48 protein-coding genes and 1 pseudogene (1 of these 49 running past the window's edge) are annotated in these 53,375 nt (G+C 71.5%); 26 read left to right on the top strand and 23 right to left on the bottom strand.

Going from position 1 to position 53,375, the window contains the following annotated elements:
• Window positions 1–114 precede the first annotated feature (114 nt).
• From ACSC1Q_RS37130 to ACSC1Q_RS37110, 5 genes are all read left to right on the top strand, one after another.
• Complete coding sequence (locus tag ACSC1Q_RS37130) at window positions 115–1,032, top strand: ABC transporter ATP-binding protein (protein WP_436763408.1); 918 nt, start codon at window positions 115–117, stop codon at window positions 1,030–1,032.
• A 67-nt stretch (window positions 1,033–1,099) separates the two neighbouring features.
• A complete protein-coding gene (locus tag ACSC1Q_RS37125) occupies window positions 1,100–1,885 on the top strand; it encodes an ABC transporter permease (protein ID WP_436763404.1) in 786 nt (261 codons plus the stop codon).
• A 49-nt stretch (window positions 1,886–1,934) separates the two neighbouring features.
• Complete coding sequence (locus tag ACSC1Q_RS37120) at window positions 1,935–3,224, top strand: sensor histidine kinase (RefSeq protein ID WP_436763403.1); 1,290 nt, start codon at window positions 1,935–1,937, stop codon at window positions 3,222–3,224.
• Window positions 3,221–3,886 carry a response regulator gene (locus tag ACSC1Q_RS37115; RefSeq protein WP_436763402.1) on the top strand — a complete coding sequence of 222 codons (666 nt, stop codon included), beginning with the start codon at window positions 3,221–3,223 and terminating at the stop codon, window positions 3,884–3,886. The genes ACSC1Q_RS37120 and ACSC1Q_RS37115 overlap by 4 nt, the downstream gene beginning before the upstream one ends.
• A 579-nt stretch (window positions 3,887–4,465) precedes the next feature.
• Entirely contained in the window at window positions 4,466–5,998 is a 1,533-nt protein-coding gene (locus ACSC1Q_RS37110) for an MDR family MFS transporter (protein WP_436763401.1), read from the top strand.
• A 171-nt stretch (window positions 5,999–6,169) separates the two neighbouring features.
• On the opposite strand, the pseudogene ACSC1Q_RS37105 reads toward ACSC1Q_RS37110, so the two are convergent.
• Window positions 6,170–6,540: pseudogene (locus ACSC1Q_RS37105) on the bottom strand (helix-turn-helix domain-containing protein); the annotation flags it as partial.
• 27 nt (window positions 6,541–6,567) lie between these two features.
• Here ACSC1Q_RS37105 and ACSC1Q_RS37100 point away from each other — a divergent pair.
• From ACSC1Q_RS37100 to ACSC1Q_RS37090, 3 genes are all read left to right on the top strand, one after another.
• A complete protein-coding gene (locus ACSC1Q_RS37100) occupies window positions 6,568–7,401 on the top strand; it encodes a saccharopine dehydrogenase NADP-binding domain-containing protein (protein WP_436763400.1) in 834 nt (277 codons plus the stop codon).
• 489 nt (window positions 7,402–7,890) lie between these two features.
• A complete protein-coding gene (locus ACSC1Q_RS37095) occupies window positions 7,891–8,097 on the top strand; it encodes a hypothetical protein (protein WP_436763399.1) in 207 nt (68 codons plus the stop codon).
• Window positions 8,098–8,559: 462 nt separating this feature from the next.
• On the top strand, window positions 8,560–9,024 hold the full coding sequence (locus ACSC1Q_RS37090; protein WP_436763398.1) for a hypothetical protein: 465 nt from the start codon (window positions 8,560–8,562) through the stop codon (window positions 9,022–9,024).
• A 216-nt stretch (window positions 9,025–9,240) separates the two neighbouring features.
• Here the strand turns inward: ACSC1Q_RS37090 and ACSC1Q_RS37085 are convergent, their stop codons facing one another.
• From ACSC1Q_RS37085 to ACSC1Q_RS37035, 11 genes are all read right to left on the bottom strand, one after another.
• A complete protein-coding gene (locus ACSC1Q_RS37085) occupies window positions 9,241–9,831 on the bottom strand; it encodes a hypothetical protein (protein WP_436763397.1) in 591 nt (196 codons plus the stop codon).
• On the bottom strand, window positions 9,828–10,331 hold the full coding sequence (locus ACSC1Q_RS37080; RefSeq protein ID WP_436763396.1) for an ATP-binding cassette domain-containing protein: 504 nt from the start codon (window positions 10,329–10,331) through the stop codon (window positions 9,828–9,830). The genes ACSC1Q_RS37085 and ACSC1Q_RS37080 overlap by 4 nt, the downstream gene beginning before the upstream one ends.
• Window positions 10,332–10,405: 74 nt before the next feature.
• Entirely contained in the window at window positions 10,406–10,876 is a 471-nt protein-coding gene (locus ACSC1Q_RS37075; RefSeq protein WP_436763395.1) for a hypothetical protein, read from the bottom strand.
• A 348-nt stretch (window positions 10,877–11,224) separates the two neighbouring features.
• A complete protein-coding gene (locus tag ACSC1Q_RS37070) occupies window positions 11,225–13,111 on the bottom strand; it encodes a ricin-type beta-trefoil lectin domain protein (RefSeq protein ID WP_436763394.1) in 1,887 nt (628 codons plus the stop codon).
• 266 nt (window positions 13,112–13,377) lie between these two features.
• Window positions 13,378–14,544, bottom strand: a complete 1,167-nt coding sequence (locus ACSC1Q_RS37065) for a LacI family DNA-binding transcriptional regulator (protein WP_436763393.1) — start codon at window positions 14,542–14,544, stop codon at window positions 13,378–13,380.
• A 163-nt stretch (window positions 14,545–14,707) separates the two neighbouring features.
• Window positions 14,708–15,508: an HpcH/HpaI aldolase/citrate lyase family protein gene (locus ACSC1Q_RS37060; RefSeq protein WP_436763392.1), complete on the bottom strand. Its 801-nt coding sequence runs from the start codon at window positions 15,506–15,508 to the stop codon at window positions 14,708–14,710.
• Between the two features lie 49 nt (window positions 15,509–15,557).
• Window positions 15,558–17,261, bottom strand: coding sequence for a CocE/NonD family hydrolase (locus ACSC1Q_RS37055; protein WP_436763391.1), 1,704 nt, complete (start codon window positions 17,259–17,261; stop codon window positions 15,558–15,560).
• Window positions 17,262–17,293: 32 nt separating this feature from the next.
• A complete protein-coding gene (locus tag ACSC1Q_RS37050; protein WP_436763390.1) occupies window positions 17,294–18,094 on the bottom strand; it encodes an ABC transporter permease in 801 nt (266 codons plus the stop codon).
• A complete protein-coding gene (locus ACSC1Q_RS37045; protein WP_436763389.1) occupies window positions 18,091–18,900 on the bottom strand; it encodes an ABC transporter permease in 810 nt (269 codons plus the stop codon). The genes ACSC1Q_RS37050 and ACSC1Q_RS37045 overlap by 4 nt, the downstream gene beginning before the upstream one ends.
• The gene (locus tag ACSC1Q_RS37040; protein WP_436763388.1) at window positions 18,884–19,891 is read right to left on the bottom strand and encodes an ABC transporter substrate-binding protein; all 1,008 of its coding nucleotides are present in this window, start codon (window positions 19,889–19,891) and stop codon (window positions 18,884–18,886) included. The genes ACSC1Q_RS37045 and ACSC1Q_RS37040 overlap by 17 nt, the downstream gene beginning before the upstream one ends.
• A 54-nt stretch (window positions 19,892–19,945) precedes the next feature.
• On the bottom strand, window positions 19,946–20,815 hold the full coding sequence (locus ACSC1Q_RS37035; RefSeq protein ID WP_436763387.1) for an ABC transporter ATP-binding protein: 870 nt from the start codon (window positions 20,813–20,815) through the stop codon (window positions 19,946–19,948).
• A gap of 61 nt (window positions 20,816–20,876) precedes the next feature.
• On the opposite strand from ACSC1Q_RS37035, the gene ACSC1Q_RS37030 reads away from it, so the two are divergent.
• Both ACSC1Q_RS37030 and ACSC1Q_RS37025 read left to right on the top strand, forming a co-directional pair.
• Window positions 20,877–21,749: an alpha/beta fold hydrolase gene (locus tag ACSC1Q_RS37030; protein WP_436763386.1), complete on the top strand. Its 873-nt coding sequence runs from the start codon at window positions 20,877–20,879 to the stop codon at window positions 21,747–21,749.
• Window positions 21,749–22,462, top strand: a complete 714-nt coding sequence (locus ACSC1Q_RS37025) for a GntR family transcriptional regulator (protein ID WP_436763385.1) — start codon at window positions 21,749–21,751, stop codon at window positions 22,460–22,462. Before ACSC1Q_RS37030 ends, ACSC1Q_RS37025 begins: the two co-directional genes overlap by 1 nt.
• Here ACSC1Q_RS37025 and ACSC1Q_RS37020 read toward each other — a convergent pair.
• Both ACSC1Q_RS37020 and ACSC1Q_RS37015 read right to left on the bottom strand, forming a co-directional pair.
• Entirely contained in the window at window positions 22,423–23,640 is a 1,218-nt protein-coding gene (locus tag ACSC1Q_RS37020; protein ID WP_436763384.1) for a CaiB/BaiF CoA transferase family protein, read from the bottom strand. The two genes, ACSC1Q_RS37025 and ACSC1Q_RS37020, sit on opposite strands and share 40 nt — an antisense overlap.
• Window positions 23,637–24,635 (bottom strand): MBL fold metallo-hydrolase, encoded by a 999-nt coding sequence (locus ACSC1Q_RS37015; RefSeq protein WP_436763383.1) that lies wholly within the window; start codon window positions 24,633–24,635, stop codon window positions 23,637–23,639. The genes ACSC1Q_RS37020 and ACSC1Q_RS37015 overlap by 4 nt, the downstream gene beginning before the upstream one ends.
• A gap of 369 nt (window positions 24,636–25,004) precedes the next feature.
• Between ACSC1Q_RS37015 and ACSC1Q_RS37010 the strand changes: the two genes are divergently transcribed.
• The 8 genes from ACSC1Q_RS37010 (at window position 25,005) to ACSC1Q_RS36975 (ending at window position 36,614) form a co-directional block, all read left to right on the top strand.
• Window positions 25,005–27,194, top strand: coding sequence for a WD40 repeat domain-containing serine/threonine protein kinase (locus tag ACSC1Q_RS37010; protein ID WP_436763382.1), 2,190 nt, complete (start codon window positions 25,005–25,007; stop codon window positions 27,192–27,194).
• Window positions 27,195–28,327: 1,133 nt separating this feature from the next.
• Window positions 28,328–30,514, top strand: a complete 2,187-nt coding sequence (gene recD2, locus ACSC1Q_RS37005; protein ID WP_436763381.1) for an SF1B family DNA helicase RecD2 — start codon at window positions 28,328–28,330, stop codon at window positions 30,512–30,514.
• A 152-nt stretch (window positions 30,515–30,666) separates the two neighbouring features.
• A complete protein-coding gene (locus ACSC1Q_RS37000) occupies window positions 30,667–31,968 on the top strand; it encodes a ThuA domain-containing protein (RefSeq protein WP_436763380.1) in 1,302 nt (433 codons plus the stop codon).
• A gap of 261 nt (window positions 31,969–32,229) precedes the next feature.
• Window positions 32,230–33,177, top strand: a complete 948-nt coding sequence (locus ACSC1Q_RS36995; RefSeq protein WP_436763379.1) for an SMP-30/gluconolactonase/LRE family protein — start codon at window positions 32,230–32,232, stop codon at window positions 33,175–33,177.
• 190 nt (window positions 33,178–33,367) lie between these two features.
• Complete coding sequence (locus ACSC1Q_RS36990; RefSeq protein WP_436763378.1) at window positions 33,368–33,775, top strand: TOBE domain-containing protein; 408 nt, start codon at window positions 33,368–33,370, stop codon at window positions 33,773–33,775.
• A 76-nt stretch (window positions 33,776–33,851) separates the two neighbouring features.
• On the top strand, window positions 33,852–34,586 hold the full coding sequence (locus ACSC1Q_RS36985; RefSeq protein ID WP_436763407.1) for an ABC transporter permease: 735 nt from the start codon (window positions 33,852–33,854) through the stop codon (window positions 34,584–34,586).
• Window positions 34,583–35,614 (top strand): ABC transporter ATP-binding protein, encoded by a 1,032-nt coding sequence (locus ACSC1Q_RS36980; protein WP_436763377.1) that lies wholly within the window; start codon window positions 34,583–34,585, stop codon window positions 35,612–35,614. Before ACSC1Q_RS36985 ends, ACSC1Q_RS36980 begins: the two co-directional genes overlap by 4 nt.
• 142 nt (window positions 35,615–35,756) lie before the next feature.
• Entirely contained in the window at window positions 35,757–36,614 is an 858-nt protein-coding gene (locus tag ACSC1Q_RS36975) for an NAD(P)-dependent oxidoreductase (protein WP_436763376.1), read from the top strand.
• A gap of 149 nt (window positions 36,615–36,763) precedes the next feature.
• Here ACSC1Q_RS36975 and ACSC1Q_RS36970 read toward each other — a convergent pair whose 3' ends face one another.
• Complete coding sequence (locus ACSC1Q_RS36970) at window positions 36,764–37,276, bottom strand: anthrone oxygenase family protein (RefSeq protein WP_436763375.1); 513 nt, start codon at window positions 37,274–37,276, stop codon at window positions 36,764–36,766.
• A 94-nt stretch (window positions 37,277–37,370) separates the two neighbouring features.
• Window positions 37,371–38,207, bottom strand: coding sequence for an NmrA family NAD(P)-binding protein (locus tag ACSC1Q_RS36965; protein WP_436763374.1), 837 nt, complete (start codon window positions 38,205–38,207; stop codon window positions 37,371–37,373).
• A gap of 80 nt (window positions 38,208–38,287) precedes the next feature.
• Between ACSC1Q_RS36965 and ACSC1Q_RS36960 the strand changes: the two genes are divergently transcribed.
• Window positions 38,288–39,280, top strand: coding sequence for an AraC family transcriptional regulator (locus ACSC1Q_RS36960; RefSeq protein ID WP_436763373.1), 993 nt, complete (start codon window positions 38,288–38,290; stop codon window positions 39,278–39,280).
• A 105-nt stretch (window positions 39,281–39,385) separates the two neighbouring features.
• Here ACSC1Q_RS36960 and ACSC1Q_RS36955 read toward each other — a convergent pair whose 3' ends face one another.
• Window positions 39,386–40,312, bottom strand: coding sequence for a hypothetical protein (locus ACSC1Q_RS36955; RefSeq protein ID WP_436763372.1), 927 nt, complete (start codon window positions 40,310–40,312; stop codon window positions 39,386–39,388).
• 383 nt (window positions 40,313–40,695) lie between these two features.
• Between ACSC1Q_RS36955 and ACSC1Q_RS36950 the strand changes: the two genes are divergently transcribed.
• A complete protein-coding gene (locus ACSC1Q_RS36950) occupies window positions 40,696–42,597 on the top strand; it encodes a glycoside hydrolase family 15 protein (RefSeq protein WP_436763371.1) in 1,902 nt (633 codons plus the stop codon).
• A 577-nt stretch (window positions 42,598–43,174) separates the two neighbouring features.
• Here ACSC1Q_RS36950 and ACSC1Q_RS36945 read toward each other — a convergent pair.
• The 4 genes from ACSC1Q_RS36945 to ACSC1Q_RS36930 all read right to left on the bottom strand — a co-directional run bounded on the left by ACSC1Q_RS36945 (window position 43,175) and on the right by ACSC1Q_RS36930 (window position 45,733).
• Complete coding sequence (locus ACSC1Q_RS36945) at window positions 43,175–43,432, bottom strand: hypothetical protein (RefSeq protein ID WP_436763370.1); 258 nt, start codon at window positions 43,430–43,432, stop codon at window positions 43,175–43,177.
• A 292-nt stretch (window positions 43,433–43,724) separates the two neighbouring features.
• Complete coding sequence (locus ACSC1Q_RS36940; RefSeq protein WP_436763369.1) at window positions 43,725–44,390, bottom strand: phosphatase PAP2 family protein; 666 nt, start codon at window positions 44,388–44,390, stop codon at window positions 43,725–43,727.
• 40 nt (window positions 44,391–44,430) lie between these two features.
• The gene (locus ACSC1Q_RS36935) at window positions 44,431–45,123 is read right to left on the bottom strand and encodes a phosphatase PAP2 family protein (protein WP_436763368.1); all 693 of its coding nucleotides are present in this window, start codon (window positions 45,121–45,123) and stop codon (window positions 44,431–44,433) included.
• A 226-nt stretch (window positions 45,124–45,349) separates the two neighbouring features.
• Window positions 45,350–45,733, bottom strand: a complete 384-nt coding sequence (locus ACSC1Q_RS36930; RefSeq protein WP_436763367.1) for a hypothetical protein — start codon at window positions 45,731–45,733, stop codon at window positions 45,350–45,352.
• Between the two features lie 185 nt (window positions 45,734–45,918).
• Between ACSC1Q_RS36930 and ACSC1Q_RS36925 the strand changes: the two genes are divergently transcribed.
• From ACSC1Q_RS36925 to ACSC1Q_RS36905, 5 genes are all read left to right on the top strand, one after another.
• Window positions 45,919–46,389 (top strand): GAF domain-containing protein, encoded by a 471-nt coding sequence (locus ACSC1Q_RS36925; protein ID WP_436763366.1) that lies wholly within the window; start codon window positions 45,919–45,921, stop codon window positions 46,387–46,389.
• Between the two features lie 45 nt (window positions 46,390–46,434).
• Window positions 46,435–47,142 (top strand): GAF and ANTAR domain-containing protein, encoded by a 708-nt coding sequence (locus ACSC1Q_RS36920; protein ID WP_436763365.1) that lies wholly within the window; start codon window positions 46,435–46,437, stop codon window positions 47,140–47,142.
• The gene (locus ACSC1Q_RS36915; protein WP_436763364.1) at window positions 47,139–47,483 is read left to right on the top strand and encodes an STAS domain-containing protein; all 345 of its coding nucleotides are present in this window, start codon (window positions 47,139–47,141) and stop codon (window positions 47,481–47,483) included. Before ACSC1Q_RS36920 ends, ACSC1Q_RS36915 begins: the two co-directional genes overlap by 4 nt.
• 11 nt (window positions 47,484–47,494) lie before the next feature.
• Window positions 47,495–48,604 carry a quinone-dependent dihydroorotate dehydrogenase gene (locus ACSC1Q_RS36910; protein ID WP_436763363.1) on the top strand — a complete coding sequence of 370 codons (1,110 nt, stop codon included), beginning with the start codon at window positions 47,495–47,497 and terminating at the stop codon, window positions 48,602–48,604.
• 345 nt (window positions 48,605–48,949) lie between these two features.
• Window positions 48,950–49,153, top strand: a complete 204-nt coding sequence (locus ACSC1Q_RS36905; RefSeq protein WP_436763362.1) for a heavy-metal-associated domain-containing protein — start codon at window positions 48,950–48,952, stop codon at window positions 49,151–49,153.
• 245 nt (window positions 49,154–49,398) lie between these two features.
• Here the strand turns inward: ACSC1Q_RS36905 and ACSC1Q_RS36900 are convergent, their stop codons facing one another.
• Window positions 49,399–51,039: a beta-N-acetylhexosaminidase gene (locus tag ACSC1Q_RS36900; RefSeq protein ID WP_436763361.1), complete on the bottom strand. Its 1,641-nt coding sequence runs from the start codon at window positions 51,037–51,039 to the stop codon at window positions 49,399–49,401.
• A 131-nt stretch (window positions 51,040–51,170) separates the two neighbouring features.
• On the opposite strand from ACSC1Q_RS36900, the gene ACSC1Q_RS36895 reads away from it, so the two are divergent.
• Complete coding sequence (locus ACSC1Q_RS36895) at window positions 51,171–52,727, top strand: N,N-dimethylformamidase beta subunit family domain-containing protein (protein WP_436763360.1); 1,557 nt, start codon at window positions 51,171–51,173, stop codon at window positions 52,725–52,727.
• Between the two features lie 38 nt (window positions 52,728–52,765).
• Here the strand turns inward: ACSC1Q_RS36895 and ACSC1Q_RS36890 are convergent, their stop codons facing one another.
• Window positions 52,766–53,375, bottom strand: partial view of an N-acetylmuramoyl-L-alanine amidase gene (locus ACSC1Q_RS36890; protein WP_436763359.1) — the 3' portion only. It continues 305 nt past the right edge of the window; the window shows 610 of its 915 coding nt (coding positions 306–915); the start codon falls outside the window, past its right edge; its stop codon occupies window positions 52,766–52,768.

Raw genomic sequence — 53,375 nt, 5'->3', positions numbered from 1 at the left:
CTCACCCGCCGTACGGCGATCAGGTCCCGTCCACCGGTCAATGCCGGAAAGAGCGCCGTCGTAGAAGGCTGGACACAGCAGGCCGCCGAGGTCCAAGCCCGAGAGGACACGCTCATGCCACCGGTCATCGAGGTACGCAATCTCCGCAAGCGCTACGGGAACAACGTCGCGGTCGACGACGTCTCGCTCACCGTCCAGGAGGGCGAGATCTTCGGCATCCTCGGCCCGAACGGCGCCGGCAAGACGACGACCGTGGAGTGCGTCGAGGGCCTCCGTACGCCGGACCGGGGCGAGATCAAGGTGCTAGGGCTCGATCCCCGCCGGGACCGCGCCGAGCTGACCCGGCGGCTCGGCGTGCAGTTGCAGGCTGGGCAGATCCAGGAGCGGCTGGAGGTCGCCGAGGCCCTGGAGCTCTACAGCTCCTTCTATCCCGACCCGGCCGACTGGCGCGAGCTGATGGAAGGTCTCGGCCTGGCGAGCAAGGAGAGGACCAGGTACGCCAAGTTGTCCGGTGGCCAGAAGCAGCGGCTCTCCATCGCGCTGGCGCTCGTCGGCAGCCCCCGGGTGGCGATCCTCGACGAGCTCACCACCGGCCTCGACCCGCAGGCGCGGCGCGACACCTGGGACCTGATCGAGAGCGTGCGTTCGCGCGGCGTGACGATCGTGCTGGTCACCCACTTCATGGAGGAGGCCGAGCGGCTGTGTGACCGGCTGGCGCTGATCGACGCGGGCCGCGTCGTCACGGTGGACACCCCGGCAGGGCTGACCGAGCGGGCCCGCATCGAGCAGCGGATCCGGTTTCGCCCGTCCAGGCGGCTGGACGACGAGCTGCTGACGAGCCTGCCCGACGTCTCCGGCGTCACCCGCAAGGGCGAGTTCGTCGTCGTCAACGGCAACAGCAACGCGCTCAACGCCGTCACCGCCGTACTGGCCCGCAACCAGATCGTGGCCGAACGGCTGCGCGTCGAGCAGGCGAGCCTGGAGGACGCGTTCGTCGAGCTGACCGGGAAACGCCCCGGCACCACCGCGTGAACCGAACCGAACCGACGCGGCCCGGTCACGAAGCGCAGCCCGGCCACGAAGAGAGGACGTCATACCCATGTCAGCCCTGAGCACGGCCGTCCCCGTCACCGCCAAGCGCGGTTCCGCGACGTGGAGGCTCACCAAAGCCGAGATCAAGCTCTGTGTCCGGGAGAAGACAGGTCCCCTGTGGGGGGTCGGCTTCCCGCTGGTCCTGTTGATCATCCTCGGCAACGTCCCCGTCCTGAGGGAGCCCGTGGAGGCCGGTGGCGGCCTGACGTACTTCGACCTCTACGTGCCGGTCATCATCCTGTTCAACCTGGCGATCCTGGCGCTGACCGCCCTGCCGACGATACTCGCGGGCTATCGGGAGAACGGCGTGCTGCGGCGCATGCGGACCACGCCGGTCGGCCCGGCCCGCGTGCTCGCCGCCCAGCTCGTGGCCAACCTCGCCATCGCGCTCGTCGCGGTGACCCTGTTCCTCGCCGTGGCCAGGCTCGGCTTCGGCGTCCATCTGCCGCGGAATCTCGCCGGCTTCGCCGTCGGCTGGCTGCTCGCGGCCGCCGCGCTGCTCTCGATCGGCCTGATGATCACCGCGCTGGCGCCCGGCCGCGGCCCGGCCACGGCGATCGGCACGGTGCTGTTCTTCCCGATGATGTTCTTCGCCGGGCTCTGGGTGCCGATCTCGCAGATGCCCCCGCTGATGCGGGACATCAGCCACTACACCCCGCTCGGCGCGGGCATGCGGGCGTTCCAGGAGGCCGCCTTCGAGGGCCACTTCCCGTCCGCCCAGCCCTTGTTGACCTTGGCGGGTTACGCGGTCATATGCTCGGTCGTCGCGGTCCGCTGGTTCCGCTGGGAATAGGCGCCGGGAGCAGGCACCGGGCACGGGGTCGAGGCGGAAGGAGAGGGATGTGAGCGGGCAGACGTCGGAGCCTTGGAACGCGAAGCGGGGACAGCACCCCTTTCTGCTGGTGACCGTGGTGCCGTACACGCTGCTGGCCGCCCTCGTGGTTTTCAAGGTGATCGTGGAGCGGTCGGCGGGCGACGACTCCCCGCTCGTCGACCTCGGTCTGTGCGGGCTGGCCGCGGGGTGGATGCTCGTCACGTTCACCCTGCGCCCCGCCTGGTGGGAGCGCCCGCTGATCATGGGGGTGTTCTTCACCGGCCTGGTGGTGATCACCGCGATCCTGGTGGCGCGGGACCCCGCGTTCGGGTTGTTCACCCCCGCCTCCTACATCTACGCCTTCACCGTCCTTCGCTGGCCGTGGCGGCTGCTGGGCGTGGCCGCCGTGGCGGTCGTGGCCGGGGTCGCACAGGCGTCCGACGTACCCAAGACCACCGCTCTCGGCCTGACGATCTCCGCGATCATCGTTGTCGTCAACATCGTCATGATGTGCGTCACCGCCTGGTTCCTCCAGATCGCCGAGCGGGAGAGGGAGCAGCGCCTCCAGGCCCTCGACGAGCTGAGCCGGACGAACCGGTTGCTGGAGGCGACGCTCGCCGAGAACGCCGGCCTGCACGCCCAGCTGCTCGCCCAGGCCAGGGAGGCGGGAATCCTCGACGAGCGCCGGCGGATGGCCCGCGAGATCCATGACACGCTGGCCCAGGGACTCACCGGGATCATCACGCAACTCCAGGCCGCCGAGCAGATGCACGACGTCCCCGCGCAGTGGCACCGCCCCTTCGAAGCCGTGAAGACGCTGGCGAGGGAGAGCCTGGTGGAGGCCCGGCGCTCGGTCGACGCGCTCCGGCCCGAGCCGCTGGAGACCGCGCGCCTGAGCGAGGCGCTCACCGACGTCGCCGGCCGGTGGTCGACGTTGCACGGGCTCGCCGTCCAGGTCACGACGACCGGCACGGTACGGCCGATGGCGCCGGAGACCGAGTTCGCGCTGCTGCGTACGGCGCAGGAGGCGCTGGCCAACGTGGCCAAGCACGCGCACGCCACCAGGGTGGGAGTGACGCTGTCCTATTTGGAACACGAGGTGGCGCTGGACGTGCGTGACGACGGCAGGGGCTTCGACCCCGGGGGTCTCGAAACCGGCGCGTCGCGGCCGTCGTCCCGCGACGGAGGGTTCGGCCTGACCATCATGCGGCAGCGCGTCGAGGGGCTGTCGGGGAGCCTGCGGATCGAGTCCGAGCCCGGCGTCGGCACCGGGATCTCGGCCTGTGTCCCCACCCTGCCGGCCGGGAGCCCCGCATGACCGATCGCACGGCCGAGCCTCCGATCCGGTTGCTGATCGCGGACGATCATCCCATCGTCAGGGACGGGCTGAGCGGCATGTTCGCCTCCGCGCCCGGATTCGAGGTGCTGGGTGAGGCCGCGGACGGCGCCGAGGCCGTGCGGCTCGCCGGGGAGCTTGAGCCCGACGTGATCCTGATGGACCTGCGCATGCCCGTCATGGACGGGCTGACCGCGATCACCGAGCTGACCCGGCTCGGCGTCACCGCGCGGGTGCTGGTGCTGACCACCTACGACAACGACACCCACGTACTGCCGGCGATCGAGGCGGGCGCGACCGGCTACCTGCTCAAGGACTCTCCCCGGGAGGACCTGCTGCGCGGCGCGCGGGCCGCCGCCAGGGGCGAGAGCGTCCTCTCCCCCTCGGTGGCGGCACGGCTGATGAACCGGGTCAGGACGCCCGCCCCGCAACTGCTCAGCCAGCGGGAACTGGAGGTCCTCGAACTCGTGGCGGCCGGGAACACCAACCGCGAGGCGGCCGCCAGGCTGTTCATCACCGAGGCCACGGTCAAGAGTCACCTGCTGAACATCTACGCCAAGCTCGGCGTGAGCGACCGGGCCGCCGCCGTGGCCGAGGCGTTCAACCGGCGGCTGCTCACCCCCGAGGCGCGGGAGCCGTCCTGACACGGCCCGGCCGTCCGTCGCCGGCCCACCCGAGCGGGCGGGCGCAGGTCGTTCCCCGCTGAACGTCAGCGGGGACCTTGGCGGCGACCTTCACCGCCACGGTCACACGTCGGCCACCGTGGGTTCGATCCGGTCCTGGGTGAGGGGGCGTTTTCGGAGCCTCGCCGACCGCGAGGCCGCCCTCGTGTCGCCCGGCTGGCACGCCATGGGGGTCCCGTGAGGCGGGGCGAGGGCGGGTCGTCAGGTTGTCCGGTCGCGGGTGTGAGCCGGCCGGTCGGGGGCGACGCCTTTCCCGATTCGTGATGTTCGCCACTGTGGTGGTCCGGGCTCAGGGGTCGGGTGTGGGGTGTCCGCCCAGGTCATGGCGCGGTTCGGGTGCTCCCTCGCATAGCCGGGGGATCGTCGTCCGCAGGTGAAAATCGGGTGACATCTCCTGCCGCTTGCCGGAATGTTGTGGGCGAGCGATGAGTTTTGTCGGTGGTGACGGTCATTCTTTGCGTGACCACAACTTCTGCGAGACCCAGGGCTGGCACGCCAGCCATGACCGTGCCATATCTGACTACCCTTGATTGAGGTAACGTGCTCAGCCCCCAGCTCGACTCACCCGCCAAGCCCGCGACCGCCACCCCGGGTCGCACCCCGGCTGTGATCCGGCTGCTGGTGCTCGCCACGTTCGTGGTCATCCTCAACGAGACGATCATGATCAACGCGATCCCGCGGCTGATGAGCGCACTGCACATCACCGAGCAGACCGCGCAGTGGCTCTCGACCGCCTTCATGCTGACCATGGCCGCCGTCATCCCGGTCACCGGATGGTTCCTGCAGCGGGTGTCCACCCGCGGCGCGTACGCCACCGCGATGGGCCTGTTCCTTCTCGGCACGGCGCTGGCCGCCGTCGCGCCCTCGTTCGAGGTGCTGCTGGGCGCCCGCATCATCCAGGCGTCCGGCACGGCGGTGATGATGCCGCTGCTGATGACCACGCTGATGCAGGTGGTGCCGGAATCGGACCGGGGCCGGGTGATGGGCACCGTCTCCCTCGCCATCTCGGTCGCGCCCGCCATGGGCCCGACGGTCTCGGGAGTGATCCTCCAGCTCGGGTCCTGGCGGCTGCTGTTCGCCGTGGTGCTCCCCATCGCCGCCCTGATCACGTGGCGCGGCCTGAAGCAGCTCAAGAACGTCGGGGAGCCCGAGTTCAGCACCGTCGACTGGTTGAGCGTGGTGACCGCGGCCGCCGGCTTCGGCGGTCTGGTCTACGGGCTCAGCCGGTTCGAGGGCGGTGACGTCGCCTTCGCCACCTCGATCGTGGCGGCCGGCCTCGCCGCCATCGCCGTCTTCGTCTTCCGCCAGCTGTCGTTGCAGAAGCGCGGCGTGCCGCTGCTGGACCTGCGCACCCTGCGCTACCGCACCTACACGGTCTCGCTGATCCTGATGTCGGTGGCCTTCATGGCGATGCTCGGCTCGATGGTCCTGCTGCCGCTCTACCTGCAGAACGTCCGCGAGCTCAGCGCCCTGCAGGCAGGGCTGCTCGTGATGCCGGGCGGTCTCGCGATGGGGCTGCTCGGCCCGGTCGTCGGCCGCCTGTTCGACCGGTTCGGCGGCCGGGTCCTGGTCATCCCCGGCGCGATCGGGATCACGCTCGCGCTCACCGGCTTCGCCCTGGTCACGATGACCATGCCGTTCTGGCAGCTCCTCGGCCTGCACGCGCTGCTGATGGTGAGCCTGGCCGCGACCTTCACCCCGGTGTTCACCCTCGGGCTCGGAGCGGTCCCGCCGCCGCTCTACTCCCACGCCAGCTCGATCCTGAGCACCCTGCAGCAGGTTTTCGCGGCCTTCGGCACCGCACTCGTGATCACCGTGATGAGCGCGCGGGCCGACGTCCTGAAGTCCGAGGGGACCACCGAGGTGCTCGCCACCCTCGGCGGCATGCGGCTGGCCTTCGTCATCGGCGCGGTGCTGTCCGTGGTCGTGGTCGTCACCGCCCTGCTCCTGCCCGCCCGAGCGGACGGCACCGGCGAGAGCGACGAGACCGGCGAGACGGACGAGAGCGACGACACGGACGAGAGCGACGAGAGCGAGATCGAGGAGACCCGGCCGGCGATACAGCCGGTGTGACGACGGCGGCGGCGGCGGGAGAAGCGCGACGCCGCGACGGGTGGGGGCGGCGCGGCGCCGATCGATTCGATCCCGTCCGGTGACCGATGTCCCACAACCGATGCCCCGTAACCGGCCGTGCCCGTTACGGCCGTCTCGCCGCCCGAGCCCGTGCCGCCCTGCGGCGGGCCGTCAGGTCGCCCCGGTGGACGGGGCGGGCGGACCGGGCGGGGCAGGCGGGGTGTGGTGGTTGCGGAAGGTGTTCCGGTAGGTCTCCGGGGGCACGCCGAGGGCGCGGTGGAAGTGCCGCAGGGTGGCCGCGGTGCCCATCCCGGTGCGGGCCGCGATGTGCTCGACGCTGTCGCCGGTGGCTTCGAGGAGTTCCTGGGCGCGGTGGACGCGCTGGGTGTGCAGCCAGCGCAGGGGAGTGACGCCGGTCGCCGCGGTGAACGCCGGGTCAGGTTGCGGGTGCTCATGTTCGCCTGACGGGCCAGGTCCGACACGGTCAGCGGCTGGTGCAGCCGCCCGCTCGCCCGGTGCAGCAGGGCGGCGAGCGCGTGGCCGGTGTCCACGGCCGTGATCATGGTCGCATGAACGGACAACACCGGGCGATCGCGGTCTTCGGCGCCTACGGACACACCGCCGCCTTCGTAGTCGCCGAGCTGCGCCGGCGCGGCCGCGAGCCCCTCCTCGTCGGCCGGGACGCCGCCAGGCCGCACGCCGCCGCCCAGGCCCACCCGGGGGCGCGGGCCAGGGTCGCGTCCGCCGCGGATCCCGCGTCCCTGGACCGCGCGCTGTCGGGCGCGGCGGCGGTCGTCAACTGCGCCGGCCCCTTCGCCGGCACCGCGCTCCCCGTGGCCGACGCGGCGCTGCGCGCCGGCATCCCCTACCTGGACGTGGCCGCGGAGCAGGCCGTCACCGTGGAGATGTTCCAGCGGCGTACCCGCCAGGCCCGCGACGCCGGAGTGGTGGTCGCCCCGTCGATGGCGTTCTACGGCGGGCTGGGCGACCTGCTGGCCAGTGCGGCGATGGGCGACTGGCCGGTCGCGGACGACATCACGATCGCGATCGCGCTCGACAGCTGGCGGCCCCCGGCGTGGCGGGGCGACCAGCTCCGGGCGGCGGTAGCCGAGGGCGGGGCGGCCGGTGACGCACCCGAGGTCGACGACGAAGGAGGCGGCCTCGTCGGGGGTGATCCGCAAGGTGTCCGCGCCAGCTGGACCGGGGTGAGAGGTTCCCTGTCGCAGACCCCGCACCTGGCCCGGTTCCGCCGGATCCGCAACGAGGGTCTCGCGTCCTTCTTGTGGGGCGGCCCGGTCCGGGGACAGTCCCACAGGGCGGGATCGTCGGCGGTGGCGGAGCACCCCAGCCGGAGAAGGACCGGCTCGACCGGCATGGCGTTCGCCTGGGCCAGCCTCCGGTAGCCCGCCAGGTCGGTGCCGGGCCTGACGATCTCGTCGGCGTCCGGCCGGCGGAGCCTTCTGTGGACGCCGATCCGCCTCCGGATCTCGTGGAGGTCGATCCCCTGGTCCGGTGAATCCCTGCCGTCCGGTTCCGGTTCGCGGCCGGTCGAGAGGAAGGGGAGGCGTTCGGCGCCCCGGATCCCGGCCACGAGCGCGAAACACAGGAGAGCGGGCTCGACGCGGCCGGGCGGGACCAGGCGCAACCTCGGCGCGTGGCGGATCATCGACACCGCCTCCCGGCCGAGGCTCGTCCCGGCCTCGAAGGCCGCGTACGGCAGGTGGCCCGGATCCTCCCCGCCGACCTGGGCCCACACCAGGCGCTCCGCCGGGCTGCCCGCGTCGGCCAGCTCGCGCCCCTCGTCGCAGGCCCGCTGGAAATCGAGCGGCACTCCCCCGACCTGGATCTCGATCCATCGTTTCGCCAGGCCGCAGACGGCGGCGTAGTAGGCGATGACGTCGGGGCCCTCTCCCGCCACGAACAGCATCCTGGAGCGCTGGTCGAAAATCGTCAGGCCCCGGCCGGTCCACGCCTCCATGACGGCGGCGACGTGGTCCTCGGGATCGGCGGGCAGGGTGACCGTGAGGGCGTCCTTCCCCGAGGACGCGGTCTTCGGCCAGTCGGAGGACGAGAGATTCGACCAGCTGACGATTACCTGACTGTCCCGGCCTGCCATGATGCTCCTGGCCGTACCTGGATCGCATATTGGATTTTTCGGCATAATGCCACGAAAGCCACCGGCCTTTCGGCGAAATCGCGCTTGAGTCGTCGACCGTCGTCAGGGAGCCGCGCCCGGCCGGGGTGGGTCCCGCGCCGCGGAGGCCGTGGCCCGCTCGACGGGGGATACCTCGTCGAGCCGCGGGTGCTCCCGGCGATCGCTCCCGGCCGCCGCCCCGCTGAGGCGCCGGGGGCTTCCTGTTTCCCGGCCGCGCCGGAACGGCAGGGGCGAGGGGTGTTTGTGTGTCGTAGTACACGCTCGGCGCTATGTGTGTGTTTGTACGCAGAACGGGACTTTCCGCCCGCCTAATGTCAGTGCTGTCCGGAGCGCGGCACCGAGAAAGCGCACCGGGCGCAGGTCAACCGGGTTCTTCCCGAACACCCTCGCTCAAAGGAAATCCCTCATGCGTAAGCTTCGCAGCGTCCTGGTAGGCACGGCCCTGGCCGGCGCTCTGGCGGCCGGTATCGTCGCCGCCCCCGCCCAGGCCGCCACCGCGACCGCCGCCGGCACGGCCTCGGTCGCCCAGGCGCAGTACACCAAGCACTGGTTCTCCGGCTACTCCGACTTCGGCCGTGGCGAGTCGCGCGGTGAGCGCTCCTACTACAAGGGCTACTGGTACTACTCCAAGGGCCGCTACTACTTCGACATCAACACCTGGGACCGTGACCGCGACCGGGAGGACACCTTCGTCGACTTCTACTACCACGACGACCGCGGCTGGCACAATCGCCGCTTCAACACCGGCGGCCACCACGAGTGGAAGTTCAGCTACAGCGCCAAGGGCGGCTTCGACGGCTTCCGCGTCCGCGTCGGCGAAGGCCGCCCCGGCGACTTCGACTGGGGCAGCTACGACCGCGACTCCTTCTGATCCCTTCGTGAGGTCGTGACGCGCCTTTCGTGAGGTCGTGACACGCGTCGCGTTCGAAGGGCGGGGGTGACCGTCGATCCCGTGGCCACCCCCGCAGGCCCTCACCCCGCATGGCCCGTCACTGCCCGCTCCACCCGGGCTCCCCGTTCCCGGAGCCGCCCGCGCGGTGGGTCACACCCTCCGCCTCCGCCGGAGCGCCCGCCGTCGCGGCCCATGTCAGTTCACCTCTTTGCGGACCACGCGCGCCACACCGGCCGCCATCGGGACGACGATCCAGAGGATCGCCGACACACCGGCGACGACGGCCGTCACCGGCACCGCGACCAGCATCGCGAACAGGGTGGCGGCCACAGTCATGACCAACGGCGGCAGGCACTTGGCCGCCAGCACCCGTACGCGCCGGGGTTCGAGCGCGAACGTGGTCAGGGCCGTGCGGTGGCTCCGTTCGCCGGTCATCGTGAGGATGCCGAGGATGGGGATCAGGGGCCCGAATCCGATGCCGGCCGTACCGACCAGGGTCTGCAGCCGCGGGCCGGAGACGACGCCGCGGCCGATGACGGCCGCGAGCGTCAGGATGACCAGGGCCGCGGTCATGACCCTGCCGCTGCGCGTGTCGAAGAGCTTGCGGGCCTCGACCGCCAGCGGCCGGCGGAACGGGATCGGCGTTCGGGGCCGATGCGTGTCCGCTGCCTTCGAGCCGGTGGTCGTGACGTCGTCCGTCGCGCTCGTCGGGGCCTTCGGGGCCTTCGGGGCCTTCGGGGCCTTCGCGGTGTTCACGCTGCTCCCGGGTGCGGGGGTGCCGGTCATGCCGTGCTCCTGGCGGTGTCCGCGGTCAGTTCGAGGAAGGTCTGTCCGAGGCCCCGGCCCCGGTCGAGCTCCTCGACGGTGCCCTGGGCGAGGACGCGGCCGTGGCCGATCATCACGATGTGGTCGGCGATCCGCTCCACCTCGTACAGCAGGTGTGAGCTCAGCAGCACCGTGCACCCCGAGCCGGCGAGATCGCGGAGCAGCTCGCGCATCCACCGGATGCCCAAGGGGGCCAGGCCGTTGGCGGGCTCGTCCAGGACGAGCACCCTGGGCCGGCCGGGGAGCGCGTGGCCGATGCCGAGACGTTGCCGCATCCCGAGCGAGTAACCGCCCACGGTCCGCCCGCCCTCGCGGCCGGTCAGCCCGGCCAGGTCGAGGACCTCGTCGACCCGCGACCTCGGCAGGCCGAGCGTCATCGCGCCCAGGGTCAGGACCTCCCGCCCGGTACGGCCGGCCTGCCGGGCGGTCGTCGCCGAGCCGCGGGCCTCCACGCCGGACATGGCCGGAGTCCCCGGGCACCGGGAGGCGTGCCGCCCCGGTGCCGGGGACTCCGGCCCGTGTCACACGCCCGGGGTCACGAGTTGGAGATGAGGCACTGCTTGAGCGTGGCCCTGGAGCTCTGCCGCTGCGGCGCGATCTTCAGGAGAGCCGCGTCGCGCACCTGCACGTACTTGGCTCCGGCGGCGTTGTAGGCGTCCACCATCTTCTTCGCGGCGGGGTCCAGCGCCGGTGCCTTGACACCGAGCTGCTGCAGCGCCGCCTTCTGGGAGAGCTGGTCGACGTTCGCGGTGTTGCCGGCCTTCACCAGGGCGGCGTGGGCGGCCTTGACCTCCGGGAGGGAGTCGACGTTGGCGAGGGCGTCCTCGGCGTTCAGCATCGCGAGGTATTCCTGCGCGCAGGGGGCCGGGGCGGTGGAGGCGGTCGCGGCGGTGGCGGTCGCGCCGACGGTGGTCAGCGCGGTGAGAAGGCCGAGGGCGGCCAGCGCCGTCGCGGTGGTGCGGGTGTGCATGGGGTGCTCCCGTGAGTGCTGAGGGTTGATTTGCATGGGACCTCATGCACCGTAATCACTGTGGGTAATCGCCATGATGCTTAAAGTTGACGCCAAGGGTCGCGGGCCACCGGTCGCGGCCGGGGGGACGGCGTCGACTGACTATGGCGAGAACGCCGCGAGCCGGGCATCCGGGCGTCCGGGCGTCCGGGCGTCCGGAGGAGGCTGGGGGACGGTGTGACGGGCCATGGCGAGCATGCCGCGAGCCGGGCATTCGGCGCCCGGAGAAGCCGGGGACCCGGAAAAGCCACGGGCGCGAACCCCCGGGAGGGTTCGCGCCCGTGTCCCGCTCAGGAAGGCCAGGTCAGGCCGAGAAGACCGAGAAGACCGAGAAGGTCGGGAAGGTCAGGACACCGTCCACTTCTGGTTCGCGGCGCCGGTGCACGTCCACAGCTGGAGGCGGGTGCCGTCGGCGCTGGTGTTGCCCGTGACGTCCACGCACTTGTTCGCGGCGGGGTTCACCAGGTCCCTGGTGGCGGGGTTGTAGGTCCACTGCTGGTTGGGACCCCCGAAGCACGTCCACAGCTGGAGCTGGCTGCCGTTGGCCGTGCCGTTGCCGACGACGTCCAGGCACTTGCCGAGCACGCGGAGCGTGCCGTCGCCGGGGCGGGTCCACTGCTGGGCGGTGGTGCCGTTGCAGGTGTAGAGCTGGACGGCGGCGCCGTCGGCGCTGCTCGCGCCCGCGACGTCCACGCACTTGCCGGCCAGGCCGGTGATGGCGCCGCCACCGGGGTTGCCGGGGTTGCCGCTCGGCGTGCCGGACCAGGTGAAGGTGGCGGTGGTGCGGGCCGGCAGGGAGTAGGTGAAGGACTGGCCGCCCCAGTTGACCCGGACGGACTGGGCCGAGGTGCCGCGGTTGTGCGCGATCAGGGCCTTGGAGCCGTCGGAGTTGCGCCAGGCGACGTTCTGGATCGTGGCGTTGGCGGTGGAGTCGATCCGGAACGCGCCGGGCCTGACGAACTTCGTGAGGTGGCCGGTCGTGTAGTACTCGATGGTGTTGTCGACCTGGCCGGCGCGGGAGCCGCCCTCCTGGACGGTGATCAGACCGGTGCAGACGTCGCAGCCGCCGTTGTGCGGGCCCATGCTCTGGTTGAGCGCGAGGCTCCACTTGACGAGGCTGCCGCTCCAGTTGCGGGCGTAGTTGACGATGTCGGCGAGGTCCTCGTTGTGCTGGTTGCCGATCCAGGTGCCGCCCGAGTGCTCGGTGCTGAACTGGCGTACGGCCGGGTACTGGTTGTGGATCTGGGTGCCGACCGCCGGGTCACCGGCGTAGCCGTGCCAGGCGATGCCGCCGAACAGGGGGTCGTTGCGCACGGCCGCGTCGTTCAGCACGCCCGCACCCATGGCGGCGTAGTCGCCGTAGTTCCAGTCGTGGACGAGGACCTTGGTCGTGATTCCGGCGGCGCGGAAGGCCGGGTAGACGTGGTTCTTGGTGAACTCGGCCAGCCCGGAGGAGTTCCAGCTCATGCTGGGATAGTTCGCCGCGGTCGGGTTGCCCGCCTGGCAGCAGTTGGGCTCGTTCTGCACCGAGATGTAGTCGACCGGGACACCGGCGTTCTGGTAGCTCTGGACGTACTTCACCAGGTACTGGGCATATGTGGGGTAGTGCTCCCACTTGAGCCAGCCCATCTGGTCCATCCGGCCGTTGTCCTTCATCCAGCCGGGGGCGCTCCACGGCACGCCCTTGACGCGCAGTGCCGGGTTGAGCGACTTGGCCTGCTGGGTGAGCAGGCGCACGTTGGTGTCGTACCCGTTGGCGCCGAAGTCGTTGAGGTCGCAGCAGGTGTCGTCGAGCGAGACGTGGCCGGGCCGGGAGAGGTCGGAGGCGCCGATCGGGTTGCGCACGAACGACAGGCCGATGCCGTCGGTGGGGTGGAAGAGCCTGCGCATCACGGCGTCGCGGGTGGCCGCGCTGATCGCGCCGCCGCGCAGCAGGTGGGCGGTGGTGTCGGTGATCGAGGCTCCGCCGCCCTCGAACTGCTGGTAGGTGGTGCCCTCGTTCACGGTGATGGTGTGGTTGGCGCTGCCCCCGGCCGGGCCGAAGGCGATGGGGGACTGCTGCTGGAGACCCCGCGTGACGGTCCGGCCGCCCGCGTCGGACGTGGTGGTGAGCCAGATGTTCACGGGCTCGTTGGCGGCCAGGGCGGGGGTGGCGGCGACGGGTCCCGTCGCCCACAGGGCGGCGGCGCAGGCCAGGGCGAGGGTGAGGGCCCGGCGAGGTGGTCGGAACACGGCAGGAGGTCCTTTCGGGGGGTGCGATCGGGGGCGATCGGGGGTGCGATCGGGCCCGCGACGCCCGGGGCCGTTCGCATCAGGACACACGCGTCGTCCCGGGAACCGTCGCTGTAACCGATGTAACAGATAAGAAACTTTCCTGTTGCAGGACAGGACAACACACGTGGAAATCGGTTGTCAAGGTCTGGAAACCCGCAGGATCGATGGGTTTCGTACGGCGGCCGGAACGCCTGCCGTCAATGAAACAAATGAAACGAACGCCCTCAGTGGGAGACAGGGCCGGTGGAGCCGCGGACGATCAGATCGGTCCCCAGGGAGACGTGCAGGGCCTCCAGCGTGTGCCGGCTGAGCAGCCGCATCAGCAGCGTGACCGCCATCCGGCCCATCTCCTGCAGGGGCTGGCGCACCGTGGTCAGCGTCGGCAGGGTCGCCCGGCCGAGGTCGAGGTCGTCGAAACCCGCGACCGACAGGTCACCGGGGACGCTCAGGCCGCGCTCGGCCGCCGCCCACAGCGCGCCGACCGCCATCTTGTCGTTGAACGCGACCAGCGCGGTCGGCCGCTCGGGCAGGTCCAGCAGCTCGCAGGCCGCGCGGTAGCCGTTCTCCGAGTTGGGTTCGCGCACGCTGCGCAGCAGCTCGGCCGACGGCAGGACGCCGACGTCGGCCAGCGACGCGGTGTATCCCGCCAGCCTGGCCTCGCTGGGCAGCCACTTCACCGGGCCGCCGACGATGCCGACCCGGCGGTGACCGAGCCCGACCACGTGCGCCATCAGCTTGCGCGCGCCCGCGAAGTGCGCGGCCGACACCGCCACGATGTCCTTGGGAGGGGGCGTCCTGGGGTCGATCACCACGAAGGGGAACCGCCGGTCGCGAAGCCGTACGAGCTCGTCGCCCGGCTCCGGGGGGAGGATCAGGATCGCGCCCGCGATGCCGGGGCGGTCGGGCAGGCCTGCGATCGCGGGGGTGCGCTGGGCGGCCTCCCCGGTGCTCAGGACCATCTGGCCGCCGTGCAGCTCGATGGTCTCGCCGACCGAGGAGACGATGAGCCCGAAATAGTCGGTCAGCAGGTAGGGGCAGCGCACGTAGATGGTGCCGCCGATCGTCGTCTCCTGCCCGGCGCGCGGCCGGGGCGCCTGGTCCCCGAGGCGGCCGATGGCCCGCAGCACCAGCTCACGGGTGCGCGGGGCGACGTTGGCCTGCCCGTTCAGGACCCGCGAGACGGTGGCGATCGACAGGCCCGTCTCCGCCGCGACGTCGCGCACGGTCGCGCGCGTCCCGGGCCGAGCCATGTGCGCCCCCTGATAGCCGTGTCCCTGCCGCCAGCATAACCAGCACTGGCAGGAGGCGGCCGCGAGGAGTCCGAGGACGAGGGGCCCGCGTTCGACGGCCTTGTCCACCGAGCGGCCGGGGCCGTTCGGCGGTCTTCTCATCCGTCGAGTGGTGTCCGCGGGTCCGGGAAGACCTGCTTGGCGGTGGGCGGCTTGCGGGTCCGGGAAGACCTGCTTGGTGGGCGGCTTGCGGGTCCGAGAAGATCTGCTTGGCGGTGGGCGGCCCGCGGGTCCTGCGGGGTCCTGCGGGGTCCGATCGACGGCCTTACCCGTCGAGCAGCCTGCGGGCCCGTTCGACGACGGGCTTGTCGATCATTTGCCCGTCCAGGGTGCCCACCCCGCCACCGGCGGTGGCCACCACCGCCTCGGCCCATCGCAGGGCCTCGGCCGACGGCGCGAACGCCGCGCGCACCGGCTCGACCTGCCGGGGGTGTACGCACAGCTTGCCGGTGAACCCCAGGCGGGCCGCGTGTTCCGCGTCGGTCACCGCGACGGCGTGATCCTCGACGTTCGTGGTGACGCCGTCCAGGGGCGCGGCCACGCCCGCCGACGCGGCGGCGAGGACGAGCGCCGAACGGGCGTGCAGCAGCGCGGTGCGGTCCCCGGGGTCGACGCCCAGCTGGGCGGCGAGGTCCACGCCGCCGAAGGCGGGCCGTACCACCCCCGGGGCCGCGCACACCCCTCTCGCCCCGAGGACGCCGGTGGCGGTCTCCACCAGCGGGACGACGCCGTTGCCGCGAGGCAGCCGGTCGGCCAGGGCGGCGATGTCCTCGGGGCTCTCCGCCTTGGGGAGCATGACGGCGCGGTCGTACCGGCCGACCAGCTCGACGTCGGCGTCGTGCCACGGGGTCCCCCGCCCGTTGATCCGTACGACCCCCACCCCGCCGGACTCCAGCCACCGGCTGACGTTGCCGCGCGCGGTGTCCTTGTCCTCGGGGGCGACGGCGTCCTCAAGGTCGAGGACGATCGCGTCACCGGCGGCCCGCGCCGCCTTCCCGAACCGCTCGGGGCGATGGCCGGGTACGAAGAGCAGCACCCGCGTGCGGGCCAGCGCGTCCCGGTTCACCGGCGCCCTCCCGGTTCGGCGGGCAGCGCGAACGCCTCGACGCGCGGCACTACGGGATCTCCGGCAGCAGGAGCCGCGAGGCGCGGTCACCGCCGGTGTGGAGGGTGATCCGGCCGCCGAACACCTCGGCCGGACGGTCCCGGGGGTCGTCGTGGACGAACGGGCCGCACCCGGTCATCTGGTTCTTCAGGTTGGACAGGCGGGTGGCGGGCCCGTCGTGGACGTAGTCACGGCCCCGTACGGCGAGCGCTATCCGGTAGCCCTCGGGCACCACGAGACAGGTCGGCAGGATCTCGACGTCGAGCTCGTACACCGAGCCGGGCACCAGGGGAGAGGGATCGTCGTGCGTGTGGTACGGCTGGTACGGCCGGGAGAGCCCGTCGTCCAGCTTGCGATGTGAGGCGCGCAGCCATCCCTGCGCCACCGGGGTGTTCGGGTCGAGGGCGCCCTGGAAGGTCACCTCGGTGCCGTCCGGCGAGAACACCCGTACGACGAGGAACAGGTCGGCGTCGGCGGTCGAGGACTCGACGAACAGCTTGGCCGACAGGGGGCCGGTGATCTCCGTGTCGGCGGGCAGCGGCGGGGTCTCGAACACGACCCCGTCCCCCATGCCGTCGTAGCCGACGCTGCCCGGCGTCGCGGGAGGCTCGGGGGTGAGCGACCCGTGCGCGGCGTCGAGATAGAGGGAGGTCCAGCGGGTACGGGGAATCGGCCACGCCTCCTCGTGGCGCAGCGTGAACGTGCTGTCCACGTGGCGGATCTGGAGCTGCACCGGCGGCTGCTCCTTCCACCCCGTGTCCTCATTTTTCAGGAAATGACCGAAGAAGCGCTTCTGCAGGTCGACGCCATAGTCGGCGTAGAACAGCGACCAGTGCGTGTCGCCGTGCATCTCCAGCCACTTCTCCGGCGACGCCGCGCGGAGGTAGCCGTGGGTGTTGCCCCGGAGGTGCAGCCCCTGGCCTCCCCAGTTCCCCGCGGACAGGACCGGGACGGTCACCTTGTCCCAGTCCGGCGAGCGGTCCCGGTGGTAGCCGTCGTCCAGGGGGTGCTCGCGGATCGACGCGCCGAGGTCTACGCGGTTCGACGCCCGTTCCTCCTCGCCCAGGTTCTCGTCCCCGCAGACGTTCACCCCGGTGTTCGGGTTGCGCGGACCGGCGTCCCCGAGGCCGTGCTGGACGGACCTCACCTGCATGTCGTACCAGTGGTCCCAGAACGTGGTCCGGATGCCCCCGTGGTAGGTGGAGTCGCGGTACCAGTCGGCCGCCCCCTCCCACACGCAGACGGCGGCGAGGTGGGCCGGTCGGCGCGCGGCGACGAGCCACTGGTTGATGGCGAAGTAGGAGATGCCGCAGAGCCCGACCTTGCCGTTGCTCCACTCCTGCTCGCCCGCCCACTCGACGCAGAGGACGTGGTCCTGGACCTCGCGCGGGGAGAAGACGTCGATCACGCCGGGGGAGCGGCCCGCGCCACGGGAGTCGACGCGGACGCAGACGTAACCGTCGGGCACCCACTTCTCCGGGTCGACGACCTCCCAGTTCTGGTACCGGTTGGTCGATCCGCCGACCGCGTCGGGGTGGTCCTCCGCCATCTTCTCCCAGGCGCTCGGGTAGCCCTCCTGGAACGACAGGCCCTTGGCGTACGGGCCGTAGGTGAGGATGACGGGGTAGCGGCCCTCCGCCTCCGGCCGGAAGACGTCCGCGCGGAGCACGATCCCGTCGTCGACCTCGATCGGGACGTCCCATTCGACCAACATGCCACAAACTCCTGTCTGTACGTGTGAGGGGTTCACTCGCGGCCCGTGTGCCGCCACGGAGCCGCCCGCCGTACGAGGCGCTCCGTCCCGGCGCGGGAGAGGACGCCGAGGAGGGCGAGAACGGCCACGCCGACGAAAGCCTGGTCCTGGGCGAAGGACCGGGCGTTGGTGAGGATGAACGTGCCCAGGCCGTCCAGGTTCGCGAGGAACTCGACGGCCGCCGCCCCGACCAGCGCCCGGCCGACGGCCACGTGCACGCCCGCCACCGCGAACGGCAGCGCCGACGGCAGGACGAAGTCCGTGACGAACCGGCGCCGTGGCACGTTGAGCACCCGCGCGACGTCCGCCAGGTTGCCGGGCAGGGCCCGCGCCCCGTCGGCGGTGCTCACGGCACAGGGCAGGAAGGCCGACAGCGCGACGACGATGAGACGGGTCACGTCGTTGTAGCCGAACCAGATGGTCGCCATCGGGACGATCGCCAGCATCGGCATCGCGTACAGGCCGCTGATGTACGGCGTGCTCAGGTGGCGCAGCCAGGCCACCCGCCCGATGAGCAGACCGGCCACGATCCCCGGGACGCAGCCGAGGAGCAGGCCGAGGACCACGGCCGAGACGGTCTCCCACACCGCGCCGAGGAAGGTCGCCGAGGTCAGGGTCGGGATCGCCTGCCCGAGGACGCCGAGGGGGGTGGGCAGGTAGTCGGGCAGCCAGGCCGTACCGGCGACCTGCCACACGAGCAGGACCACCGCCGCGGCCACGAGCCTGCCGGTGACGTCACGCGACGGCCCGCCGGAGGAGACGGCCGGTGCGGTGGTGTCAGGTATGGTGCTCACTCGGTGCTCCCCTCGCGCCACGGGGCGAACGCCCGTTCCAGGACCTGCCCGAACGCCATGAGCATCGCCGCCAGCACCGACACCAGCACGGTGAGTCCCAGTACGGTGGCGGAGTCGAAGCGCGAGCTGGCCCCGAGCAGGAGCCCGCCGATCCCGGTCGCCTCAAGGAAGAACTCGGCGATGAACGTGCCGACGAAGGCCATCGCGATCCCCTGCCTGATGCCGCTCATGGCGTACGGCATCGCGTGTGGCAGCAGGACGTCGCGCCAGAGGGCCCATTCGCCGCTGCGGTGGACGCGGGCGACCTCCAGCAGCGTGACGGGGGTGTGCCGGGCGCCCTCGGCCGTGTTGATCAGGACGGGGAAGACCGCGCTCAGGAACACGACCAGCGCCTTCGCCCCGAAGCCGAAGCCGAACGCCGCCAGGATGAGCGGCGCGAGCGCCACGATGGGCACCGACTGCACCGCGAAGACCAGCCACTGAGTGCTGGTGCGGAGCCGCCTGGACCGGGAGAGGACGAGCCCGTAGCCAACCCCGCCCACGACGGCGGCGACGAGCCCGGCCAGGAACAGCGCCCCCGTGTCGGCGAGCGCCTCGGGGAGCGTGCCGTCGCGGGTCATGGCGACGAGCGACTCGAAGGAGCGGACCGGTGTCGCCAGCAGCACCGGATCGCGCCGACCGAGCACCTGCCAGACCAGCAGCCCGGCGAGCAGCCCGATCAGCGAGATCCCCGCACCCCTCAGCCGGGCTCCGGAAACCCCGGTCCCCCCGGGCCCCCCGGAGGCGGGGTCACTTGGCGAGCGCATCGCGGAACACCGTGGCGTCGACGAACTGGTCGTACTTGGGGGTCTTGTCAGCTGGAACGTTCCCGGCCTTCACCTGGTCCTCGATCGCCTTGTCGACGCGCTCGCGGGTGAGGCCGACGTCGGTGGGCCAGAAGCCGAGCTTCACGTAGTCGCCCAGGGCCACCTTGGAGATCTCCGGGCTTCGCTTCGTCATCCGTGCGGCGATCGCCGTCACGTCGTCGGCGTTCGCCGGGTCGTTGATGTATGTGATCGCCTTGTGCAGGGCCGCCACGGTCTCGACCCAGGCGGGCCGCTTGCCGCCGTCCTTCAGCTCGTCCTCGCGGGTGACGAGCATGGTGTAGTGCGACTTCGGGTCGACCTTGGCCAGCGCGACCACCTCGTGGGTCTCCTTCGACTGCTGCACGGCGGCCAGCTCGTCCGGGTGCAGGACGGCGGTGTCGACCTGTCCGGCGATCATCGCGTCGACGCTCTGCGGCCCGCCCACGTTCACCAGCTTGACGTCCTTGACGGTGAGCCCGCAGGAGGCCAGCATCGTGCCCACGCTCAGCGCCTTGGGGGCGCCGACGCCGTCCACCGCGATCGTCCTCCCCTTCAGGGCGGCGCAATCCTTCACCGCCGCGTTGGAGGAGGCGATCAGGTACGACGGGTTCTCGTTGCCCAGGATGGCCACGACCGAGCCGCCGGAGGCCCGCAGCGCGACCGCTCCCGAGGTGCCCACGACCCCGCCGTCGAGTTCGCGGCTCTGGATGGCACGTCCCACGTCCGCCCCGGTGGGCAGCGGGCGCAGTGTCACCTTCACCCCGTTCGCCGTGAAGTAGCCCTTCTCCTCGGCCACGTAGGCCATCAGGTTGACGAAGACCGGGGGGATACCGGGGATGCCCATCGTGATGGTGGGCGTACCGCCGGCGGCCGGTGAGTCGCCACCGCAGGCGGTGCCGAGGGCCGACAGCGAAACGAGGGCCAGGACGGCTCCTCCGATGCGTTTGATCATTTGCACTTGCTGTCCTCTTGGGATCGCGACCACCCCTGCCGGAGGGTCTGCCACTTACTGGATGGGTTTCACCTGGTCCGGCCGGCGTGCCGGGACATCACCGGGGACGTCCTGGGACATCACCAGGGACCAGACACGTTCACGCAGGGCGACGAACTCCTCCGACATCGCGACCGCTCTGTCGCGCGGCCGGGGCAGGGCGACGTCGATCACCTCGTGCACCCGGCCCGGACGGCCCTTCAGCACGACGACCCGGTCGCCGAAGAGCACGGCCTCGTCGATGGAGTGCGTGACGAACAGCATCGTGATCGGGTGCTCCTCCCACATCCGGAGCAGCTCGAACCGCAGGACCTCGGCGGTCTGGGCGTCCAGGGCGCCGAACGGCTCGTCCATGAGCAGCACGCGGGGGCGCACCGCGAGGGCGCGGGCCAGGCCGGCCCGCTGCTGCATGCCGCCGGAGAGCTGGTGGGGGTAGGACTTCTCGAAACCGGAGAGGCCCACCATCTCGATCAGCTCGCGCGTGCGGGAGAGGATCTCCTCCCTGGGCAGGCCGCGCAGGCGCAACGGGTAGGCGACGTTGGCCTCGGCCGTCTTCCACGGGAACAGGCCGAAGTGCTGGAAGACCATGGCGACGCCGTCTGGGGTCGTGCTCACGGTCTCCCCGCCGACGCGTACGTGTCCCTCGGCCGGTGAGATGAGCCCGGCCACCGCGCGCAGCAGCGTCGTCTTGCCGCATCCCGAGGGCCCGACGATCGAGACGATCTCACCGGGTCTGACCTCGACGTGGATGTCCTCGGCCGCGTTGCGGTCCCCGAAGCGCATGGTGACGCCGTCGATGTCCACCGACGCGCTTCCCGAGGTGGGAGCGGTGGTCAAGGTGCGGGAAGGGCGGGAGGAATCCCTGAGCCTGTCGAGCAGTGACATGGGCCATACTGTTGCATGATGATGCCTTCTGTACAAGAGTAATGTGTCATGGAGATTAATAATGCATGATCTGTCCAACCGTGTTCTACTCCTGCACACTCTCGGAGGCAACGCGCGCACGTGGGCGCCGGTCGTGGACGCGGGGGCCGATCCCGCGCGCTTCCTCGCGGTCGACCTGCCCGGCCACGGCGCGCACGGGGAGGACCCCTTCGACCTGGCCACCGCCGTCACCTCGGTTCACGCGGCGCTGGACGAGTGCGGTCCGGCACCCGTGCATCTCGTCGGCTCGGGTCTGGGAGCCCTCGTCGCGCTGCGGGTCCTCGCCGACGCGCCGCACCGCCTGGTCTCCCTGCTGCTCGCCGGGTTCCCGCCCGGCGGGGATCCCGGCCGTCTGCGCGCCACGGCCGACGCGCTGCGTACGAAGGGAATGGCCGGGTTCGCGGCCGACTACCTGGCCGCCACGCTGGTGACCGGCACCGGTCCCGACAGCGGCTCCGGCAGCGGTCCCGACGGCGGCTCCGGCAGCGGCTCCAACGGTGGTTCCGGCAGCGGCTCCGGCTCCGGCGGTGACAGCGGCCCGGCGGAGCTGACCGCGTCGATGACGGGCATGCGGCCTGAGGCGTTCCTCGGCTCCCTGGAGGCGGCGCTGGTGTGGGAGACGCCTGTTTCGCCGGGCCCGGTGCCGTGCCGGGTGCTGCGCGGGGAACACGACATCCGGGTGACCGAGCAGGCGGCGCGAGCACTCGCGACTCGTCTCGGTGCCGACTACATTGGTCTTCCCGGAGCCGGTCACATCGCGTACGTGGACGATCCCCGAGGTTTCCGTGAGCTGATGGACGCCTTTCATCGGGTCGTCGAGGAGCGAACGGCCGTGCCGGGCACTCTCAGTCCAGGCTCCCCTGCTGAGCCCGTCCTCTCGCAGGAAGGAACTTGATGGCCAAGCCGCCTTCGTCCCCCTCGTCAAGTGGATCCGCCGACAGCCCGCGTACCAAGCGCGACCGCATCGTCGCGGAGCTGCGCCGCATGATCGCGGAAGGCGAGCTGGCGCGTGGCAGCAGGATCAGGCAGGACGTGATCGCCGCTCGCTTCAAGACCAGCATCACCCCCGTACGCGAGGCGCTGCGGCTGCTGGAGGCGGAGGGAATGCTGGTCAGCGAGCCACACAGGGGAGTCCGTGTCGCGGACGCCGACTACGAGAGGGTCAAGACGGTCTACCTGCTGAGAAGGCTGGTCGAGCCGTACGCCATGCGCCGGGCCGCCCGGCGGCTCTCCCCCAAGGACCTCGACCTCGCGCAGCGGCTCGTGGACGACATGGAACGCGTCGCGGCCGAGGGCGACCGGGCGACGCTGAACGAGAAGAACCGGAGGTTCCACTTCCTGTTCTACGACAGGACCGGCAACGAGGGGCTCACCGAGGAGGTGGCGCTCCTGTGGCAGCAGTTCCCGTGGGACGTGCTCCAGGTGATCGCCCACCGCGCCGACGAGGTGTCGCAGGAGCACCGGGCGATCCTCAAGGCCGCCCAGGACGGCGACCCCGACGCGCTCGCCCGCGCGACGGAGGAGCATCTGGCGAGCAGCTTCCTCGCGCTGGCCCGCCATCTCACCGGCTACGAGGTCACCGATCCCTTCGAGATCGACAACGACTGACGGCAGACGCCGGCGGCGAGCAGGCCGTCGATCTCGGCGTCGGGCAGGCCGAGCTCGCGGAGCACCTCCACCGTGTGCTCCCCGAGAGCGGGTACGGCCCGCTCCTCCTCCTCGACGTGCGCGGGATGGAACGGCGAGGTCACCACCGTCGCCGTCCCGCCGTCGGGCAGGGTGGCCGACGACCACCGGCCCGTGGCGTGCGCCTGCGGATGCGCGAGAACCTCGGGCAGGCCGTTCAGCCTGGCGTGCGGCACGTCCGCCAGGTCGAGCCTGGAGACCAGCGTCTCCGTCGACAGCGCGCGCAGCGCCGCCTGGATCAGGGGTTCCAGCCGCTCCCGGTTGCGCAGGCGGTCGCCGTTCGAGGCGAAGTCCGGATCGGTCGCGAGGATCGGATCCTCGATCACCCCCATGCACAGGCGTCGCCACTGTCCCTCGTTCTGTACGGCGATGAGCACCTGGTCCCCGTCGCCGGACAGGTAGGGGCCGTACGGGGCGATGCTCGCGTGGCTGAGGCCCGCCGGCTGCGGTGCCGTGCCCGCGTGCGACTGGGCGAGGAGCAGGGGGCTCATCCATTCGAGGAGCACGTCGAACATGGCGACGTCGATGCGCCTGCCGACGCCGGAGCGTTCCCGCGCGTAGAGCGCGGCGTTGACGGCGGCGAGGGCGTAGGTGCCACCGGCCAGGTCCGCCAGGGACACCCCGGGCTTGGCGGGCTGCGCCGGTGTGCCGGTCGCCGTGACCGTGCCCGCCTCCCCCTGGATGAGCATGTCGTACGCCTTGCGGTGGGCGTAGGGCCCCTGCGTGCCGTAGCCGGACAGGAAGCACCGGATGAGCCGCGGGTTGAGCTCGACGAGGTCGTCGTCGGTGAAGATCCGCTCGAAGGCGCCGGGCGCCAGGTTGCACACCAGCACGTCCGCGGACCGCAGCAGCTCTCCCAGCAGCCGCTTTCCCTCGGACGTCTTGAGGTCCAGGGCGACGCTTCGCTTACCTCGGTTCAGCCAGACGAAATGGCTGGAGTGCCCCTGGACGAAGTCGTCGTAGTCGCGGGCGAAGTCGCCGCTGAGCCGTTCCACCTTGATGACGTCGGCCCCCAGGTCGGCGAGGTGACGGGAGCACAGCGGGACGGCGACCGCCTGTTCCACGGCGACCACGCGCACGCCTCGAAGGTCGTCGGTCACCGCGCACCTCCGCCGAAACGGAACACCGTGCCGACGGCGGGCTGCACGTAACGGTCGCTCAGCGACGCCGACATGTGCGCGTGCGAACGCAGCCCGCTGCAGTGCATGGGCACGACCGTGGCGACGTCGAGGTCCCGGAAGGCGTTCGCCGTACGCTCGACGTTCTCCGCGGGAGTCGTCGGGAATCCGAGGTGGAACCCGCCGATGACCGCCCTGATCGGCCTGTCGCCGCAGACCCGCCGGGCCTGCTCGATGGTGTTGACCACCCCCGCGTGCGCGCATCCCGTCAGCACGACCAGGCCCTCGCCCTTGACGTCGATGACGAGTCCCATCTCGTCGATCACCTCGTCCCGGCGCAGGTCACCCTCCCGCGACACCTGGTACAGGCCGGGCGCTCCGCGCTCGAACGGCTGGGAGACCGACTCGAACGGCACGTCGCGCGGGATCTCACCGGTCGTCCACACCCCCCAGCCCAGATCCAGCGGGTCCCTCGTCAGGACGGGCGCCCCGCCGGACGCCTCCACCTGCTCGAAGGTGAACGCGGAGTTGTAGACCGAGGACGTCCGCCCGTCGCCCATCACCGCGTAGCGCGGCAGCTCGGCGTCGTGGTGCGTGGCGACCGGGATCCGGCGCCCGGCCAGCCCCAGGAACCGGTGGACGCCCCCGAAGTGGTCGGGGTGACCGTGGCTGATGACCACGTGGTCCATGCCGGACGGGTCGACGCCGAGCACCCTCATGTTGTGTTCGAGCACGGTTCCGGTCAGGCCCACGTCGAACAGCACCCGCAGGACGTGCCTGCCACGGGTGGCCTCGACCAGAAGACTGATCCCGTTCTCGGCCTGCGGCGGGACGCGCTTCCCGTCGAAGTGCTCGATCAGCCCGTAACGGCTGACGCAGTGGTCGTCGGACCCCAGTGGACTCGCCTGATCCGGCAGCAGCATGTCCACCCAGTTCTCCACGAGGACCGTGATCGTGACGGACTCGGCCTGGAACACGAGGCAGCTCCTTCCTTTGTGCAACCAGGGGGGTACATTACATTAAACAAGCAGATAATGCATCATATATAAGATCGTGTTTTATATGTCGGATTGATGTGAGCAGGCAGGTCACCGCGCGGAGCCGATCACGACAGCGATGAAGGCGGGGAGGGGACGACGCCGGTGGCGAACCGTGCCGTGCCATCCGGGACACTCCGGTGTCCGGGGCTCGGGCCCGGGATTCCGGCAGGTGGGAAACCGCGGGAGGACAGGAGATTGCCGGTGGGTGAATTGACGGTCCGCGATCTCACGGCCCTCGGTCCCGCGGCTTCATCATTGAGTCGTTGACGGAACCGCGTTTGGCCCGGTCTTGGGAAGAGGTGGGCATTGCCTCGTACCGAGCCACGCGAACCGGGCGACCTCGGGCAGGTGGGCGACTACCGGCTGACCGCCCGGATCGGGCACGGCGGCCAGGGCGAGGTCTACCGGGCGGTGACCCCGTCGGGTGCCGACGTCGCGGTCAAGGTGCTGCACGCCCGGTTCTCCGGGGATCCCGACGCTCGCCGCCGGTTCTTCCGCGAGGTCGAGCTGGCCCGGCGGGTCGCCCCTTTCTGTACGGCGCGGGTGCTCGACATGGGACTCCACGGCGAGCGGCCGTACATCGTGAGTGAGTTCGTCGCCGGGGCGTCACTGCAGCAGGTCGTGCGCCAGGACGGCCCTCGGGCGGGCGGCGGGCTGGAGCGGCTCGCGGTCGCCACGGCGACCGCGCTGGCCGCGATCCACCGGGCCGGGATCGTGCACCGCGACTTCAAGCCGAGCAACGTCATCATGGGCCCGGAAGGCCCGGTGGTCATCGACTTCGGGATATCGCGCGCCCTCGACAACACCGCCACGCAAACCGGGGCGATGGGTACGCCCGGCTACATGGCACCGGAGCAGATCGGTGCGGGGCCGGTCGGTCCCGCGGCGGACGTGTTCAGCTGGGCCGCCACGATGGTCTACGCGGCCACGGGCCGACCGGCCTTTCCCGGCGCCTCGGTCCCCGCGATGCTGTACGCGATCATGCACGGCACCGCGGACCTCTCCGGCCTGCCGGAAGGACTACGGTTCCTGGTGTCGGCATGCCTGGCCAAGGACCCCGCCGGCCGCCCTGCCGCGGCTGCCCTGGTCCGCACCCTGACCGGCGACGACCGCCCGCACCCGAACCCAAGCCCGCACCCGAACTCAAGCCCGAGCCCAAGCTCGCACCCAGGCCCGAACCCGAGCCCGAGGCCGCAGCTGGACCTGGGGTCGAGCCCAGCCCCGAGCCTCAGCCCGGGGCCGGGGGATGACGGCCCCACCGCCCCGGCCGGTCTCGGCCGTGCGACCGAGGCCCTGCCCGTACCGGGTACGCGCACGGTCCCGCGCCGCGCGCTGGTCGCGGCCGGGCTGGCGGCCGTCCTGGTGGCGGGAGTGCTGACCGTGCGGTTCTGGCCGGGTACGGACGGCCTCGGCGCGGACCCCTCCCGGACGACCACCACCCTCACCGGCACGCCGGGAACGCCGGGCACAGGCGGGACGGGTACACCGGGTACGCCGAGCGTCGCCCCGCCGCCCTCGGTACCGTTCGGTGCCCCGGTCGGCGAGCCGATGACCGCCCACTCCAACGACGTACGGTCGGTGGCGGTCGACGTGCTCGACGGCGCTCCCGTGGTCGTGAGCGGATCCGACGACGAGAGCGCCCGCGTGCTGGACCTCGCCACCGGTGAGCAGCGCGGTGCGACCCTGTCCGGGCACACGGGATGGGTACGGGCGGTCGCGGTCGGCCGTCTCGACGGCGTACCCATCGCGGTGACCGGCAGCGACGACGACACCGCCAGGGTCTGGAATTCGGAGACCGGCCGGCGGATCGGTCCCGTCCTCGCCGGGCACACCGGTGACGTCAAGGCGGTGGCCGTGGGCGAGCTGGACGGTGTCCCCATCGCGATAACCGGCGGTGCCGACGAGCGCGCACGGGTGTGGGACCTTCGTACCGGCCAGGAGTCCGGCGCTCCCCTCGCCGGACACAGGGGCACGGTGTGGGCGGTGGCCATCGGCGAGCTCGACGGCTCGCCGATCGCGGTCACCACCGGCGACGACGGCACCGTCCGCGTCTGGGATCTCACCACGAGGAGGCAACGCGGTCCCTCCCTGACCGGCCACACCGGCTGGGTCCGGTCGGTGGCGCTCGGCCTGCTCGACGGGAAACCCGTCGCCGTCACCGGCGGCGAGGACAGGACCGCCCGCGTCTGGGATCTCACCGCCGGGAGGCAGCTCGGTGCTCCCTTGACCGGCCACACCGGCTGGGTCTGGTCGGTGGCGCTCGGCGAGGTCGACGGAAAAGCCGTCGCCATCACCGGTAGCGAGGACAGAACCGCCCGCGTCTGGGACCTCCGTACGCGAAGGCAACTCGGCGGACCTCTCTCCGGCCACACCGACTGCGTATGGACAGTGGCCTTCGGCCGGCCCGGTGGGCTGCCCGTCGCGGTCACCGGCAGCAGGGACGAGACGATCCGGGTGTGGAGCCTCGGCCCGCCCCTGCCCTCGCCGAGATCCTGAGAGCTGTCATCACCGGGTGTCGTCAGGTCCCCGAAGGCGGCGGCTCACGGCATGACCGCCCCGGGTGTCGAGCCGGACCCGTAGGCGGTCCATCGCGCCATCGACCAGACACGCGCCATCGACCAGACACGCGAGACCGCCCAGATCGTGAAGCATCCGCCGGCGCTCGGACAGCGTCGCCGACCGACTCCCGACAAGCCATCCGACTTGCTGGGATCCAGTTTGCCGTTAGCAGGAACGCCCGGTGCAAGCATCGTCGGAGAGTCAGAACCGATCATGACATCTGGGGGAAAAATGCTTCGAAAACTGGTCCTGGCCGCGGTCATCGCGGCGGGATCACCGGCTATCACGACCACGGCCTGGGCGGACGGGGCGCCGTCGGTCGCGGCGGCCGAGCAGGTCAACACCGCCGCGCGAACGGCCGGTACGTGCAGTCCCGGCTCGCCGTGCGCTGCGGTCAACTGTGGTCCGGGCCGCGTCTGCGTCCCCTCGCCCAAGCAGTGCTTCACCACACCGTGCCCGCAGTACGACTGCGTGCCCGCGTCGGGTTACCCGGGCGGCTATCCGGGTGGATACCCCGGTGGCTACCCGGGCGGTTACCCGGGGCAGTGGGATCCGCCGTACCCGGGCTGGCGGCCGCCGTATCCCGGCTGGCGCCCTCCCTATCCGGGCTGGCGTCCTCCGTACCCGAGCGGCTACCCGGGCTGGCAGCCTCCGTACCCGGGGTGGCGTCCTCCGTACCCGGGCTGGCAGCCCCCGTACCCCGGCGTGCGTCCTCCGTACCCGGGTCCGCGACCGCCGTATCCCGGTGTGCGTCCTCCGTACCCCGGGCCGCGGCCTCCCGGGCCTGGCCCCAGGCCCCTGCCCGGCTGGCGGGTCGCGAGCCAGCCGGGAATCGCCTCCACCGGCGGTTCCTGACCTCCGACGGCGGGAGCGACCGTCCGGGCCGGGCGCGTGACCGCCCGTCCGTCACCTCCATCGACCCCGGCGTGCCCGGCACCGCCCACCGCCCCCCGGGACGCCACGGCGGCCCGGGGGGCGGGCGAGCCGTCACGGCTTGTGGGGACACCGGTTGAGCTGGTCTGATGTGCGAAGGATGAGGTGAGGCCAGTACGGAGGGGTTGCTTTCTGCCGTGGAGGCATCTGTCGAGCAGCTGGTGTACGTCCGCGAGGACGAGTACACGATCGCGCGGATGAGCGCCGAGGGCGTGCCCGGCTTCGTCGCCTCCGGCCGGGCCCTGGGCGGGGTCCAGCCGGGGGAGACGCTCAGGCTCGTCGGCGAGTGGGGCGAGCACCCGCGTCACGGCAGGCGCTTCGAGGTCGTCGCGTGCGAGCGGCTGGTACCGGCCACGGTCCGGGCCATCCGCATCTACCTGGGCTCCGGCCTGATCCGCGGCATCGGGCCGAGGCTCGCCCACGCCATCGTGAGCCACTTCGGCGAGGCGACGCTGACGGTCATCGACACCGAACCCGGACGGCTCACCGAGGTCGTCAACATCGGTCCCGCGCGGCAGGCCCAGATCGCCGACGCGTGGGAGGAGCAGAAGGCGATCGCCGAGCTCATGGTGGTCCTGCAGGGCTTCGGGATCAGCCCGCTGCTCGCGGCGAAGGTCTACCAGGTCTTCGGGGCCGACTCCGGGGACGTCCTCACCTCCGACCCGTACCGGCTCATCGGCAAGGTCAGGGGCATCGCGTTCGCCACCGCCGACAGGATCGCGCTGCGGTCGGGGGTCGCCGAGCACAGCCCGCAGCGGGTGAAGGCGGCGATCCTGGACAGGCTGGAGACGGCGGCGAGCCGCGACGGGCACTGTTACGTACGGCTGATCGCGCTCATCGCCCAGTCCGCGGAGCTGGTCGAGCAGGACCACGAACTCGTCGGGCGGATGGTCGACGCCCTCGTCGCCGACCGCCGCGTGGTCGTCGAGGCGTCGCCGGACGGCCAGGGGGCGGCCGTGGTCTACCTGAAGGAGACGCACAGCCGGGAGCTCACACTGACCGCCCAGCTGACCAGGCTCTGGGAGGCGGCCTCGACGCTGCCCATGCGGACGTTCCAGGAGGACCCCGGGCTGGACGAGGACCAGCGGGCGGCGGTGAACATGGCGCTGACCAGCACCGTGTCCATCCTCACCGGCGGTCCGGGGTGCGGGAAGAGCCACACCGTCAAGACCGTCGCGGCGACCGTACGGGCGATGGGCGGCACGGTGACCCTCACGGCGCCGACCGGCAAGGCGGCCAAGCGCCTGTCGGAGCTCACCGGCCTGCCCGCGATGACCGTGCACCGGATGCTGGCCCACCAGCCCGATCCCGACAGCGGCACGTTGTTCGAGCAGATGCCCGCGCAGGCCGACCTGATCGTGGTCGACGAGGCGTCCATGCTGGACCTGAACCTGGCCACCCGGCTCACCGCGGCCATCCCGCCAGGCAGCCACCTGCTGATCGTGGGCGACAGCGACCAGCTCCCCAGCATCGCACCGGGCAGCGTGCTGGCCGACCTGCTGCGGGTCGAGGCGATCGCGCGGATGCGCCTGACCAAGGTCTTCCGCCAGGCGGAGGGCAGCGGCATCATCCGGGCCGCCCGCCGGGTCAGGGCGGGCGAGGTGCCCGCGCTCCCCGGCGGGGGAGGCTTCTGGTTCGAGGAGGTCGACGATCCCGAGCGGGTCGCCGAGCGGGTGATGCACCTGGCGACGGTGGCGATCCCGCGCAAGCAGGGGGTGAGCCCGGACCAGGTCCAGGTCCTGTGCCCGATGCGCAAGGGCCTGACGGGGACCGCCGAGCTCGGCCGCATGATCCAGGAACGGCTCAACCCGGCCCGCGAGGGGGTCGCCGAGCACTGGTCGGGCGCCTCCGCCTTCCGGGTCGGCGACCGTGTCATGCCGATCCGCAACAACTACGACAAGGGCGTCTTCAACGGCGACACCGGTACGGTCACCGCCATCACCGCCGAGGAGCGGCTCGTCGAGATCCGCACCGACGACGGGCAGACGGTGAAGTACGGCTTCGGCGAGCTCGACGAGCTGACCCACACGTACGCCATCAGCGTCCACCGCTCGCAGGGCAGCGAGTACCCCTTCGTGGTCGCGCCGCTCGTCACCGAGTCCGGGGGTGTCATGCTGCGCCGCAAGCTGCTCTACACCCTGCTCACCCGGGCGAGGTCGTGGGTGGTCGTCGTCGGCGAGCGCAAGGCTCTGGAGATGGCCGTCAGCAGGCTGGACCACCGCCGCAACACGGGACTCGCCCGCAGGCTCGCGCTGAGCCTCGGCGGGGACCTTCACTACGAGGCCGCCCCCCCGCGCGTGTTCCCGGCTTCGCGATCTTCTTGACATTTTTTCTTCACATAACTTGAATTAAGTTAGACAAGAACCGTCCTCGGCTTGCCGAAGTTGTTGGTAACGCCGGTCTCCGTTATGCCCGTGGGCGGGGCGGGCTTCGCCTTTGTCGTTCGTCAGTTCGTCGCGAGACAGAGGAAACACGCATGACCAGGGAAAACATGGTCAACTCGACGCGGACGTGGGTGCGGCTACTCGCCGTGCTCGCTCTCGCGCTCGGCCTCACCACCCTTCCGGGCGGGGGGAACGCGCGGGCGTCGATCGCCCCGAGCTTCAAGGTGATCGCCTTCTACAACGGGACGTGGGACGCGGCCCACATCAACTTCGTCCAGGAGGCCAACCGCTGGTTCCCGCAGATCGCCGCGCAGAACAACTTCACCTACACGGCGACCAACAACTGGAGCCAGCTGAACGCGAGCAACCTCCAGCAGTACCAGGTGGTGCTCTTCCTGGACGACCTGCCGCAGACCGCCGCCCAGCGATCGGCGTTCGAGCAGTACATGCGTAACGGCGGGGCGTGGATGGGCTTCCACGTGAGCGCGTTCAACACCAACGCGGCGAGCTGGTCGTGGTACCACAACGAACTCCTCGGCACCGGCGCGTTCCGGTCCAACACCTGGGGGCCCACCTCGGTGGTCATGCGCACGGAGGGCGGGGCGCACCCCTCCACGGCGCGGCTGCCCGCCACCTTCACCTCGTCGGTCAGCGAGTGGTACAGCTGGACCAACGACCTGAGGAACAACGCGAACATCAGGATCCTCGGGTCCATCGACCAGTCGAGCTTCCCGGTCGGCACGGACCCCAACCAGACCTGGTACAGCGGCTACTACCCGCTCATGTGGACCAACCGCAACTACAAGATGCTGTACGCGAACTTCGGCCACAACGCCATGAACTACAGCAACAACACCCCGCTGTCGTCCACGTTCGCCAGCGAGGTGCAGAACCGGTTCGTCATCGACGGCCTGCTGTGGCTGGGCGGCGGGAGCACCCCGCCTCCGACGGACACCATCTCGCCGACCGCGTGGTACAGCCTCGCCAGCCGCGCCAGCGGCAAGTGCGTGGACGCCCGCGCGGCCGCCTCGGCGAACGGCACCGCGATCCAGCAGTACACCTGCAACGGCACCCTCGCCCAGCAGTTCCAGGTCCAGCCGACCAGCGGCGGCTTCGCGCGGCTCAACATCCGCCTCAACGGCGCCCAGGTCGTCGACGTGACCAACGTCTCCAGCGCCGACGGCGCCCTCCTGCAACTGTGGGCGTACGGTGGCGGCAACAACCAGCAGTGGCAGGCGGTGTCCGAGGGCGGCGGCTACTTCCACTTCGTCAGCCGTCTCAGCGGCAAGTGCCTGAGCGTGCCGGGCTCCTCGACGGCCGACAGCGTCCAGCTGGCGCAGAACACCTGTAACGGCGGCGCCGCCCAGTCGTTCCGGATCACCCAGCAGCCGTAGTCTCCCGGCGGTTCGTACGCCCGCCCCTTCCCACGACCGGGAAGGGGCGGGCATCCGCGGTTACGCGGCGAGCACGCGCTCGGCGGGGTGGACGTCTCCGCGGGATCCCGCCTTCTGGAACACTGTGGGTCTCATGCGACTCCAAGAACCCGCGCACCCCGGGAACGGCGACCGCCCGGCCGTGCCGTCCCGCCCCACCGTCCGAGCCGGGCGGGCTGCGCGAGTCGTGCGGCCCGTGCGGAAGAGCGTCGGGGGCGCGTCGTGAGCCGGGAGGTGCGGCGCTTCGAGGCGCGGGCCGCGAGCGCGGACACGTACCTGCTGGGCGAGGGGCCCGTGTGGGACGCCGCGAGGGAGCGCCTCCTGTGGGTGGACATCGACGCCGGTCAGGTCCTTGAGGGACGGCTCGTCCGTGACTCCGTTCGCGTGGACCGCAGGCACGAGTTCGGCGAGACCGTCGGCGCCGTCGTGTGCGACCGGGACGGCAGGCTGCTCGTCGCGGGGCGGAAGGGACTGCTCACCGTGGAGGGCGGGGAGCCGTCACCAGGGGATGGAGCAGGGGGCGGGCACGCGTACCTCGTCGACCTGGTCCCCGACGGGAAGGACAGCCGCCTCAACGACGGGGCCTGCGACCCCGCCGGACGCTTCCTCGTGGGGAGCCTCGCCCTCGACGACCGGCACGGCCAGGAGTGCCTGTACCGCCACGAGGCGGACGGGACCGTCACGACCATCGACGCCGACCTCGGACTCTCCAACGGTCTCGCCTGGTCCCCGGACCTGTCGACGATGTACAGCGTCGACAGCGTCCCGGGAACGATCTGGGCGAGGGCCTACGACGCCGTCACCGGCGCGTACGGTGAGCGCCGCGTGCTGCTGGAGGTCCCCGACGGTACGCCGGACGGGATGTGCGTCGACGCCGACGGCAACCTGTGGATCGCGCTGTGGGGCGCCGCCCAGGTGCGGTGCCACTCGCCCGGGGGTGAGCACCTCGCGACCGTGGAGGTCGCGGCCCCCAACGTGACGAGCGTCGCCTTCGTGGGCACGCGGCTCGACACGCTGCTCGTCACGTCGGCCCGGACGGGGATGACGCGGGAGGAGACCGCGCGCCACCCGGACGCCGGTCGCGTCTTCCTCGCGGACGTCGGCACGCGCGGGCTTCCCACCCCTTACTGGTCCGGTCCCGTCCCCGGGAAGGGCGTTCCCGCTCCCTGACGCTCCGGGGCTCGCGCCGCGACGGCGTTCCCCGTCCCGGTGTGTCGGGGTGAGCGTGCCATCGGTGGAGGGAAAGGGTCCTCCAGGCCGTTCGGGCTCGCAGGAGCGGTGGCGGGGTGGCGGATCGCGACGCGACTGCCATGGGGGAGAGACACATGGGTGTGAATACGCGAAGGTATGGTGATTGTTCGTGACGACGTTTCGGATCAGCGAGGCCGCCGCGCTGCTCGGGGTGAGCCCCGACACGGTCCGCCGGTGGGTGGACGCCGGGCGGCTCGCGGCCCGGCGGGACGAGCACGGCCACCGGATGGTGGAGGGCGCCGATCTGGCGGCGTTCGCGCGCGCCCGGATCGAGTCCGAGAACGGTACGGGCCACTCCTCGGCCAGGAACCGCCTTCGCGGGATCGTGACCGAAGTGATCAAGGACGCGGTGATGGCCCAGGTGGAGATCGCCGCGGGACCGTACCGGGTGGTGTCGCTGATGAGCCGCCAGGCCGCCGACGAGATGGGCCTGGAGGTGGGGGTGATGGCGGTCGCCGTGATCAAGTCCACCAACGTGGTCGTGGAGATCGCCGACCACGCCCGTACGACGAGTTGACGACACCGTGAGCGGTCCGTCCGGTGGGGTGGCGGGTCGCCTGCCCTGGGTGCTGGTGCTGCCCGCCGTGGCGGGGATGCTCTTCCTGACACTGCCGCTGGCCGGGCTGCTCGTCCGCGCCCCCTGGTCCACCCTGGCCGAGAGGCTCGGCGAGCCGCGGGTGCTGGAGGCGCTGCGCCTGTCGCTGGTGACCGCGACCGTGGCCACGCTGGTGTGCCTGCTGCTCGGCGTACCGCTGGCGTGGCTGCTGGCCCGCGTCGCCTTTCCCGGCCGCCGCCTGGTGCGGGCGCTGGTCACCGTCCCCCTCGTGCTGCCCCCGGTGGTCGGCGGGGTCGCCCTGCTGCTCGTCCTGGGGCGGCGCGGCCTGGTCGGCCAGTGGCTCGACACCACCTTCGGTGTCACCCTGCCGTTCACCACGGCCGGAGTCGTCGTCGCGGAGACGTTCGTCGCCATGCCGTTCCTGGTCATCAGCGTCGAGGGCGCGCTGCGCGCCGCCGACCTGCGCTTCGAGGAGGCCGCCGCGACGCTGGGCGCCTCTCGCTGGACCATCTTCCGCCGCGTCACCCTGCCGCTGATCGCCCCCGGCATCGTCGCGGGCGCCGTGCTGTGCTGGGCCCGCGCGCTGGGCGAGTTCGGGGCCACCATCACCTTCGCCGGGAACTTCCCCGGCCAGACCCAGACCATGCCGCTGGCCGTGTATCTCGCCCTGGAGACCGAGCCGGAGGCCGCGATCGTGCTCAGCCTCGTCCTGCTCGCCGTCTCGGTGATCATCCTGGCCAGCCTGCGCGACCGGTGGGTGAGCGGCCCGTGACCCTGGACGCCCACCTCGTCGTCACCCGGCCCCGCTTCCACCTGGACATCGAACTGGAGGTCGCCGCCGGGCAGGTCGTCGCCCTCCTCGGCCCCAACGGCGCGGGCAAGACCACCGCGCTGCGCGCGCTGGCCGGGCTCACCGCCCTGTCCGGAGGGCGGATCCTCCTGGACGGCGAGGCGCTGCACACCATGGCGTCTGAACGTCGCCCGATCGGCATGGTCTTCCAGGACTACCTGCTCTTCCCGCACCTGTCGGCGCTGGACAACGTCGCCTTCGGGCCTCGCTGCCGAGGTGCCTCCAAGGCGGAGGCGCGGCGCGGTGCCGCCGCGTGGCTGGAGCGCGTCGGCCTGGCCGGGTACGTCGCGGCGAGACCCCGGCAGCTGTCGGGCGGCCAGGCCCAGCGCGTCGCCCTGGCCCGCGCCCTCGCCGTGGGACCCCGCCTGCTGCTGCTGGACGAGCCGCTGGCCGCCCTCGACGCCCACACCCGCCTGGAGATCCGTTCCCAGCTCCGCCGCCACCTGGCCGACTTCGGCGGCGCGACCGTCCTGGTCACCCACGATCCGCTGGACGCCATGGTGCTCGCCGACCAGCTGGTCGTCATCGAGAACGGCTCCGTCGTGCAGCGCGGCACCCCAGCGGAGGTCGCCCGCCGCCCGCGCACCGACTACGTCGCCCGCCTGGTCGGCCTCAACCTCTACCGGGGTCTCGCCACGGGACGGCGGGTCACCGTCGGCGAGGTGGGCTTCAGCGTCGCCGAGCATCTGGACGGTCCCGCGTTCGTCGCCTTCAGGCCCAGCGCGGTCGCGCTCTACCGGACCCGCCCGGACGGCACCCCGCGCAACCTCTGGGAGGCCACGATCGAGGGCATCGAGCGGCACGGCGACAACGTCCGCATCCACCTGGAGGGGCCGATCACCGCCTCGGCCGACGTCACCCCCGCCGCCGTCGCGGACCTCGACCTCACCCCGGGCCAGCGGATCTGGGCGGCCGTCAAGGCCACCGAGACCCACGCCTACCCGGCCTGAGCTCTCGCGACCCGTGCCCACCCGGCTCGGGTCCCCGTGACGCCGCCCGCCCGTACGACCACCGCGATGCCGCGGGTCACCCGCGTGGCGGCCCGGGTCGCCCGGACTCTCGGGGGCACAATGGCGTGAGGGGGGATGATCTATGCGCGTCGCTGTACTCGGGATGGGCATGATGGGGCGGGCGATGGCCCGGCGGCTGCTGGTGCGCGGCTTCCCGGTCACGGTGTGGAACCGCACACCGGGACGGGCGGAGGAGCTGGTCGGCCTCGGTGCCGTCGAGGCGGCCTCGCCCGCCGAGGCCGCGCGGGAGGCCGAAGGAGTGCTGCTGTCACTCGCCGACGACCGGGCGGCTCGCGAGGTGATGTCCCAGCTGACCGGAATCGGCTCCGGCGGGCCCGTCGTGGCCGACACGAGCACCGTCGCCCCGGACACGGCCCGCGCGCTGCGGGACATGGCGCCAGGAGGCCGGTTCGTGGCCGCGCCCGTCATCGGCTGGCCACCGGTCGTCGCCGAGGGGCAGGCCTCGGTCCTGCTGGGTGGCGAGCGTGACGTCGCCGACGTGCTGAAGCCGGTGTGGTCGGAGGCGTTCGCCTCCTACTCCTACTGCGGCCGGGACCCAGGCGCGGCGCTCGCCTTCAAGCTGCTGAACAACTACCTGCTGATGACCGGGATCGCCGCGCTCTCCGAGGCGACCGCCACGGGTCTGGCGGTGGGCCTCGACGAGACGCTGCTGCACGACTTCCTCCTCACCTGGCCCACCGTCGCGCCCGCCCTGCACAACCGGGTCGACGACATCCTGAGCGGCGACCACCGGGGGTGGTTCACGACCAGGCTCGCCGCCAAGGACGTGCGGCTCGCCATCGACCTGGCGGGGTCGGCCGGTCTCGACCTGCCGATCGCCCGGCTGGTCGAGCGGCGCTACGAGGAGGCGGCCGAGCACGGCTGGGGTGACGGGGACATCGGCGCGGTCGTCGAGCTGCTACGCGAGAAACCGCGCTAGCATCGCCCGTCACCGCGCCCGATGCCTCTGCCTCTTCCATGTCGAGCGGGTCGTCCCCGGTGCCTCTACGCGCATCCCACCGGGGCTGCCGGCCCCTGCGACGGCAGCCCCGGTGAGGCTTCGGGGGGGTGAAGTCCGGCGGGTCCCGTTCATGACCCGTTCGGCAGGCCGGTGCGCCCGTACACGACGAGGGCCCAGGTGACGCAGCCGAAGGCGGCCACGCACGCCAGCGTGCGGATGAGGTTCCAGCGGACCCACACCCCCTCGAACCGCTCGCGCACCGCCGCGAGGTCGGTGACGCGGTCGGGGTCCCCGGCCGCGTCGAGCGCGTTGTTGAGCGGCACGTTGATCCCCATCGTGATGACGAGCATCACCACGTACAGGACGAGCGCGGCCACGATCCAGGGCAGTACGGGCCGCCCGTCCGTCTGGAGGTGGAGTACCGCGGCGAGGACGGTCAGCACCAGCGCGCCGCCGAAGCAGGCGGCGAACCAGCCGTTGAGGATCGCCACGTTGATCCGCTGCATCGCGCTGACGAAGGTCCGGTCGTCCGTCCGGGCCAGGCCGGGCATGACGGAGCAGGTGTAGGCATAGAAGAGACCGGCTACGAGTCCCATCGTGATGGCCGCCGCGACCAGCGCGACGCCTCGGAACATCAACATCACATTCTCCTGGACTGTCGGGGGATCCCGGCCTCGGGATCGGACATGCTCATCGCCGGGTGCTGGGGTGCTGGGGTGCTGGGGTGTTCGGGCGTCAGCCCCAGACTCCGGTGGCGGCGGTGTCGCGCGCGTAGTCGCCGAAGTCGCGGGGCTCACGGCCCAGCGCGCGCCGGACCCCGTCGGTCAGGTGGGCGTTGCGGCCGTCAAGCACGGTGGTGAACAGCTCCGCGAGCTGCGTGGCGAACTCCGCCGGTACGCCGTGCTCGACCGCCCCGGCCACGTACTCCTCGGCGGAAACCGGTACGTAGCGGACCTCCCTGCCGGTCGCCTTGGAGATCTCCTCGGCGGCGTCGGCGAAGGTCAGCAACCGGGGGCCGGTCAGCTCGTAGAGTTCGCCCGCGTGTCCGTCCTCCGTCAGCGCCGCGACCACGACGTCCGCGATGTCGTCGGCGTCGACGAACGGCTCGGCCACGTCCCTCGCCGGGAGCGCGATCTCGCCGGAGAGGACCGGTTCCAGCAGGTAGTCCTCGCTGAAGTTCTGCGAGAACCAGGCCGTCCGCACGATCGTCCACTCGACCCCGGACTCCTGGACCGTCCGCTCGCTCACCTCGGCCTCCTCCTCGCCGCGGCCGGACAGGAGGACCAGGCGCCGGACGCCGCTCCCGACCGCCCGCGAGACGAACGAGCGGACCGTCTCCACCGCCCCGGGGAAGGCCAGGTCCGGGTAGTAGACGACGTACACCGACGTCACGTCCCGCAGCGCGTTCTCCCACGTCGTCCGGTCCTCCCAGTCGAACGGGGGTTCCCCCGAGCGGGAGCCGGCCCGCACCGGCAGGCCGCGCGCGGTGAGCCGCTCCACCACGCGGCGGCCGGTCTTGCCCGTGCCGCCGAGGACCAGCGTCGTGTTCCGCTCATGGATGTTTTCTGTCATGGGACCAGTGAACTGGCCAGGGATGAGACGGGCCATGGTCGAGAAGCGCAGTCCCATGTTTCAGCGTCTACAGTGAGGTCGTGGACGCGCTCACCGACTTCCTGGACGGTCCGAGGGCGAGAGGGGCGTTCCTGCTCCGCTCGGTTCTGAACCCGCCCTGGTCCCTGCGGATCCAGGACCGGGCGCCGCTCGCCCTGGCGGCCATGGTGCGGGGCGAGGCATGGGTGATGTTCGACGGCGGCGACCCGGTGCGCCTGGGGCCGGGGGACGTCGCGATCATCCTCGGCCCGGATCCCTACACGGTCGCCGACGACCCGGCCACGACGCCCGATGTGGTGATCCATCCGGGCCAGCACTGCACCACCCTCGACGGGCGGAGCCTGGCCCAGGAGATGGACCTGGGCGTTCGCACCTGGGGCAACAGCCCCGAGGGGTCAACGGTGCTCCTCACCGGCGCGTACCAGATGCGCGGGGAGATCAGCCGCCGTCTGCTGGAGGCGCTGCCCCCGCTGCTCGTCCTCCCGGAGGACGCCTGGGACTGCCCCATCATCCCGCTGCTCGGCGACGAGATCGTCAAGGACGAGCCGGGTCAGGAGGCCGTTCTCGACCGGCTGCTCGACCTGCTGCTCATCGCCGTCCTGCGGGCCTGGTTCTCCCGCCCGGAGGCCGGTGCCCCCGCCTGGTACCGCGCCCACAGCGACCCCGTGGTGGGCAGGGCCCTGCGCATGCTGCACGGCGACCCGGCGCATCCCTGGACGGTGGCCACGCTGGCCGCGAGGGCCGGTGTCTCCCGCGCCGCCATGGCCCGCCGCTTCACCGAGCTGGTGGGCGAGCCGCCCATGACGTTCCTCACCGGCTGGCGGCTGGCGATGGCCGCCGACCTGCTGCGCGAGACCGACGCCACCGTCGGCGCGGTGGCCACGCGGGTCGGCTACGGCAGCGCGTTCGCGCTCAGCGCCGCCTTCAAGCGCGAACGCGGCATCAGCCCCCAGGAGCACCGCGCGGGGGTCCAGCGCCCTCAGCGGCCCCCGCGTCCACGGAGTGACCAGGCCGTCGGCACGCTCACGCCGTAGCCCCCGAGGTCCCGGCGGGCGTGACGGTGTACGAGTCCCGGCCAGGCGGTCGACGCGCCTGGAGACACCGGAGCGGAGCCCCGGGGGCGCCGGGGCCGTGGACGGTCAGAACAGCCAGTCGAGCAGGCCGCCCCGGCCGCCGCCCGAGTCGCCGTTCGACCCGGTGTCCTGCGGCGGCGGCGCCGTCGTCGGCTGCTGGGTCGGGGTGGTGTTCTCCACGGGGGCCTCGTCCGTCGCCGAGGGGGCGGGCTCGGAGGTGATCCGCGCGTTCTGGCTCGGGGCCGTCCGGGAGGTCTCCTCCTGCTCGGCCTCCTCGGAGGACGTCGTCGGACGGGTCTCCCTCTGCGGGGTGCTGCGGGTCGGCGAAGGACGGCTGGAGGGCTCCCGGGTCCGGGGAGCTTTGCTGGGAGCGGTGGTCGTGGGCTCGTCGGCCGTGGACGGTTCGTCGGACGGTTCCGCCGTCTCCTCCCCGGGCCGGGGCGTCGGCGTCTCCGAGGGCGCCTTCGGCAGGTCGGCCACCGAGCACCGGACGCCCGGCGAGCACGTGGTGGCGGTCCTCCCGTCCAGGGAGGAGGAGAGCAGCCAGCCGCCCGCGACCCCCGCGATCACGACGCCGCCCACGACCGCCAGCAGGGCCCTGCTCTTGCCCCTGCTCTTACGGCGGCGCTCCTCGTAGGGATCGGGGTCCTCGCGCCAGCCCGACCCCAGGAAACCGCGTGGGGGCGTCACCTCGTCCTCGTCGCGGTAGAGGGGACCGTCGGACGTGATGTCGGTGTCCCCCACCTCGCGACGCTCGTTGAGGTAGACCATCTCCCGGGAACCGTCGGCCCGGACGATCTCCCGGGACCCGTCGACGTGGACGATCACCTGGGACCCGTCGCCCGGCGTGAGCTCCGGAAGGTCGATCTCGCTCCATCCGTCCGACAACACGTCGCCGGCGGGACGTTCGGGTTCGTACTGCGCCGGTCCGAGGGGACCGGTCTGCTCGCGAGGATCTTCCTCGTACGGTCCTTGGATATCGTCGCGCCCCACGATGACCCTCTCTGACGTAAACCTTGGTCGGGCATCTTGATAGCAGATTCGACAGCAACTTGTCCGAAAAGTTCACATACGGCTGAGAATAATGTGACTTATGGGGCCACGCTGGGACTCGGTGATGGACCGGGCCATTCCTCGCTGATCGGCGGATATCCGTAGGCATCCGGAAGCGGGAGCCGGCTCCCCTGCCGAGGGGGCTCCCGTACCGACGGGGGACGCGGGCCGACAGGCGCGTCAGGAGGCGCGGGAGGGGGAGAGCGACCGGGAACGCGCCCGATCAAGTGAAAGACGTGCCTGATCCCGTCACCCGGGGTAGGAAGGGCGCCTGACGTTCTTCTCCGTGTGAAAGCGGAGGTCGCCACGCTCAAGGAGGGTCGATGACACCGAATCCGACGGCGGACGTGCTGCCCGGCCCCTCGCCCTTCCCGCCCATCGCCGACTACGGGTTCCTGTCCGACTGCGAGGTCACCGCCCTGGTCGCCCCGAGCGGGAACGTCGAGTGGCTCTGCCTGCCGCGAATGGACTCTCCCAGCGTCTTCGCCGCCATCCTCGACCGGGGCGCGGGGGGCTTCCGGCTCGGCCCCGCGGACCTGAGGGTGCCCGCCGCGCGCCGCTACCTGCCCGGCACCATGATCCTGGAGACGAGCTGGGGCACCCCCACCGGCTGGATCATCGTGCGCGACCTGCTGCTCATGGGGCCCTGGCACCACGACGACGAGCTCTCCCGTACGCACAGGAGGGCGCCGACCGACTACGACGCCTCCCACGTGCTGCTCCGCACGGTGCGCTGCGTCAGCGGGGAGGTGCAGGTCACGCTCGACTGCGAGCCGATCTTCGACTACGGCCGCAGGCCCGCCCGCTGGGCGTACACCGACAGGGGCTACCACCAGGGCGTCGCGACGGCGGAGGGGGAGAGCCTGGAGCTGCGGCTCACCACCGACATGCGGCTGGGGTTCGAGGGCGGGCGCGCGACGGCGCGCACCCTCCTCAAGGAGGGCGACACGCGTTTCTGCGCGCTGTCGTGGACCCCGCACGAGCCGCCGTACACCTTCGAGGACGCCTACGAGCGGCTCGTGTGGACCGCGCACCACTGGCAGCACTGGCTCGCCAGGGGCGCCTTCCCCGACCATCCCTGGCGGAGATACCTGGAGCGCAGCGCCCTCACCCTGAAGGGCCTGACCTTCGCCCCCACGGGCGCCCTCATCGCGGCGGCGACCACCTCCCTGCCCGAGACCCCGCGTGGCGACCGCAACTGGGACTACCGCTACGCCTGGATCAGGGACTCGACCTTCGCCCTCTGGGGCCTGTACACCCTGGGCTTCGACTGGGAGGCCGACGACTTCTTCTGGTTCATCGCCGACGTGGCGGAGCGGGACGAGGAACTCCAGGTCATGTACGGCATCGACGGCGAGCGCGAGCTGGACGAGTACGTCCTCGACCATCTCTCCGGATACGAGGGCGCCAGGCCCGTCAGGGTCGGCAACGCCGCGTACCGCCACCGCCAGAACGACGTCTGGGGCGCCGTCCTCGACTCCTTCTACATCCACACCCGGTCGCGCGACCGCCTGGACGAGCGGATCTGGCCCATCCTGAAACGGCAGGTCGAGTCCGCCATCAGGTGCTGGCGGGAGCCCGACCGCGGCATATGGGAGGTACGCGGCGAGCCCCGGCACTTCACCTCCTCGAAGGTCATGTGCTGGGTGGCGGCCGACAGGGGCGCCAGGCTCGCCCGGCTCAGGGAGGAGCCGGAGCTGGCCGCGCGCTGGCAGGCGGTCGCCGACGAGATCCACGCCGACGTGTGCGCCCACGGCGTCAGCGAGCGCGGGGTCTTCAGGCAGCACTACGACACCGACGTCCTCGACGCGTCGCTCCTGCTCATCCCGCTGGTGCGCTTCCTGCCGCCCGACGACCCCAGGGTCCGCGCCACCGTGCTCGCCATCGCCGACGAGCTCACCGCCGACGACCTGGTCCTGCGCTACGAGACGAAGAACACGGACGACGGCCTGACCGGGGAGGAGGGCACCTTCGCGATCTGCTCGTTCTGGCTCGTCTCGGCACTGACGGAGATCGGGGAGCACGCCCGTGCCCGCAGGCTCTGCGAGAGGGTCCTCTCCTTCGCCAGCGCCCTCGGGCTCTACGCCGAGGAGATCGACCCGGTGACCGGGCGCCACCTCGGCAACTTCCCCCAGGCGTTCACCCACCTGGCGCTCATCAACGCGGTCATCCACATCATCCGCGCCGAGAGCGGGCAGGTTCCGCCGACCAGGTGGCCGTCATGATCCCCCGTACTCTCCCCCGTGTTCCTCGTGTGGTCCCCCGCGTGCGCCGACGTGCGTCGGCGTGCGGGACCACCCGGATGCCTGGCTAGGCTCTCAGGCATGAACCGTCGGGTGATTGCCATAGTGGTGCTCGTCGGCCTGCTCGCGACGAGCGGTCTGTCCGTGGTCCTGGCCTGGGGGCTGAGCGGCTGAACGGCCGGGCTTAGCGACCGAGTGGCCTGGAGCTGAGCGGCTGAGCGCCGTCGCGTGATGTCGCGGTGGACTCCGCGGCCGGTCCCGGGAGTGCGCCGGGATCCCGGAGGGCGGACGATCGGAGAGACGCGCCGGGATCGGCGGGTGCGTCCGGAGAGATCCGGGAAATCGGATGATCGCGAAGAGGCGATCGAAGAGGATGTGCCCGGATCCAGAGGGTGGACGACCGAAGCGGCGTCCGGATCCGTGACAGCGGCTGATCGGCGAATATGACCCGATCAGTCAGGGGGAACGACCCGCGAGGACCCGGTGGCGGCGCGCGGTCGTCGGGGAGCCGAGCCGTCGCGTACGCCCCCCAGCGTCGCGACCGCTCCCCGGGGTGCCGCTAGGCGACCACCATCGAGTTCTGGCCCGCGGGGGCGCCCTGCTGGGAGTGGGTGGGCTGCCGGTGCGAGACGGGCTGCTCCACGACGGGCTGGGGCTGCTGCCGCTGGACGACCCGCTCCACGGGGGCCTGCTCCGCGGGGCAGGTGCAGTAGCCGTTGGTCACGATGAGGCGGCCCCGCTGCGCCGTGTAGGTGCGGGAGTCGGTGGCGAGGAGAACGCCCGTGCATTTCTGGCAGACGACGGACTGGCGATCCATGGTCGGCTTCCTTCCTTGAGGTTAGCCGTCGAACGTCTCTCGGTCCGGCCGGCTGGCTGCTCGTGCCCCGAGAGGAAGACTTGAATCTCCCCGACGAGGGTTCCATCTTACTTCGTAGCGCATTGTGATCTTTGAGCCACGCGAGGTGACAGATGTGAACCTTGGTGGTGCTGCTTCACAACGGTCTCATGTGAAGCGACCCGGCGGGTGGCGAATGTCCCTCTCTCGCCCCCGCCGATCCGCGTTCCAGCGATCTCCGCCGCCCCCGGATCCCCGGTACGGGCGGCGGTCGCTACGTGCTCAGAACTTTTTTCTTTTTCTCCGTGATCACGGACCGGAACAGCAGCGCGTTGGCCGCCACCGCGATGCAGACCACACCGAGCAGGAAACCCCAGCTCACGTCGCTCAGGTGGTGCATGCCGCGATACATGCGCGAGAAGGCGATGCCCAGGGGGATGCCGAGGCCGATCACCCACCACAGCACGTTCAGGATCTTGAAGCGGTGGGTGTGGATGGTCAGCACCAGGGCGACGCCGCAGTAGAAGGCGACCGCGGCGCTGGTGTGCCCCGAGGGGAAGCTGGAGGTGGGCGGAGCGGGGTCGAGGTGCTCGACGGCGGGCCGCTTGCGCTCGGCGAAGACGGTCGCCAGCAGGAAGATCGCCGACTGCGAGAAGACCGCCAGCGCGAGGAAGATCGACTCGTTCCAGCGCTTGAAGGCCAGCCGGAAGGCGATGACCAGCAGCGCGGTGGCGGTGATGATCACCGGGGTGTCGGACAGGCCCGACACCACGTCGGTGATCGAGCTCCAGTAGGCCGTACGGTCCCCGGCCAGCTGCTCGTTGACCCCCTCGTCGTTCGCGATGAGGGTCGTCGTCTGCAGGACCTTCGTGATGAGCAGCCCGACGCCGATCGTCAGTACGGCCATGATGGCCAGTGGCGCCAGGATGAGGCGCGTCACGCCTTTGAAATCCACCGACATTTTCGACATGGCGCGCCAGCTACCCCGAACGACCTCCTCGGAACGCCTCGGGTTCGACGCCTTCCATGTGGGGTTCGGCGGGCCTGCGGCCCTCTCCCCGGCGCCAGGTCTCGAACCCCGCCGCCGCTCCGACCACGAACGCCACGCCCAGCGCGACCCCCGCGATCACGTCGCTGGTCCAGTGGACGCCGAGCGCCACCCGGCTGTACGCGACGAACATCGTGACGGACGCCGCGACGACCCAGAGGACGATCCGCGAGGCCGTGCTCCGCAGGAGGGGCAGCAGGATGAGCACGAGGATGCACGCGCCCAGCGCCGCTCCCATCGCGTGCCCTGAGGGGAAGGAGGCGCCGGGCGCCCAGGCCACGGGATTCGGCAGATCCGGCCTGGCGCGGTCGACGATCCCCTTGACGGCGAGGTTCAGCAGGCCGCCGAAGGTGATCGTGGCGACCGCCCAGACCGCGAGGCGCGGCGCGCCCCGATACCAGAGCCAGACGGCGGTCAGCACCACCAGCACACGCCACGTCCAGGGGCCGAACACCTCGGTCGCCACCCTGAGGAAGGCGGTGTAGCCGGGGTTCTCCAGCGCGTGGGCGTGCAGGCTCAGGGCGACGCCCTCGTCGAGGCCCGTGAGGTGTGAGGAAGAGGTCCTCACGAGCACGAGCAGGATCACGAACGGCATCGTGAAGAGCGCCACTGCCGCCATCGCCATCGTCAGGCGCACACCCAACCGCAGGTCAGCGGCATGATCGTCGGAGTTTCCTTGCGGTGGGGGTTTACCCTCGACAAATCTGACCATCGTTCATGGCTACCCGATCCCTCGCGAATATTCCCCGCACGATACGTGGGGGACCGGGACCGCGGGGCCCGGAAGCCGTGAAATCCGAGGATACGGAGGCCGCGGACCACCGGAATCCCGGGCCGCGTGCCGGGTCGTCTCAGGCCGCGTGGCGGGGTTCGCGGCGGGTCGTCCAGCGCAGGACGTCGCAGTGCCGCCGCTCGGCCTCGGCGAGCGCCGCGTCGTCCGCGTAGGCGTCGAGGACGGTCCGCAGCCACGGCATCTGCTCGGTGACGTCGTCCCACGCCTGGGAGGGGTCGTCGAGGCCCAGTTCGATGAGCGCGTCCAGGTGCGCGGCGTAGGCCGTCCACCATTGGCGGCTCAGCTCGGCGAGGAACCCGCCCAGCCCGCCGAACTCCCGCTGGATCTCCTCGTCCCACCAGACGGGGACGGTGACGTCACCGGTGTCGGCGAGGTCGCGGAGCACGAGGTTCGCCAGGGTGCGGCGGCGCCGGGCGATGGCCGAACGTGACAGGATGCTCATAACGCCCACCCTGCCAATCTTCGTTTGCCGAATGCTTAACGATGTATTGACGGTGATGTCCGGCCTTGGCCGTAGGCCGAGGGGGGAACCGCTTGGCCGGAGTCGCCGGGCAGCACTAGGCTCTGCTCCGCAGATCATTCCGCCTTGTGTCCGCGGAGCTACCTCGACATGGAGGAAGCCCGCCCATGACCCAGGTTCTTGAATTCTCCCGGCTCGTCGACCGTACCCTGAGCGCCCTCGCCGAGGTCCTCGGCTCCGACGGGGCGGCACTCATGCTGATAGACGACCACGACCGCCTGCGCGCGGTCGGAGGGTCCGACGACCAGGGCAGGCGCCTGGAGCTGATCCAGGAGCAGATCGGGGCCGGACCGGCCATCGAGACCCTGACCCGTGGCGCGGACGTCGCCGTCGACGACCTGAGGGCGGCCAGGCCCTTCGGGTTCCCCGGCGTGGCCGCGCGAGTCTCGGACGTCCGGGCGGTGCTCTCCGTGCCTTTGCGAGCGGAGGAGCGATTGATCGGCACCCTTAATTTCTACGACCGGACGAGCCATGAATGGCAGCCCGCGAAAGTCCGGACGGGAGAACGCCTCGGCGAGCTCATGGTGATGGTCCTCCAGACCATGGCTCATAGAACTCCTCCTCCAGGGAAGCCGTAGTGTGCACGTCAAGTAACCAGGTCGACGCTGAAAGGCGCCACACGTATGACTCACATTGATCCGGAAGCGCTGGTCGCGAGCCTGAGAAGGCTTCAGACGACCTCGTCCACCACAGGCATAGTTCATCAGTTGGAGCGTGCCGTGGATGTGGTGAACTCGCTGTTCGGATATGCGGGTGCGGGGCTGATGTTTGCCGAAGAAGGTAAAGATCTCCGCTATTTGGTCGCCACCGATGAGCGGGGGCGCAGTCTTGAGGGCGCACAACTCAATCTCGGTCAGGGGCCGTGTGTTTCCGCGTACGAGGAGAATTCCGCGGTGACCTCAAGCGACGTGCGCGTCGATCCGCGCTGGCCGAAGCTCGCCGACCGGTTGCACCCGGGGGTGCGGGCGGTGGCCGGGGTGCCGGTGCGACTTGGAGGCGACCCGGTGGGCACGCTGAACGTCTACCAGGCCGGTTTCTACGAGTGGGACGAGTCGGACGTCCAGGCGCTCTACGGCTACGCGGACGTGATCGAGCAGCTTCTCACCGCCGCGATGGCCGCCGAGGAGAAGAGCGCCCTGGCCGACCAGCTCCAGTACGCCCTCGACTACCGCGTGGTCATCGAGCGGGCGATCGGTTACCTGATGGGCAAGCACGACCTGACCGCCACCCAGGCCTTCACCGGCCTGCGCAAGCAGGCCCGCGACACCCGGCGCCGCGTCGCCGACCTGGCGGCCGAGGTGCTCGGTGAGGGGGCAGGCGAAATACGGTGATTCTGCTCACGTCGCCCGAGCCCGCGGAGGACAGGGCCGGGATCGCCGTTCGCGGTGATCTCGACGCCGTCGAGGGCGCCGAACTGCGGCGCGTGCTCAGCGGGCTCACCGCGGCGACGGTCGAGCTCGACCTGGCCCAGGTGGTCTTCATCGACTGCGCGGGCTCGCGGGCCCTGCTCAGGGCCGACGAGCACCTGCGCGGCCTCGGCCAACAGATGATCATCGTGCGGCCGTCGGGCCCGGTTCTCCGGTTGCTGCGGCTGCTGGAATTCGACCGTCGTCTCCTGATCGGGCACCCCGGAGGCACGGTCGGCGCGAGCCGCACGCCACCGGGGCACTAACCTGATCGGTGATGTATCGATTCGTCTTCTCGCAGGTCCTCCGCCGCCTCGACCCCGAGGACGCGCACCACATGGCGGTGCGCGCTCTCCGCGTCCTCTCGGTGACCCCCGTGGTCAGGCGGCTGGTCCACCGCCGCCTCGCGCCACGTGACCCCGCGCTGCGCGTGCAGGCCTTCGGCGTGCACTTTCCCGGCCCGTTCGGGCTGGCGGCCGGTTTCGACAAGGACGCGGGCTGTGTCGAGGCCATGTCCGCGCTCGGCTTCGGCCATGTCGAGGTCGGCACGATCACCGCCCACGCCCAGCCGGGCAACGCCAGGCCCCGGATGTTCCGCCTCGTGGGAAACCGGGCGATCATCAACCGGATGGGCTTCAACAACGCGGGCGCGTCCGCCGCGGCCCGGTCGCTCGCCAGGCCCCGGGGCGTCCCCGCGATCGTCGGCGTCAACATCGGCAAGACGAAGGTCGTGCCCGAGTCGGGGGCCGCGGCCGACTACGTGGCCAGCGCCAGGGAGCTCGCCCCCCTGGCCGACTACCTGGTCGTCAACGTCAGCTCGCCCAACACCCCCGGTCTGCGCGACCTCCAGGCCGTGGAGCTGCTGGGCCCGCTGCTGCGCGCGGTGAAGGAGGTCGCCGACGCCACGCCCAAGCGCACCCCGCTGCTGGTCAAGATCGCTCCCGACCTGGCGGACGCCGACGTGGACGCGGTCGCCGACCTGGCCCTGGACCTCGGGCTCGACGGCATCATCGCCACCAACACCACGATCGGCAGGCAGGCGCTGGCCGGGGCCGAGCCCGCGGGCCGCGACCACAGCCGCGAGAGCGGCGGCCTGTCGGGGCGCCCGCTGAAGGTCCGGTCCCTGGAGGTCCTGCGCAGGCTCCGCGCCCGGGTGGGCGACCGACTGGTGCTCGTCTCCGTCGGTGGCGTCGAGGACGTCGACGACGTCTGGGAGCGCCTGCTCGCCGGGGCCACGCTCGTCCAGGGCTACAGCGCGCTGGTCTACGAGGGGCCGCTCTGGGCGTACCGCGTGAACCGCGACCTCTCCCGCCGCCTCCGCCGCCACGGCGTGGTCGACCTCCGCCAGATCATCGGCCGTACCGCGAGCCGGAGCACCGCGACCTGACCCGGCCACGGCACGACCCGACTCGACCACGGCACGGCCTGACCCGGCCACGACCCGACCCGGCCACGACCCGGCGCGATCTGATCTGACTACGGGTCTGACCGCGACCCGATCACGGCCTGCCCTCGCCCGCGTCCTGCGCGGGTCGCGGCCTGACCCGGTCCGTGCTCCGTACGGGCCGCGGCCTGAGCCCGGTCCAGCCCGGTCCAGCCCGATTCGGTCATGGCGCGGTCGGAATCATCGCGGTCCGAACCTTTGTGGCGGGTCCCGATTCGTCACCTCATCGGGCCGGAAGGCGGCTGACGGTATACCCTGGGTGGGTAACCTCAGGACATGGGAGGCACGATGAGCACGACCACATACACCGTCACCGGTATGACCTGCGGCCACTGCGTGAGCTCGGTCAAGGAGGAGGTCGGTGAGGTCACGGGCGTCACCGGTGTCGACGTCGATCTGGAGACCGGCAGGGTCGACGTCTCGGGAGACTCCTTCGACGACGCGGCCGTCCGCGCCGCCGTCAAGGAAGCGGGCTACGAGGTCCTCGCCTGACCGGGGCCGACGCGGGACACCGTTCCTTCTCGATACCCCTTCATCCGCGCTGACCCGGCCTCCCCAAGGGCCGGGCCGCCACCCCCGTCGTCGCGCCGTCCCAGCCCTTCGAGGGCTGGGACACCGCCCGTCGTTCACGCCGGCCCGGCCCCTCAGGGGCCGGGCCGCGATCCTTCTCCGCCGATGCCGATGCCGACCCCCCGGGGGCCGAGGGGGGCGAGGGGGCCGAGGGGCAGGGCGGCCGGTTACATGCTGGGCCGGGTCGAGTCGGCCACGTGGGTCATCTCCTCCAGGTGCTTCATGACCTCGTCCACCTTGACGGCCCCCGGCCGGTGGCGCCGGTGGCCGGCCCCGCCCAGCTGCCAGGGGCGGGGGCCGGTCAGCGGCCGGTACTCGACGCCGAGCGCGTCGAGGCGGCCCAGGTGCGTCTCCAGCCGGGCGTCGAACCCGTTCCCGGCCGAGCCCGACCAGGCGACCTCGGCCAGCGCGCATCCCCGGGGCCAGGCGCGGTAGTCCACCGCGCGCCCGTCGGGCAGCCGCTCGCTCCACAGCTGGAACTGCGCCCCGAGCACGTGCTCCCGCTCCCCGTCCGTCCACGAGTCCGGCGCGGGGACGAAGGCCGCGACGTCCGAGACGGTGATCGCGTCGCCGATCGCCACGGGCTCCTCCTCGGAGGAGGCCTCGGCGTAGTCGAAGTACAGCGGGAAGACCGGCGTCTGCACCACGTCGTGCCCGGCTGCGGCGGCGCGCCTGGCCACCCCCTGCCCGCGCCAGGGCATCACGATCGTGTCGGGCCTGAGCCTGCCGCTGACGAACGCCTCGTCCCACACCACCGCCCTGCTGCCGCGTTCGGCCAGCGCGTCCGCCAGTCGGCGCAGGAACCAGGCGTGCAGGTCGCTCACGCTCTCCAGCCCCAGCTCCGCCTGGAACGCGACGATCTCCGGGGAGGCGGCCCAGTCGTCGAGCACGCACTCGTCCCCGCCGATGTGGACGTACGGGGCCTCGCCCAGCGCCCCGGTGATCTCCTCGATCACGCCGTTCAGGAAGTCGACCGTCTCCGGCAGCGGGGACAGGATCGCGGGGGAGATGCCCCAGCGCTCCAGCACGGTGAAGGGCTCGGGCCGGCGGCCGCCGGTGGCGCGGGCGTCGAGCTCGGGGTAGGCGGCGAGGATCGCCGAGGCGTGTCCCGGCACGTCGATCTCGGGCACGACCGTCACGGCACGGGCCCGCGCGTAGGCGCCGATCTCGGCGAGGTCCTCCAGCGTGTAGTAGCCGCCGTGCGGCACGTCGTCGAAGGCCGGCTCCTCCCGGTAGTAGCTGGTGATCGTACGCGGGCGGTGCGCGCCCACCTCGTGCAGCCGGGGGTGCCGCAGGCTCTCGACCCGCCACCCCTGGTCGTCCACCAGGTGCAGGTGGAGGCGGTTCAGCTTGTGGGCCGCCATGATGTCGATCATCCTGAACACCTCGCGCTTGGGCATGAAGTGCCGGGCCACGTCCAGGTGCACCCCGCGCCAGGAGAACCGGGGCGCGTCGCGCACCCGGCCGAGGGGAACGCTCCAGCTCGCCCCCGTGCCCGCCACCGCCCGGAACGCCGCCGTGGGCAGCAGCTGCCGCAGCGTCTGGCCCGCGTAGAAGGCCCCGGACCGGTCTCCGGCCGCGATCCGCACGCCCCCGTCCGTCACGTCCAGGACGTACGACTCGGCGCCGAGCGAGGCGTCGGGCTCCACCGTGATCGTCCCCGCCTCGCCGGGGCGCGGGTCGAGCACGGCGAGCGCCAGGCGTACGGCGTCCACCAGTTCGGCGGGACCGGAGACGACGACTCCGTGGGGAAGGCCGAGGGAACCGCTGGCAGGGGTGAAAGCGGAGGGAAGCGGCAGGAGGTCCATGGCTTAAATCATGCCAAATCGCCAGAGAAACAAGCCCTTTACCCCGGCGACCCCGGACATGGAACCAAGAACCGCCCAAGTACCGCGCGGGAGAGCAGGGGAAGGCCCCTCGCGCGGACATGCTGCTGCTCATGTTCCAAGCGTCCAGGCACCCGGTCCGCACACCGCTGGCGGCACTGGTGGCGATACCGGTGGCGATCATGCTGGCCGCCGGGTGTTCCGCCGCCGTCGAGGACCCCGTCGCCCCGCCCTCGCCCACCCCCACGGACTCCTCCTCCGCGGTGCGGAGCGCCGAGGGCGCCGGGGGCGCCGAGGAGTCCGGCACCACCGTGACGGAGAACGCCAGGGAGGGCGATCCTCGCTGGCGGCTGCGCGGGCGCGGCGCCGAGCACGAGATCGAGGGCTTCGCCGACCGGGTGAGCGTGCTGCCGGGAGAGCGTTTCCGGCTGTACGTCTCGACCACCGCCGGCCGCTACACCGCCAGGGCCTTCCGGATGGGCTGGTACGGCGGAGCGGGGGCCAGGCAGGTCTGGCGGGAGGCCGGGCTGCCCGGCAGGAGGCAGGCGCCGCCCAGGACGATCGCCGCCACCGGTACGGTGACCGCCGCCCACTGGAGGCCAGGCCCCGAGGTGGACACCTCGGGCTGGCCGGAGGGCTCCTACCTGATCCGGCTGGACGCCGCCAGCGGGGGACGGCGCTTCGTCCCCCTCACCGTCAGGTCCGCCTCCACCAGGGGACGCCTGGTCGTCGTCAACGCGGTCACCACCTGGCAGGCGTACAACGGCTGGGGCGGCCGCAGCCTCTACAGGGGCCCCGGCGGCTTCGGGGACAGGTCCCGGGCGGTCAGCTTCGACCGCCCGTACGACGCCTCGGGGGCGCGGCTCTTCCTGGACATGGAACGCGCCGCCATCGAGCTCGCCGAGCGCCAGGGCGTACCGCTCGCCTACGTCACGAGCCTGGACCTGGACCGCGACCCGCGAGTCCTCGACGGGGCGCGGGGCCTGGTGTCACTGGGGCACGACGAGTACTGGTCGGCGGGCATGCGCCGCACCGTCGAGGCCGCCAGGGACCACGGCACCAACCTCGCCTTCCTCGGCGCCAACGCCGTCTACTGGCGGGTCAGATTCGCCGCGACGCCCCTGGGCCCGCGCCGCCTGGTCGTCTGCCACAAGGACGAGGCCGAGGACCCCGGGACGGTCCTGTGGCGCGCCACCGGCAGGCCGGAGAGCTCGCTGACCGGCCCGATGTACGACTGCTTCCCCTCCGAGTCCGCCTACGTGGTCAGACGCCCCGGCAACTGGATCTTCGAGGGGACCGGGGTGCGGCGCGGCACCACCTTCCCCGGGATGGTGGGCGTGGAGACCGACAGGGTCGGCGCGGGCGTGCCGCGCCCGATGGAGGTCCTGTCGGTGTCCCCGGTGAACTGCGGGGGCCGCGCCACGGTCGCGCACAGCGCCTACTACACCGTGCCGAGCGGCGCCGCCGTGTTCAGCTCGGGCACGATGCGCTGGGTGTGCGCCATGCGGGGCGCCCGCTGCGGCCACGGCGTCACGGCGGAGGCCGGGGCCTTCGTCCGCAGGGCGACGGGGAACATCATGCGGGCCTTCGCCGAGGGCCCGGCCGCGCGCCGCCACCCGGCCCGCGACAACCTCGGACCCCTGGGCCTGGCCGGCCCCCCGGGCCGCTGACGCGCGCCGTCACGGTTTGGGGCCGCGCTTCGGGGCCCCTACCGTCTGAGGTACTGCTGCAGCCCGTTCGCCAGGGAGAGCGCGATCTTCTGCCGGAACGCGGGCTGCTGGAACTTGGCCGCCTCGGCCGGGTTCCTCATGTTCCCCGACTCGATGAAGATCTTGGGGACCGTGGAGAGGTTCAGGCCGCCGAGGTCGTTCCGGTAGTCGAGGGCGTCCCTGCCGATGTAGGTGGAGTACGACAGCCCGGTGCCGCGCCTGAAGGCGTCACGCACGTCCAGGCCGAGCTTCTTGGAGGCCGCGACCACCGGGTCGACCGGGCCGCCGATCTTCTCCGGCATGATCACGTGGAAGCCGTGGTTGGCGGTGCTCGACCCGTCGGCGTGGACCGAGATCGCCGCGTCCGCCTTCGCCCTGTTGCCGATCGCGGCCCGCTGGGTGATGCACGGCCCGACGCCGGAATTACTGTCGCGGGTCAGCTTCACCGTCGCGCCGCGGCTCCTGAGGATCTTGGCCAGGCGCTGGGAGACGTCCCAGGTGAAGGCCGCCTCGCTGTAGCCGTTCGCGGTGGCGGTGCCCGTGGTGTCGCAGGCCTTCCACTGGGTCAGGACGTTGACCTTCTTGTTGATCTCCGAGGGGTGGCGGTAG

It is taken from the genome of Streptosporangium heterodermiicola (assembly GCF_051390675.1).
Lineage (GTDB): Bacteria > Actinomycetota > Actinomycetes > Streptosporangiales > Streptosporangiaceae > Streptosporangium.
This window is presented reverse-complemented; position numbering and strand designations above follow the sequence as displayed.

What these genes read in the sequence shown, in the direction of transcription:
- ACSC1Q_RS37130 (WP_436763408.1), top strand. Translation starts at nt 115, where the DNA reads ATGCCACCGGTCATCGAGGTACGCAATCTCCGCAAGCGCTACGGGAAC.
- ACSC1Q_RS37125 (WP_436763404.1), top strand. Translation starts at nt 1,100, where the DNA reads ATGTCAGCCCTGAGCACGGCCGTCCCCGTCACCGCCAAGCGCGGTTCC.
- ACSC1Q_RS37115 (WP_436763402.1), top strand. Translation starts at nt 3,221, where the DNA reads ATGACCGATCGCACGGCCGAGCCTCCGATCCGGTTGCTGATCGCGGAC.
- ACSC1Q_RS37100 (WP_436763400.1), top strand. Translation starts at nt 6,568, where the DNA reads ATGAACGGACAACACCGGGCGATCGCGGTCTTCGGCGCCTACGGACAC.
- ACSC1Q_RS37095 (WP_436763399.1), top strand. Translation starts at nt 7,891, where the DNA reads ATGACGTCGGGGCCCTCTCCCGCCACGAACAGCATCCTGGAGCGCTGG.
- ACSC1Q_RS37090 (WP_436763398.1), top strand. Translation starts at nt 8,560, where the DNA reads ATGCGTAAGCTTCGCAGCGTCCTGGTAGGCACGGCCCTGGCCGGCGCT.
- ACSC1Q_RS37085 (WP_436763397.1), bottom strand. Translation starts at nt 9,831, where the DNA reads ATGACCGGCACCCCCGCACCCGGGAGCAGCGTGAACACCGCGAAGGCC.
- ACSC1Q_RS37080 (WP_436763396.1), bottom strand. Translation starts at nt 10,331, where the DNA reads ATGTCCGGCGTGGAGGCCCGCGGCTCGGCGACGACCGCCCGGCAGGCC.
- ACSC1Q_RS37075 (WP_436763395.1), bottom strand. Translation starts at nt 10,876, where the DNA reads ATGCAAATCAACCCTCAGCACTCACGGGAGCACCCCATGCACACCCGC.
- ACSC1Q_RS37065 (WP_436763393.1), bottom strand. Translation starts at nt 14,544, where the DNA reads ATGAGAAGACCGCCGAACGGCCCCGGCCGCTCGGTGGACAAGGCCGTC.
- ACSC1Q_RS37055 (WP_436763391.1), bottom strand. Translation starts at nt 17,261, where the DNA reads ATGTTGGTCGAATGGGACGTCCCGATCGAGGTCGACGACGGGATCGTG.
- ACSC1Q_RS37045 (WP_436763389.1), bottom strand. Translation starts at nt 18,900, where the DNA reads ATGCGCTCGCCAAGTGACCCCGCCTCCGGGGGGCCCGGGGGGACCGGG.
- ACSC1Q_RS37040 (WP_436763388.1), bottom strand. Translation starts at nt 19,891, where the DNA reads ATGATCAAACGCATCGGAGGAGCCGTCCTGGCCCTCGTTTCGCTGTCG.
- ACSC1Q_RS37035 (WP_436763387.1), bottom strand. Translation starts at nt 20,815, where the DNA reads ATGTCACTGCTCGACAGGCTCAGGGATTCCTCCCGCCCTTCCCGCACC.
- ACSC1Q_RS37030 (WP_436763386.1), top strand. Translation starts at nt 20,877, where the DNA reads ATGCATGATCTGTCCAACCGTGTTCTACTCCTGCACACTCTCGGAGGC.
- ACSC1Q_RS37025 (WP_436763385.1), top strand. Translation starts at nt 21,749, where the DNA reads ATGGCCAAGCCGCCTTCGTCCCCCTCGTCAAGTGGATCCGCCGACAGC.
- ACSC1Q_RS37000 (WP_436763380.1), top strand. Translation starts at nt 30,667, where the DNA reads ATGACCAGGGAAAACATGGTCAACTCGACGCGGACGTGGGTGCGGCTA.
- ACSC1Q_RS36985 (WP_436763407.1), top strand. Translation starts at nt 33,852, where the DNA reads ATGCTCTTCCTGACACTGCCGCTGGCCGGGCTGCTCGTCCGCGCCCCC.
- ACSC1Q_RS36975 (WP_436763376.1), top strand. Translation starts at nt 35,757, where the DNA reads ATGCGCGTCGCTGTACTCGGGATGGGCATGATGGGGCGGGCGATGGCC.
- ACSC1Q_RS36970 (WP_436763375.1), bottom strand. Translation starts at nt 37,276, where the DNA reads ATGTTGATGTTCCGAGGCGTCGCGCTGGTCGCGGCGGCCATCACGATG.
- ACSC1Q_RS36965 (WP_436763374.1), bottom strand. Translation starts at nt 38,207, where the DNA reads ATGACAGAAAACATCCATGAGCGGAACACGACGCTGGTCCTCGGCGGC.
- ACSC1Q_RS36950 (WP_436763371.1), top strand. Translation starts at nt 40,696, where the DNA reads ATGACACCGAATCCGACGGCGGACGTGCTGCCCGGCCCCTCGCCCTTC.
- ACSC1Q_RS36945 (WP_436763370.1), bottom strand. Translation starts at nt 43,432, where the DNA reads ATGGATCGCCAGTCCGTCGTCTGCCAGAAATGCACGGGCGTTCTCCTC.
- ACSC1Q_RS36935 (WP_436763368.1), bottom strand. Translation starts at nt 45,123, where the DNA reads ATGGCGATGGCGGCAGTGGCGCTCTTCACGATGCCGTTCGTGATCCTG.
- ACSC1Q_RS36930 (WP_436763367.1), bottom strand. Translation starts at nt 45,733, where the DNA reads ATGAGCATCCTGTCACGTTCGGCCATCGCCCGGCGCCGCCGCACCCTG.
- ACSC1Q_RS36925 (WP_436763366.1), top strand. Translation starts at nt 45,919, where the DNA reads ATGACCCAGGTTCTTGAATTCTCCCGGCTCGTCGACCGTACCCTGAGC.
- ACSC1Q_RS36920 (WP_436763365.1), top strand. Translation starts at nt 46,435, where the DNA reads ATGACTCACATTGATCCGGAAGCGCTGGTCGCGAGCCTGAGAAGGCTT.
- ACSC1Q_RS36910 (WP_436763363.1), top strand. Translation starts at nt 47,495, where the DNA reads ATGTATCGATTCGTCTTCTCGCAGGTCCTCCGCCGCCTCGACCCCGAG.
- ACSC1Q_RS36905 (WP_436763362.1), top strand. Translation starts at nt 48,950, where the DNA reads ATGAGCACGACCACATACACCGTCACCGGTATGACCTGCGGCCACTGC.
- ACSC1Q_RS36900 (WP_436763361.1), bottom strand. Translation starts at nt 51,039, where the DNA reads ATGGACCTCCTGCCGCTTCCCTCCGCTTTCACCCCTGCCAGCGGTTCC.
- ACSC1Q_RS36895 (WP_436763360.1), top strand. Translation starts at nt 51,171, where the DNA reads ATGTTCCAAGCGTCCAGGCACCCGGTCCGCACACCGCTGGCGGCACTG.